Annotated in this window: 51 protein-coding genes and 1 riboswitch (1 of these 52 cut by a window edge); of the genes, 23 read left to right on the forward strand and 28 right to left on the reverse strand. The window is 73.5% G+C overall.

The window, feature by feature from the left end; translation table 11 throughout:
- From ABZ135_RS13995 to rsmH, 4 genes are all read right to left on the reverse strand, one after another.
- Nucleotides 1-428: the 5' portion of a UDP-N-acetylmuramoyl-L-alanyl-D-glutamate--2,6-diaminopimelate ligase gene (locus tag ABZ135_RS13995; protein ID WP_356695233.1), read on the reverse strand. It extends 1,171 nt beyond the left edge of the window; only the first 428 of its 1,599 coding nucleotides appear in the window; its start codon is at nucleotides 426-428; its stop codon lies off the left edge, out of view.
- A 171-nt stretch (nucleotides 429-599) separates the two neighbouring features.
- Nucleotides 600-2,588, reverse strand: a complete 1,989-nt coding sequence (locus ABZ135_RS14000) for a penicillin-binding protein 2 (RefSeq protein ID WP_356695235.1) — start codon at nucleotides 2,586-2,588, stop codon at nucleotides 600-602.
- A gap of 3 nt (nucleotides 2,589-2,591) precedes the next feature.
- Nucleotides 2,592-3,134, reverse strand: coding sequence for a septum formation initiator family protein (locus tag ABZ135_RS14005; protein WP_356695237.1), 543 nt, complete (start codon nucleotides 3,132-3,134; stop codon nucleotides 2,592-2,594).
- The gene (gene rsmH, locus ABZ135_RS14010; protein ID WP_356695239.1) at nucleotides 3,131-4,090 is read right to left on the reverse strand and encodes a 16S rRNA (cytosine(1402)-N(4))-methyltransferase RsmH; all 960 of its coding nucleotides are present in this window, start codon (nucleotides 4,088-4,090) and stop codon (nucleotides 3,131-3,133) included. Before rsmH ends, ABZ135_RS14005 begins: the two co-directional genes overlap by 4 nt.
- A gap of 492 nt (nucleotides 4,091-4,582) precedes the next feature.
- On the opposite strand from rsmH, the gene ABZ135_RS14015 reads away from it, so the two are divergent.
- From ABZ135_RS14015 to ABZ135_RS14025, 3 genes are read left to right on the forward strand one after another with little or no spacing between them, the layout of a single operon-like run.
- Nucleotides 4,583-5,620, forward strand: a complete 1,038-nt coding sequence (locus ABZ135_RS14015; RefSeq protein WP_356695241.1) for a MoxR family ATPase — start codon at nucleotides 4,583-4,585, stop codon at nucleotides 5,618-5,620.
- Entirely contained in the window at nucleotides 5,620-7,032 is a 1,413-nt protein-coding gene (locus ABZ135_RS14020) for a DUF58 domain-containing protein (RefSeq protein ID WP_356695243.1), read from the forward strand. Before ABZ135_RS14015 ends, ABZ135_RS14020 begins: the two co-directional genes overlap by 1 nt.
- A complete protein-coding gene (locus ABZ135_RS14025) occupies nucleotides 7,029-9,431 on the forward strand; it encodes a DUF3488 and transglutaminase-like domain-containing protein (protein WP_356695245.1) in 2,403 nt (800 codons plus the stop codon). The genes ABZ135_RS14020 and ABZ135_RS14025 overlap by 4 nt, the downstream gene beginning before the upstream one ends.
- A gap of 93 nt (nucleotides 9,432-9,524) precedes the next feature.
- Here the strand turns inward: ABZ135_RS14025 and ABZ135_RS14030 are convergent, their stop codons facing one another.
- The 3 genes from ABZ135_RS14030 to ABZ135_RS14040 all read right to left on the reverse strand — a co-directional run bounded on the left by ABZ135_RS14030 (nucleotide 9,525) and on the right by ABZ135_RS14040 (nucleotide 11,618).
- Nucleotides 9,525-9,929: a DUF3040 domain-containing protein gene (locus ABZ135_RS14030; RefSeq protein WP_356695247.1), complete on the reverse strand. Its 405-nt coding sequence runs from the start codon at nucleotides 9,927-9,929 to the stop codon at nucleotides 9,525-9,527.
- A 306-nt stretch (nucleotides 9,930-10,235) separates the two neighbouring features.
- Nucleotides 10,236-11,024: a methyltransferase gene (locus ABZ135_RS14035; RefSeq protein WP_356695249.1), complete on the reverse strand. Its 789-nt coding sequence runs from the start codon at nucleotides 11,022-11,024 to the stop codon at nucleotides 10,236-10,238.
- 66 nt (nucleotides 11,025-11,090) lie between these two features.
- The gene (locus ABZ135_RS14040) at nucleotides 11,091-11,618 is read right to left on the reverse strand and encodes an SAV_6107 family HEPN domain-containing protein (RefSeq protein WP_356695251.1); all 528 of its coding nucleotides are present in this window, start codon (nucleotides 11,616-11,618) and stop codon (nucleotides 11,091-11,093) included.
- Nucleotides 11,619-11,786: 168 nt separating this feature from the next.
- On the opposite strand from ABZ135_RS14040, the gene ABZ135_RS14045 reads away from it, so the two are divergent.
- The 5 genes from ABZ135_RS14045 (at nucleotide 11,787) to ABZ135_RS14065 (ending at nucleotide 17,791) form a co-directional block, all read left to right on the forward strand.
- Nucleotides 11,787-12,698: an ATP-binding cassette domain-containing protein gene (locus tag ABZ135_RS14045; protein WP_356695253.1), complete on the forward strand. Its 912-nt coding sequence runs from the start codon at nucleotides 11,787-11,789 to the stop codon at nucleotides 12,696-12,698.
- Complete coding sequence (locus ABZ135_RS14050) at nucleotides 12,685-14,778, forward strand: YhgE/Pip domain-containing protein (RefSeq protein WP_356695255.1); 2,094 nt, start codon at nucleotides 12,685-12,687, stop codon at nucleotides 14,776-14,778. The genes ABZ135_RS14045 and ABZ135_RS14050 overlap by 14 nt, the downstream gene beginning before the upstream one ends.
- Before the next feature lie 38 nt (nucleotides 14,779-14,816).
- On the forward strand, nucleotides 14,817-15,425 hold the full coding sequence (locus ABZ135_RS14055) for a TetR/AcrR family transcriptional regulator (RefSeq protein ID WP_356695257.1): 609 nt from the start codon (nucleotides 14,817-14,819) through the stop codon (nucleotides 15,423-15,425).
- A gap of 313 nt (nucleotides 15,426-15,738) precedes the next feature.
- Nucleotides 15,739-16,353, forward strand: a complete 615-nt coding sequence (locus ABZ135_RS14060; RefSeq protein WP_356695259.1) for a DUF4126 domain-containing protein — start codon at nucleotides 15,739-15,741, stop codon at nucleotides 16,351-16,353.
- Between the two features lie 31 nt (nucleotides 16,354-16,384).
- Nucleotides 16,385-17,791 carry an NAD(P)/FAD-dependent oxidoreductase gene (locus ABZ135_RS14065; protein WP_356695261.1) on the forward strand — a complete coding sequence of 469 codons (1,407 nt, stop codon included), beginning with the start codon at nucleotides 16,385-16,387 and terminating at the stop codon, nucleotides 17,789-17,791.
- Nucleotides 17,792-17,832: 41 nt separating this feature from the next.
- On the opposite strand, the gene ABZ135_RS14070 is transcribed toward ABZ135_RS14065, so the two are convergent.
- The 5 genes from ABZ135_RS14070 to ABZ135_RS14090 all read right to left on the reverse strand — a co-directional run bounded on the left by ABZ135_RS14070 (nucleotide 17,833) and on the right by ABZ135_RS14090 (nucleotide 22,157).
- Nucleotides 17,833-18,621, reverse strand: a complete 789-nt coding sequence (locus ABZ135_RS14070; protein ID WP_356695263.1) for a hypothetical protein — start codon at nucleotides 18,619-18,621, stop codon at nucleotides 17,833-17,835.
- Nucleotides 18,622-18,672: 51 nt separating this feature from the next.
- Complete coding sequence (gene metF / locus ABZ135_RS14075) at nucleotides 18,673-19,590, reverse strand: methylenetetrahydrofolate reductase [NAD(P)H] (protein ID WP_356695265.1); 918 nt, start codon at nucleotides 19,588-19,590, stop codon at nucleotides 18,673-18,675.
- Nucleotides 19,591-19,756: 166 nt separating this feature from the next.
- The gene (thiE, locus tag ABZ135_RS14080) at nucleotides 19,757-20,407 is read right to left on the reverse strand and encodes a thiamine phosphate synthase (protein ID WP_356695267.1); all 651 of its coding nucleotides are present in this window, start codon (nucleotides 20,405-20,407) and stop codon (nucleotides 19,757-19,759) included.
- 138 nt (nucleotides 20,408-20,545) lie between these two features.
- Nucleotides 20,546-20,911 (reverse strand): Rv2175c family DNA-binding protein, encoded by a 366-nt coding sequence (locus ABZ135_RS14085; protein ID WP_356695269.1) that lies wholly within the window; start codon nucleotides 20,909-20,911, stop codon nucleotides 20,546-20,548.
- A 43-nt stretch (nucleotides 20,912-20,954) separates the two neighbouring features.
- Nucleotides 20,955-22,157: an FAD-dependent oxidoreductase gene (locus tag ABZ135_RS14090; RefSeq protein WP_356695339.1), complete on the reverse strand. Its 1,203-nt coding sequence runs from the start codon at nucleotides 22,155-22,157 to the stop codon at nucleotides 20,955-20,957.
- Nucleotides 22,158-22,489: 332 nt separating this feature from the next.
- Nucleotides 22,490-22,602, forward strand: a riboswitch (TPP riboswitch).
- On the opposite strand from ABZ135_RS14090, the gene thiO reads away from it, so the two are divergent.
- The 6 genes from thiO (at nucleotide 22,600) to ABZ135_RS14120 (ending at nucleotide 28,496) form a co-directional block, all read left to right on the forward strand.
- On the forward strand, nucleotides 22,600-23,772 hold the full coding sequence (thiO, locus tag ABZ135_RS14095) for a glycine oxidase ThiO (RefSeq protein ID WP_356695271.1): 1,173 nt from the start codon (nucleotides 22,600-22,602) through the stop codon (nucleotides 23,770-23,772). It overlaps the preceding riboswitch by 3 nt.
- Complete coding sequence (gene thiS, locus ABZ135_RS14100; protein WP_356695273.1) at nucleotides 23,769-23,993, forward strand: sulfur carrier protein ThiS; 225 nt, start codon at nucleotides 23,769-23,771, stop codon at nucleotides 23,991-23,993. The genes thiO and thiS overlap by 4 nt, the downstream gene beginning before the upstream one ends.
- Before the next feature lie 5 nt (nucleotides 23,994-23,998).
- The gene (locus tag ABZ135_RS14105) at nucleotides 23,999-24,793 is read left to right on the forward strand and encodes a thiazole synthase (RefSeq protein WP_356695275.1); all 795 of its coding nucleotides are present in this window, start codon (nucleotides 23,999-24,001) and stop codon (nucleotides 24,791-24,793) included.
- A gap of 333 nt (nucleotides 24,794-25,126) precedes the next feature.
- A complete protein-coding gene (gene pknB / locus ABZ135_RS14110) occupies nucleotides 25,127-27,022 on the forward strand; it encodes a Stk1 family PASTA domain-containing Ser/Thr kinase (RefSeq protein ID WP_356695277.1) in 1,896 nt (631 codons plus the stop codon).
- Between the two features lie 6 nt (nucleotides 27,023-27,028).
- Nucleotides 27,029-27,877, forward strand: a complete 849-nt coding sequence (locus tag ABZ135_RS14115; RefSeq protein ID WP_356695279.1) for a deoxyribonuclease IV — start codon at nucleotides 27,029-27,031, stop codon at nucleotides 27,875-27,877.
- A 67-nt stretch (nucleotides 27,878-27,944) separates the two neighbouring features.
- Nucleotides 27,945-28,496, forward strand: a complete 552-nt coding sequence (locus ABZ135_RS14120; protein WP_356695281.1) for a DUF4396 domain-containing protein — start codon at nucleotides 27,945-27,947, stop codon at nucleotides 28,494-28,496.
- 28 nt (nucleotides 28,497-28,524) lie between these two features.
- On the opposite strand, the gene ABZ135_RS14125 is transcribed toward ABZ135_RS14120, so the two are convergent.
- Entirely contained in the window at nucleotides 28,525-29,166 is a 642-nt protein-coding gene (locus ABZ135_RS14125) for a sulfite oxidase-like oxidoreductase (protein ID WP_356695283.1), read from the reverse strand.
- A gap of 188 nt (nucleotides 29,167-29,354) precedes the next feature.
- Between ABZ135_RS14125 and bfr the strand changes: the two genes are divergently transcribed.
- Nucleotides 29,355-29,831, forward strand: a complete 477-nt coding sequence (bfr, locus tag ABZ135_RS14130; protein ID WP_309549481.1) for a bacterioferritin — start codon at nucleotides 29,355-29,357, stop codon at nucleotides 29,829-29,831.
- Here the strand turns inward: bfr and ABZ135_RS14135 are convergent.
- Nucleotides 29,828-30,085, reverse strand: a complete 258-nt coding sequence (locus ABZ135_RS14135) for a (2Fe-2S)-binding protein (protein ID WP_356695285.1) — start codon at nucleotides 30,083-30,085, stop codon at nucleotides 29,828-29,830. The genes bfr and ABZ135_RS14135 overlap by 4 nt on opposite strands.
- A gap of 143 nt (nucleotides 30,086-30,228) precedes the next feature.
- Nucleotides 30,229-31,581, reverse strand: a complete 1,353-nt coding sequence (locus ABZ135_RS14140) for a class II 3-deoxy-7-phosphoheptulonate synthase (RefSeq protein ID WP_356695287.1) — start codon at nucleotides 31,579-31,581, stop codon at nucleotides 30,229-30,231.
- Nucleotides 31,582-31,681: 100 nt separating this feature from the next.
- Here ABZ135_RS14140 and ABZ135_RS14145 point away from each other — a divergent pair, with 100 nt between their 5' ends.
- Together ABZ135_RS14145 and ABZ135_RS14150 are read left to right on the forward strand one after the other, a co-directional pair.
- Nucleotides 31,682-31,738: a trp operon leader peptide gene (locus tag ABZ135_RS14145; protein WP_356695341.1), complete on the forward strand. Its 57-nt coding sequence runs from the start codon at nucleotides 31,682-31,684 to the stop codon at nucleotides 31,736-31,738.
- Between the two features lie 114 nt (nucleotides 31,739-31,852).
- Nucleotides 31,853-33,745, forward strand: a complete 1,893-nt coding sequence (locus tag ABZ135_RS14150; protein ID WP_356695289.1) for an anthranilate synthase family protein — start codon at nucleotides 31,853-31,855, stop codon at nucleotides 33,743-33,745.
- Here ABZ135_RS14150 and ABZ135_RS14155 read toward each other — a convergent pair.
- The 5 genes from ABZ135_RS14155 to ABZ135_RS14175 form a co-directional block, all read right to left on the reverse strand.
- Entirely contained in the window at nucleotides 33,742-34,740 is a 999-nt protein-coding gene (locus ABZ135_RS14155; protein WP_356695291.1) for a 2-hydroxyacid dehydrogenase, read from the reverse strand. The two genes, ABZ135_RS14150 and ABZ135_RS14155, sit on opposite strands and share 4 nt — an antisense overlap.
- Nucleotides 34,741-34,818: 78 nt before the next feature.
- Nucleotides 34,819-35,808 (reverse strand): ATP-dependent 6-phosphofructokinase, encoded by a 990-nt coding sequence (locus tag ABZ135_RS14160; protein ID WP_356695293.1) that lies wholly within the window; start codon nucleotides 35,806-35,808, stop codon nucleotides 34,819-34,821.
- An 89-nt stretch (nucleotides 35,809-35,897) separates the two neighbouring features.
- Nucleotides 35,898-36,545 carry a response regulator transcription factor gene (locus ABZ135_RS14165; protein ID WP_356695343.1) on the reverse strand — a complete coding sequence of 216 codons (648 nt, stop codon included), beginning with the start codon at nucleotides 36,543-36,545 and terminating at the stop codon, nucleotides 35,898-35,900.
- A 110-nt stretch (nucleotides 36,546-36,655) separates the two neighbouring features.
- On the reverse strand, nucleotides 36,656-37,882 hold the full coding sequence (locus tag ABZ135_RS14170) for a DUF5931 domain-containing protein (RefSeq protein WP_356695295.1): 1,227 nt from the start codon (nucleotides 37,880-37,882) through the stop codon (nucleotides 36,656-36,658).
- Nucleotides 37,883-37,910: 28 nt separating this feature from the next.
- A complete protein-coding gene (locus ABZ135_RS14175) occupies nucleotides 37,911-38,642 on the reverse strand; it encodes a lysophospholipid acyltransferase family protein (protein WP_356695297.1) in 732 nt (243 codons plus the stop codon).
- A 227-nt stretch (nucleotides 38,643-38,869) separates the two neighbouring features.
- Here ABZ135_RS14175 and ABZ135_RS14180 point away from each other — a divergent pair, with 227 nt between their 5' ends.
- Together ABZ135_RS14180 and ABZ135_RS14185 are read left to right on the forward strand one after the other, a co-directional pair.
- Nucleotides 38,870-39,652: an alpha/beta fold hydrolase gene (locus ABZ135_RS14180; protein WP_356695299.1), complete on the forward strand. Its 783-nt coding sequence runs from the start codon at nucleotides 38,870-38,872 to the stop codon at nucleotides 39,650-39,652.
- Nucleotides 39,645-40,457 carry a hypothetical protein gene (locus ABZ135_RS14185; RefSeq protein ID WP_356695301.1) on the forward strand — a complete coding sequence of 271 codons (813 nt, stop codon included), beginning with the start codon at nucleotides 39,645-39,647 and terminating at the stop codon, nucleotides 40,455-40,457. Before ABZ135_RS14180 ends, ABZ135_RS14185 begins: the two co-directional genes overlap by 8 nt.
- A 17-nt stretch (nucleotides 40,458-40,474) precedes the next feature.
- Here ABZ135_RS14185 and ABZ135_RS14190 read toward each other — a convergent pair whose 3' ends face one another.
- The 6 genes from ABZ135_RS14190 to ABZ135_RS14215 form a co-directional block, all read right to left on the reverse strand.
- A complete protein-coding gene (locus ABZ135_RS14190; RefSeq protein WP_356695303.1) occupies nucleotides 40,475-41,224 on the reverse strand; it encodes an endonuclease/exonuclease/phosphatase family protein in 750 nt (249 codons plus the stop codon).
- 104 nt (nucleotides 41,225-41,328) lie between these two features.
- Nucleotides 41,329-42,270, reverse strand: coding sequence for an ROK family glucokinase (locus ABZ135_RS14195; RefSeq protein ID WP_356695305.1), 942 nt, complete (start codon nucleotides 42,268-42,270; stop codon nucleotides 41,329-41,331).
- Between the two features lie 87 nt (nucleotides 42,271-42,357).
- Nucleotides 42,358-42,867, reverse strand: coding sequence for a DUF5304 domain-containing protein (locus ABZ135_RS14200; RefSeq protein WP_356695307.1), 510 nt, complete (start codon nucleotides 42,865-42,867; stop codon nucleotides 42,358-42,360).
- A gap of 51 nt (nucleotides 42,868-42,918) precedes the next feature.
- A complete protein-coding gene (locus ABZ135_RS14205) occupies nucleotides 42,919-44,109 on the reverse strand; it encodes an ArsA-related P-loop ATPase (protein WP_356695309.1) in 1,191 nt (396 codons plus the stop codon).
- Nucleotides 44,110-44,432: 323 nt separating this feature from the next.
- Nucleotides 44,433-44,876: an SRPBCC family protein gene (locus ABZ135_RS14210; RefSeq protein WP_356695311.1), complete on the reverse strand. Its 444-nt coding sequence runs from the start codon at nucleotides 44,874-44,876 to the stop codon at nucleotides 44,433-44,435.
- Nucleotides 44,877-44,955: 79 nt separating this feature from the next.
- A complete protein-coding gene (locus tag ABZ135_RS14215) occupies nucleotides 44,956-45,723 on the reverse strand; it encodes a metallophosphoesterase (RefSeq protein WP_356695313.1) in 768 nt (255 codons plus the stop codon).
- 255 nt (nucleotides 45,724-45,978) lie between these two features.
- Between ABZ135_RS14215 and ABZ135_RS14220 the strand changes: the two genes are divergently transcribed.
- Entirely contained in the window at nucleotides 45,979-47,775 is a 1,797-nt protein-coding gene (locus ABZ135_RS14220; protein WP_356695315.1) for an AMP-dependent synthetase/ligase, read from the forward strand.
- A gap of 177 nt (nucleotides 47,776-47,952) precedes the next feature.
- Nucleotides 47,953-48,477: a hypothetical protein gene (locus ABZ135_RS14225; protein ID WP_356695317.1), complete on the forward strand. Its 525-nt coding sequence runs from the start codon at nucleotides 47,953-47,955 to the stop codon at nucleotides 48,475-48,477.
- A gap of 70 nt (nucleotides 48,478-48,547) precedes the next feature.
- Here the strand turns inward: ABZ135_RS14225 and ABZ135_RS14230 are convergent, their stop codons facing one another.
- Nucleotides 48,548-49,690, reverse strand: a complete 1,143-nt coding sequence (locus ABZ135_RS14230) for a glycosyltransferase family 4 protein (protein ID WP_356695319.1) — start codon at nucleotides 49,688-49,690, stop codon at nucleotides 48,548-48,550.
- Between the two features lie 88 nt (nucleotides 49,691-49,778).
- On the opposite strand from ABZ135_RS14230, the gene ABZ135_RS14235 reads away from it, so the two are divergent.
- Complete coding sequence (locus tag ABZ135_RS14235; protein ID WP_356695321.1) at nucleotides 49,779-51,089, forward strand: glycosyltransferase 87 family protein; 1,311 nt, start codon at nucleotides 49,779-49,781, stop codon at nucleotides 51,087-51,089.
- Here ABZ135_RS14235 and ABZ135_RS14240 read toward each other — a convergent pair.
- A complete protein-coding gene (locus ABZ135_RS14240) occupies nucleotides 51,041-52,444 on the reverse strand; it encodes an MATE family efflux transporter (protein ID WP_356695323.1) in 1,404 nt (467 codons plus the stop codon). The genes ABZ135_RS14235 and ABZ135_RS14240 overlap by 49 nt on opposite strands.
- A 94-nt stretch (nucleotides 52,445-52,538) precedes the next feature.
- On the opposite strand from ABZ135_RS14240, the gene ABZ135_RS14245 reads away from it, so the two are divergent.
- Nucleotides 52,539-53,087 (forward strand): PadR family transcriptional regulator, encoded by a 549-nt coding sequence (locus ABZ135_RS14245; protein ID WP_356695345.1) that lies wholly within the window; start codon nucleotides 52,539-52,541, stop codon nucleotides 53,085-53,087.
- The last annotated feature ends 173 nt before the right edge of the window (nucleotides 53,088-53,260 follow it).

The following is a 53,260-nucleotide window of genomic DNA, read 5'->3' on the forward strand; positions in this document are numbered from 1 at the left end:
CCTTCGACGAGGTAGGCGGTGGTGGTCTTGCCGGAGGTGCCGGTGATGCCGATCTGGAGGAGGTCCTCGCCGGGCCGCCCGTAGATCTCGGCGGCGAGTTCGCCCATGCGGCCGCGCGGGTCCGGGACGACCAGGACCGGCAGGCCGGTCGCGGCGGCGCGCTCGCTGCCCGCCGGGTCGGTCAGGACGGCGGCGGCGCCGAGTGCGGCGGCCTGGGCGACGAACTCGGCGCCGTGGACGCGGGCGCCGGGCAGGGCCGCGTACACGTCGCCCGGGCGCACCGCCCGGGAGTCGTGCGTGATGCCCGAGACCTCGGCGGCGGGGCCGGTGGTCCCGGTGCCCAGCCGCGCGGCGAGTTCGCCCAGGGGTGTCGGGCGGACCCGCTCGGGGCGGGGCGGGGTGGTTCGGTACTGATCAGCGTGTGGCACGGCGGTGAGCGTACCGGGCGCACCCTGCGCAGGGCTAAATGAGGCCGCGGCGTCGCCGGAGTTCGATTTCCGGTTCCCGGAACGGGGGGTGATGGTTGTCACTGGTGCTCCCGGAGTGTCGCGGGCGTCGCTGTCGGGCGTGTCGGGTGGGCGGGGGCGGGATCGCCTCCGTCAGCGGGTGGGGTCGAACTCCACCGGCAGCCGGGCGGGGGCGCTGCCGGTCGGCGGGACGTGGAGGGTCTTGAGGGCGAACTCCATGACCTTCTTGTAGATCGGTCCGCAGATCTGTCCGCCGAAGTAGCTGCCCTTGGTGGGGTTCTGGATGGCGCAGTAGACGGTGACGCGGGGCTGGTCGGCGGGGGCGAAGCCGGCGAAGGAGGCGGTGTAGCCCTTGTAGCGTCCGAGTTCGGGGTCGACGCGGTTGGCGGTGCCGGTCTTGCCGGCGACCCGGTAGCCGGGGATGGCGGCCTTGGTGCCGGTGCCCGCCTCGTCGTCGACGACCGACTCCAGCATCTGCGCGAGGGTCTTGGCGGTCTTCTCGCTGATCACCCGGGTCTCCTTGGGCACGGGCGCCGGGGTGAAGCGCCCGTCGGGGCCCTTGGTGCCGCGGACCAGGGTCGGTTCGATGCGGACGCCTCCGTTGGCGATGGTGGAGTAGACCGAGGCGGCCTGCATGGCGTTGATGGACAGGCCCTGGCCGAAGGGGATCGTGTACTGCTGAGAGGTCGACCAGGTCTCGGGCTTGGCGAGGATGCCGGGCGTCTCGCCGGGGTAACCGAGCCCGGTGGGGCTGCCGATGCCGAATTTGCGCAGGTAGCCGTGGAGGACGCGGTTGGACTCCGCCTGGGTCCTGCCGAGCTGGCCGGTGGCCAGGATGGTGCCGATGTTGCTGGACTTGGCGAGGACGCCGTTGAGGGTCAGGTACCAGGTCTTGTGGTCGACGTCGTCCTTGAAGAGCCGGTCGCCGCGGTGGAGCCGGTTGGGGACGACGACATGGGTTTCGGGGGTGGCCTTGCCCTCCTCCAGGACGGCGGCCATGGACATCACCTTGCTGGTGGAGCCGGGTTCGTAGGCGTCCTGGAGGGCCGCGTTGCCCATGGCGGTCGCGTTGGCCTGGGAGAGGTCGTTGGGGTCGAAGCCGGGGGCGTTGGCCATGGCGAGGACCTCGCCGGTGCGGGTGTCCTGGACGATGACGTAGCCGCGGTCGGCGCGGGACTTCTGGACCTGCTCGGTGATGGCCTGCTGGGCGGCCCACTGGATGTCCCGGTCGATGGTCAGCTCGATGTCGGAGCCGGGGACGGCCGGGGTGCCCTCGGAGCCGGCCGTGGGGACCCGGCGCCCGCCGGACTGGGCGAACCTGATCTTGCCGTCCTTGCCGGCCAGTTCCCGGTCGAGCATGGACTCGATGCCGCCGGCGCCGCGGCCCTCGGCGTTGACGTAGCCCAGTATCCCGGCGGCGAGCTGCCCGTTGGGGTAGACGCGCTTGGTGCTGGGCTCGCCGAGGACGCCGCCGAGCAGGTTGACGCCGTTGCCGCCGTTGGCGGGATCGGCCTTCTGCTCGTAGACCTTCTTCAGGTCCTTGATCTGCTTCCAGACCTGGGGGGTCTGCTTGCGGGCGAGCAGGGTGTAGCGGGACTTGGGGGTGCGCAGCTTCGCGGCGAGCTCCGCGGGCTGTTTGCCGAGGAGCGGGGCGAGCAGGGCGGCGGCCTGCTCGGGGGCGTCCGGCAGCTTGGACTCGGCGGGGGTGAAGAGCTTGGGGTCGGCGGTGATGTCGTACGCGTCGACGCTGGCGGCCAGGGCGATCCCGGCCCGGTCGGTGATCTCACCGCGGTCGGCGGAGAGCGTGTACTCCTGGTAGCGGTGCTTCTCGGCCTTGGCGGCGTACGCGCTGGCGTCCACGGCCTGTACCTGGAGCAGCCGCACGACGAAGACGAGCATGACGAGGGTGAGGCCGAGGGAGACCAGGCGCAGCCGGGGTTTGGGGCTGCCGAGCCGGATGGTGCGCGCCTTGGCCGCGGGCCGGGCGGCGGGGCGGCGGGGCGGGGCGGGGCGCCGCGCGGCGGGACGCCCGGAGGCGGCGGGGCGGCCGGTGGCGGGACGGGGGCGTGCGGGCCGCGCGGGGCCGGGGACGCGGCGGCGCGGGGGCTCCTTGGAGGGCACGGGTCACCTGCCGGAGGTCGTGGGGGCGGTCGCGGTGGACGCCCCGGACGCGGCGGTCGCGGGGGGCGTTCCGGGTGTCTGCGTGGCCGGGGGCCGGGGCGCGCCGGCCGGGGCGGCGCCCGGGGCGGCCGGGGCGGTGGCCGGCTTCGCGGGCGGCGTCGGCGTGGGGCCGGGTCTGGGCGGGGCGGCCTTGGAGGGCACGCCGAGCACCGTGCCGTCCGGGCCGAGGAAGGCGGGGCTGCCGCCGGGCACCATGCCGAGCTCCCGGGCGCGCCGCTCCAGGGCGTCGGGGGCGGAGTAGTCGTCGACGTCCCGCTGGAGGGCCTGCTCCTCGTCGGTGAGCTCGGTGGTCTTCTTCTTGAGCTCGCTGAGCTCGAACGAGCCCTGGTTGAGGGCCGAGTTGAGCAGCAGGAGGCTGATCAGGCCGCCACCGAGCAGGAGCACGACCAGCAGCACGAAGGGGGTACGGGCGGCGGTGCTGGGGCCCGACGGCATGAACCTGCCGAGCCGCGCCGCCCTTCCTTTGAGGGGCCCCTTCCGCGTCATGCCGGCTCGTCCTCCCTGATCCGCTGTGCACCCCTCAGACGCGCCGGGGCGGCGCGGCGGTTCTCGGCCACCTCCTCCTCCGTGGGGAGTTCGGCGCCGCGGGTGAGGAGCTTCAGACGGGGCTGGTAGCGCTCGGGGACGACCGGCAGGCCGGGCGGGGCGGTGTTGGCGGCGCCCGCCGCGAACACCTGCTTGACCAGCCGGTCCTCCAGGGAGTGGTACGAGAGGACCGCGATCCGGCCGCCGACGGCGAGGACCTTCACGGCCGCCGGGATCGCGCGCTCCAGGACCGACAGCTCCCCGTTGACCTCGATGCGCAGCGCCTGGAAGGTGCGCTTGGCCGGGTTGCCGCCGGTGCGCTTGGCGGCCTGCGGCAGGGAGTCGCGGATGAGCTCGACGAGGCGGGCGCTGTTGGTGAACGGCTCCTTCTCGCGCTCGCGCACGATCGCGGAGACGATCCGCTTGGCCTGCTTCTCCTCGCCGTAGCTGCGCAGGATGCGGACCAGCTCGCCGGGCGCGTAGGTGTTGAGGACCTCGGCCGCGCTGATGCCGGTCGTCTGGTCCATGCGCATGTCGAGCGGGGCGTCCTGCGCGTAGGCGAAGCCGCGGTCTGCCTCGTCCAGTTGCATGGAGGAGACGCCGAGGTCGAACAGGACGCCGTCGACGCGCGGGATGCCGAGCCGTTCCAGGACCTCGGGCAGTTCGTCGTAGACCGCGTGCACCAGGGTCGCGCGGTCCCCGAAGGGGGCGAGCCGCTCGCCGGACAGGCGCAGGGCCTCCTTGTCCCGGTCGAGGGCGACGAGCCGCGCCTCGGGGAAGCGCCGCAGGAGCGCCTCGCTGTGGCCGCCGAGACCGAGGGTGCAGTCGACGACGACGGCGCCGGGGTGCTCCAGGGCGGGCGCCAACAGGTCCAGGCACCGCTGGAGCATCACCGGGACGTGTCGGTCGTTGCTCAATGCGCCCTCTCAGATCCGGCGGAGACAGGTACCACCGGCGAGCGGAAGGGGCCGAGCCGTGGGTACCGCCGCACTTACGGGGAGAAACGGCGGAAATCGCTCGATGTCTCCGTGAACTTCGCGCCACTTTAGTCCACGGGCCCCACCGGTCAATCAACCGGCTGGCGCGTCGCGTGCCCCGGCCGGGGCCGTCGGACGTTTCGCGCGCTTCACCCGGATGGCTCCGGCGCGGACCGGGACGTCCGCCGGTCGACGCGGCGGGTGGACTTGGGTGCGGACTCCCCCGTTCCCGTCGCACGCCGAGGACCCGCGGGGCCGAGTCCGCCGTGGCGCAAGCCCACAAACCCCGGCAATTCACCCGCAGTTATCCACAGGCCGTCAGCCGGCAAGTGACACGAGCCGGTCGCGGCAACAAGAATGCACGGGTGACACCCCCCGGCCGCAATGCCGGGGGCAGGTGTCGGTGCTGCGGAAAGGGCCGAGGAGGGCCGGGTGACGACCTATGACGACCGAGCGAGCCTCACAGATCTGACCACGACAGCGGAGCGGGTGCGCAGGTCGGTGGAAGGTGTGATCGAGGGCAAGCCCGAGGTCGTACGGCTTGCGCTGACCGTGCTGCTCGCCGAAGGACATCTCCTCATCGAGGACGTCCCCGGCGTCGGGAAGACGATGCTGGCCAAGACCCTGGCCCGGTCCATCGACTGCTCGGTCCGGCGCATCCAGTTCACGCCCGACCTGCTGCCGTCGGACATCACCGGCGTGTCGATCTTCGACCAGCAGCGGCGCGACTTCGAGTTCAAGCCGGGCGCGATCTTCGCCCAGATCGTCATCGGCGACGAGATCAACCGGGCCTCGCCCAAGACCCAGTCCGCCCTCCTGGAGTCCATGGAGGAGCGCCAGGTCACGGTCGACGGCCAGACCTACGAGCTGCCGAGCCCCTTCATGGTGGTCGCCACCCAGAACCCGGTGGAGATGGAGGGCACCTACCCGCTGCCCGAGGCCCAGCGCGACCGCTTCATGGCCCGGGTCTCCATCGGTTATCCGAACGCCGAGGCCGAGCTGAAGATGCTCGACGTGCACGGCGCGGTGTCCCCGCTGGACGACCTCCAGCCGGTCGCCCACGCCCATGACGTCGTCAAGCTCATCGAGGCCGTCCGCGGGGTGCACGTCGCCGACGCCGTCCGGCGGTACGCGGTCGAGATCGTCGCCGCGACCCGCACCCATCCGGAGCTGAGACTCGGCGCCTCCCCGCGCGCCACGCTGCACCTGCTGCGGGCCGCGAAGGCATCCGCCGCGCTCAGCGGCCGGGAGTACGTGCTGCCCGACGACCTCCAGGCGCTCGCCGCACCGGTGCTCGCCCACCGGCTGCTGCCCACCGCGCAGGCCCAGCTCGGCCGCCGCACGGCCGAGCAGGTCGTGCACGACATCCTCCAGCGGACCCCGGTCCCGGCCGCCGCTCCCCCGGCGCCGGCCGCGCCGCCCGCCGGACCGCTCTACGGCCACCACCAGCCCGGCGCCCGGCGGCTGTGATGACCACCGCCGCCGCTCCGCAGGGGCCGGCGCGGCCGGAGCACGCCCCCCGGACCGACGACAGCGGGTACGGAACGGGCAGCGGGTACGGGGACGACGGCGACCGGGGCAGCCTGCGGGCCGCCCTGGCCGGGCTCACCACCCGCGGCCGGTCCTTCCTCGCCGCCGGGGTCGCCGCCGCGGCCTGCGCCTATGTCCTCGGCCAGGGCGATCTGCTGCGGGTCGGGCTGCTGCTCGCCGTGCTGCCGCTGATCTGCGTGGTCGTGCTCCACCGCACCCGCCACCGGGTCGCGGCCGGCCGCCGGCTCGCCCCGCACCGGGTCGAGAGCGGCACCGAGGCCCGGGTCCACCTCCGCATGGACAACGTGGCCCGGCTGCCCACCGGCCTGCTGATGCTCCAGGACCACGTGCCCTACATGCTGGGGCCGCGGCCCCGGTTCGTGCTCGACCGCGTCGAGGCGGGCGGCCGCCGCGAGGTGTCCTACCGGGTCCGCTCCGACCTGCGCGGACGCTTCCCGCTCGGCCCGCTCCAGTTGCGCCTCGGCGACCCCTTCGGCATGTGCGAGCTGACCCGCTCCTTCAGCGCGTACGACACGCTGACCGTCATCCCCCGCACCGAACCGCTGCCGCCCGTGAAGCTCGGCGGCGAGTCCGCGGGCTACGGGGAGGGACAGCAGCGGGCGCTCGCGCTCGCCGGGGACGACGACATCATCCCGCGCGCCTACCGGCACGGCGACGACCTGCGCCGGGTCCACTGGCGCTCCACCGCCCGCTACGGCGAGCTGATGGTGCGCCGCGAGGAGCAGCCGCAGCGCGCCCGCTGCACGGTGCTCCTCGACACCCGGGAGATCGCCTACGAGGGCAGCGGTCCCGACTCGGCCTTCGAATGGGCCGTCTCCGGCGCCGCCTCGGTCCTCACGCACATGCTGGAGCGGGGTTACGCGGTCCGGCTGCTCACCGACACCGGCAGCGGTGTACCCGGCGAGGGCTCCGACGGCTTCACCGGCGGCGGCCACGACTCCGCCGACACGGCGGGCCTGATGATGGACACCCTCGCGGTCGTCGACCACTCGGAGGGCGCCGGGCTCTCCCGCGCCCACGACGTGCTGCGCGGGGGCCACGAGGGCCTGCTGGTCGCCTTCCTCGGTGATCTCGACGAGGAGCAGGCGGCGCTCGTCGCCCGTATGCGGCAGCGCGGCGGCGCGGCGGTGGCCTTCGTCCTGGACTCCGGGACCTGGCTGACCGGCGGCGCCGTCGCCGGGGCCGTGGAGGACCGTCTTCGGCGACTGCGGGAGGCCGGGTGGCAGGCGTTCGCCGTGACCCCGGGCACCCGGCTCGCCGATCTGTGGCAGCAGGCCGGCGGGGCGTCGCAGGAGACGCCGGCGGCCGACACGTACGGAGGTTGGTCATGAGCGGGCGCGCGCGGCTGACGCTCGCGGCCTTCGGCGCGACGCTGACGGCGTCCGCCGCGCTGCTGCCGCTGGTGAAGCCGGCGACCTGGATCTTCACGGCGGCGATCCTGCTGGGACTGCAGAGCGCGGTCGGCACGGTGACCCGGCGGGTGCCGCTCGCCCGCCCGCTCACGATCGCCGCCCAGGCCGCCGTCACGCTGCTCGTGCTGACCGTGGTCTTCGCCCACGAGCAGGCGATCCTCTTCGTGCTGCCCGGGCCCGACGTGTTCACCGCCTTCGGGGCGCTGTTCGAGGCGGGCGTCGACGACGTCGGCACGTACGCGATCCCGGCGCCGAACACGCCCGGCATCCGGCTGCTCCTGGTCACCGGGGTCGCGGTGATCGGGCTCCTGGTGGACGCGCTGGCGGTCACCTTCCGCAACGCGGCCCCGGCGGGACTGCCGCTGCTCGCCCTGTACTCGGTCGCCGCCGGGCTGTCCGGCGGGGGCGCGGGCGGACTGTTCTTCCTGCTCGCCGCCGCCGGCTATCTGCTGCTGCTCCTGGCGGAGGGCCGGGAGCGGCTCTCCCAGTGGGGCCGCGTCTTCGGCGGCGCCCAGCGCTCCGGCCGGCCCGGCTCCGCGGCCGGTGAGGGCGGTCCCGCGTTCGCGCCGGTGCGCACCGGCCGGCGGATCGGCGCGGTCGCCCTGGGCATCGCGCTGGTCGTGCCGCTCGCCCTGCCCGGCCTGGACGGCGGCTTCCTCGGCGGATCCGGCGACGGCGAGGGCTCCGGCGGCGAGGGCGGCACCATCTCGGCGGTGAACCCGCTGGTGTCGCTCCAGAACGACCTGCGCCAGCCGAAGGACCGCGAGGTCCTGCGCTACCGCACCAACGCGGTGAACACCGGCGACCTGTATCTGCGGCTCGTCGCGCTCGACCAGTTCGACGGCACGGCGTGGAAGTCCTCGGTGCGCCCGATCCAGGACGTGCCCGAGGACCTGCCCTGGCCGGACGGCCTCGCCCAGGACGTCCGCGCGCCGCAGGTCACCACCAACTTCGTCGCCTCGCCCACGTACAACCAGAAGTGGCTGCCCATGCCGTACCCGGCGGCGAAGGTCTCCATCGGCGGCAACTGGCGCTACGAGCCGGCCGGCCGGATGCTGGTCGGCGACGGGCAGGACACCCGGGGCGCCCGCTACACGGTGACCAGCCTGGACGTGCGGCCCACCGGCGAGCAACTCGCGGCGGCCCCGGCCGCCCCGGACACGCTGCGCCGCGAGTACACCCGGGTCCCGGCGACGCTGCCGGCCGAGGTCAGGACGACGGCCCTGGACGTGACCCGCGGGGCGCGCAACGACTACGAGCGGGCGGTGAAGCTCCAGGAGTGGTTCGCCGAGGACGGCGGTTTCGCCTACCAGGTGAACGTCGACTCCGGCACCGGCGTGCAGGCGATCACCCGCTTCCTGAAGGACAAGAGGGGCTTCTGCGTCCACTTCTCCTTCTCGATGGCGGCGATGGCCCGCTCGCTGGGCATCCCGGCCAGGGTCGCGGTCGGCTTCATGCCGGGCACGCCGCAGTCCGACGGCTCCGTCTCGGTCGGCATCCGGGACGCGCACGCGTGGCCCGAGCTGTACTTCGAGGGGGCCGGCTGGACCCGTTTCGAGCCGACTCCGTCGCGGGGCACCGCGCCGGACTACACCCGCGAGCAGTCGGCGGGCGGGGCGGCGACGCCGTCGGCGCAGCCCTCGACCAGCGCGTCCGCGCAGCCCTCGGCCGTGCCGAGCGCCTCGGAGAGCTGCCCGCCGCAGCAGCGGCGGCTGGGCGAGTGCGGGCAGGACCAGGCCGCGGCCGGAGGGTCGGAGGACGACGGAGGCTGGTTCGCCTGGCTGGGCCTCACGTGGTTCGCCGGCCTGGCGCTGATCCTGGGCATCCTGCTGGTGCTGTGCGTTCCGCTGCTGCCGCTGCTGTGGCGGACGCGGGTGCGGGCCCGGCGGCTCGGCCCGGCGGGCGACCCGGTCGGCCGGGTGCTCGCGGTCTGGGAGGAGATCAACGACACGGCCTGGGACCACGGGGTGGCCCGGGACGAGTCGCAGACGCCCCGCAGGACGGCGGCGCGGATGGTGCGCCTGGGCGAGCTGCCGCCGGACGCGGCGGACGCGGTGCACCGCGTGGCGCGGGCGGTCGAGGAGGCCCTCTACGCCCCGCGTCCCCGTCCGGCCACGGGCCTGACGGAGCAGGCGCACGTGATCATCCGCGGTTTCCAGGCGTCCGCCTCGCGCGGGAGGCGCCTCCGGGCGCTGCTGCTTCCGCGTTCGGCCGCGCGGGTGGTGTGGGCGGCCCACGACGGCTGGTCGGCGGCCCGGGCCCAGGCCCGGACGCGCACCGCTCCCCTGGTCCGGGCGCTGACCCGAAACCCGTCGTAGGTCGTCGGCGGCGAGGGAGTCCGGACATGACCGTGGGCCCGCACCGGGAGGTGCGGGCCCACGAGGTTCAGAGAGTGGGCGGAGCGAGGGGCCTCAGTGGTGGCCGCCGCCCTGCTGTTCGTCGCGGCGGCGCTGCCACCGCTCTTCGATGCGGTTCATCATCGAGCGTCGCTGCCGGGTCTGACGACCGTGTCCGGCCGCCGCTCCCGTCGCCTGTTCGCCCGGCTTGGGCGCCTTGCGCCATCCGGTGACCGCCAGGACCGCGCAGCCCAGCATGACGAGGAACCCCACCACGCTGATCCAGATCTGCTGAGCGACCATTCCGGCCATGAGGAGCGCGATACCCACCAGGAAGCCGGCGACTGCCTGGTAGACCCGTCGCCGGGTGTACGTACGCAGTCCGCTTCCCTCGAGCGCTGTCGCGAACTTGGGATCTTCGGCGTACAGCGCTCGCTCCATCTGCTCGAGCATTCGCTGCTCGTGCTCCGAGAGCGGCACGGAGTCCTCCTAGTCGTCGGTCGCGGGGGCGACCGGTTGCGGCCCTTTCAGGATAGGCAGGGAATCGCCCCCGTGAAACCCGCCCTCAATACCAAATCGCCAATCCGGGCCGCCATGCGGTTCGGATGCTGAGGCGTTGATTCCCCAGCCCCCTGCCCGTCATGCCGGATCGTGTCCCCCGATCATACGGCGACATGTCCCCGATCGGGCGGGCTGTGGCGTACTGCATCTGCGGCTGCGTCGCTGCTCAGCGGGCCCGGCCGTGCCCCGTGGCCGAAGCGCCGGGGCACCGCCGGGCGGGTGGGGTCAGGCGGGCTTCTCGCCCAGGACGTGGAGCTGGGTCGCGATGGCGTGGAAAGAGGGCAGTTCCGCCGCCGCCGCTTCGAGGCGGAGCAGGGCCTCGGCGGCGCCCGGTTCGGTGTCGACGAGGACGCCGGGGACCAGGTCGGCGAAGACCCGCACGCCGTGGACGGCGCCGACGGCGAGCCCGGCCTCGGTGGCGAGCTCGGTGAGCTGCTCGGCGGTGAAGCGCCGGGGCACCGGGTCGCCGGCGCCCCAGCGGCCGGCCGGGTCGCTCAGCGCGTGCCGGGCCTCGGTGAAGTGGCCGGCGAGGGCGCGGGCCAGGACGGCGCCGCCGAGCCCGGCGGCGAGCAGGCTGAGGCTGCCGCCGGGGCGCAGCGCGGCCACGGCGTTGCGCACGCCCTCGGCCGGGTCGTCCACGTACTCCAGGACGCCGTGGCACAGGACGGTGTCGAAGCGCTCGCGCTCGACGACGTCGAACAGTCCGCGGATGTCGCCCTGGACTCCCTGGACCCGGTCGGCGACACCGGCCTCGGCGGCCCGCCGCTCCAGGGCGAAGAGCGCGTTGGGGCTGGGGTCGACGACGGTGACCCGGTGGCCGAGGCGGGCCACCGGGACCGCGAAGTTGCCGGAGCCGCCGCCGGTGTCGAGGACGTCGAGGCGGTCGGTCCCGGTGGCCTCGACCCGGCGGTCCAGGGCGTCTTTGAGGACGTCCCAGACGACGGCGGTGCGCAGGGAGGCGCGCGACGGGCGCGAGGTCGCCTCTCGACCGGAGACGGGGGAAGGGTCCGACACGGCTGTTGACTCCTCGGTGACGGGTGCGAACGTCCCCACCCTATGGCCTCGGGCCCGGTCCTCTGATCATCCCGTGGCCTCCTCGGCGCCGGGCTGGCGCGGCAGCACCGGGTGGAGCACGAGCAGCCGCTCGACCAGGCGCAGGAACACGGCGGCGTCCCTGAGCAGGTCGTCGGCGTCCCGCGCGGTGGCGGCGCCGGTGATCCCGGCCTCGGCGCGGGCCCGGCGGTCGGCGCCGGAGGCGAAGAGGGCGCTCCACTCGGTGAGCTCGGGGGCTATCTCGGGCAGCACCTCCCAGGCGCTGCGGATGCGGGCCCGCTTGCGGGGGTCGCTCTCGGGCCTGCCCCGGGCGGCGAGCACGGCGGCGGCGGTGCGCAGGGCGGCGAGGTGGGCGGTCGCGTACCGCTCGTTGGGCACCTCGAGCGCGGCGGCCTCGTCGAGTCCGGCCCTGGCCTTGGCGAGCAGGTCGAGGGCGGCGGGCGGTGCCGAGGTGCGGCGCAGGACCGGGTGGATGTCGGACGCGGGTCCGGGCTGGACGGGGGCGGGGCGACTGGTACGGCGCCGGGGTGTGGCTGCGGCGGAGTGGCCGGCCATGACGAGCCTCCTGTCGTCGGGTGACGGCGCTGTGGCCGTATGTGTTCATCGTGCCCGCCCCCACTGACAATCACGCTGACCTGGGTTTTTGCCTCCCGGCGGCCACAGCGGTAAGTTTTTGCACTGACTGGTCAGTTCAAAGAGTGTCGTGTTCTGAAGAGGGGGATCGTGGAAGCGCATCCGGACGAGCCGCACGGCGCCGCCGTCGTCGCGGAGGGATTCGGTCTGAAGGGCCCGCGCGGCTGGGCGTTCCGCGGCGTCGGCTTCGAGGCCGCGCCCGGCAGCCTCGTCGCGATCGAGGGCCCCTCCGGCTCCGGCCGCACCTGCCTGCTGCTCGCGCTCACCGGCCGCATGAAGGCCCACGAGGGCCACGCCGAGGTCGCCGGGCACCGGCTGCCGCGCAAGATGGCGGCCGTCCGCCGGATCAGCGGGCTGGGCCCGGTGCCCGGTGTCAGCGACCTCGATCCGGCCCTCACCGTCGCCGAGCACCTGCGCGAGCGGGCCCTGCTCCAGCGCCGCTTCGACGGGTCCCTGAAGGCCCTGCTGCGACCGCCCTCCGAGCGGGCCGCCGCGGCACGGGCCCGGATCGACGAGGCCCTGACGGCCGTCGGCCTGGACCTGGACGCGCTGCCGAAGGGCGAGCGCACGGCCGTACGGGACCTGGAGCGCCTGGAGGCGCTGCGGCTGTCCCTCGCCCTCGCCCTCATCGGCCGGCCCCGGCTACTCGCCCTGGACGACGCCGACCTCAAGCTGTCGGACACCGCCCGCGCCGAGGCGTGGTCCCTGCTGCGGTCGATCGCCGAGGCCGGCACCACCGTCCTCGCCGTCTGCAGCGAGGCCCCCGAGGACGCGCTGCGGATCTCCACGGCCGACACCACCGGCGACGCGGCCGGCCCGAAGAGCGGGACGACCGCCTCGGAGACCGGGACGGAGCCGGAGACGGAGCCCGATCCGGAGCCCGCCACGGAGCCCGCCACGGAGTCGGACACCAAGCCCGCCCCGGACACCGAGACGCAGACCGACGAGACGAAGACCGACGAGACGAAGACCGAGAAGGGGGACGCCGATGCGCTCGCCTAGGCTGGCCGCGCTCGAGCTGAAGCGGTTCGGCAGGGGGAAGCTGCCGCGGGCCGCGCTCGTCGCCATCCTGCTGCTGCCGCTGCTGTACGGCGCGCTGTACCTGTGGTCGTTCTGGGACCCGTACAGCAGGCTCGACAGGATCCCCGTCGCCCTCGTCAACGAGGACCGCGGTGCCACCGCCGACGGGAAGAGGATCACCGTGGGCGCCGACATCACCGAGAGCCTGCGCGAGAGCGCCGTCTTCGAGTGGCACGAGGTGAGCGACGCGCAGGCGCGCCAGGGCGTCGAGGACGGCACGTACTACCTGTCCCTGACCATGCCGTCGGACTTCAGCGAGCGGATCGCGTCCAGCTCCGGCGACTCGCCCGAGACGGGCGCCCTGAAGGTCCGGACGAACGACGCCAACAACTACATCGTCGGCCAGATCTCCCGCACGGTCTTCTCCGAGGTGCGCACCGCCGCCTCCACCAAGTCCTCCCGCACCTTCCTGGACAAGATCTTCATCTCCTTCTCCGACCTCCACGACGCCACGGAGGAGGCCGCCAAGGGCGCGGGCGACCTCAAGGAGGGCGTCGACAAGGCGAAGGCCGGCTCCAAGGACCTGGCCGACGGCCTCAAGGACGCCAAGAAGGGCAGCGGCGAACTGGCCTCCGGCATCAAGAAGCTCGACAAGGGCGCCAAGGACCTGGAGATCGGTTCCCGCAAGGTCGCCGACGGCACCCAGCAGCTCGCCGACAAGGTGAACGGCACCGCCGACAAGGTCCGCCCCTATCTGGCGAACAACGGCAAGTCCATCCGCGACACCGCCCGGCTCGTCTCCGACTCGGCGACCGCCGTCCGGAACAACCTGGACGACCTGGTGCGCCGTGCCCCGATCGCCCGCAGCGCCGCCCACAAGGCCGACGAGGAGCTGTCGGCGTACTACCGCGAGCACTGCACGACCGCGCTCGACCCCCTGAAGGACACCAAGGGCTGCGAGCTCCTCAAGAAGGCGTCGGTCAGCGCCGGCGACGTCGCGACGATCGCCGACGACCTGCACGAGCTGACCAAGGACAGCAAGGGCGACCTGAAGACCCTGGACGCCCGGCTCGCCAAGCTCAAGAAGGACGCCGACGAGCTCGCCCGGCGCTCCCCGCGCCTGGACGAGGACATCGCGGGCGCCATCAAGAAGATCAACGAGCTCAACAAGGGCGCCCAGCAGGTCGCCGACGGCGCCGACCGGCTGCACACCGGCCTCACCAGCGCCCGCGGCGGCTCGGCCGGCCTGGACACCGGTGTCGGCAAGCTGAAGAAGGGCGCGGGCGCCCTCGACGGCGGCCTGTTCAAGCTGGCCGACGGTTCGGGCGAGCTGGCCACCGGTCTCAGCGACGGCGTGAAGAAGATCCCCGACTACGACAAGAACGACCGCGACCGCCGTACCGAGGTGATGGCCGACCCGGTCAAGCTCGCCGCCCAGTCGATGCACAAGGCGCCCAACTACGGCACCGGTTTCGCCCCGTACTTCATCCCGCTCTCCCTCTGGGTCGGCGCGATGGTCGCGTACATGATCATCCAGCCGCTCAACCGCCGCGCCCTCGCCGCCGGCGCCTCCGCCTGGCGGATCGCGCTCGCGGGCTGGCTCCCGGTCGCCGCGATCGGCGTCGCCCAGGTGACCGCGCTGATGTCCGTGCTCCACTGGGGCCTCGGCCTGCAGATGGCGAGGGCCGCCGGCACCGTCGGCTTCCTCGTCCTGGTGACCTGCTGCTTCGCGGCGATCATCCAGTGGCTGAACGCCAAGTTCGGCGCGGCGGGACGCATCCTGGTGCTCGCGGTGCTGATGCTCCAGCTCACCTCGGCGGGCGGCACGTACCCCGTGCAGACCAGCCCGGGCTTCTTCAACGCGATCCACCCCTACCTGCCCATGACGTACGTGGTCGAGGCGCTGCGCCGGCTCATCACGGGCGGCGGCATCGGACCGGTGTGGCAGGCGTGCGCCGTCCTCACCGCCTTCACGGTGGGCGCGCTCGCCCTGACCGCGCTCTCCGCCCGCCAGAAGCAGGTGTGGACGCTCGACCGGCTCCACCCCGAACTGTCCCTGTGAGCCCCGTGGCGACCGGCGGACCTGTGAGAATCGACCCCATGGACAGCAGCAGCACCAGACGGCAGGCCACCCGCGCCAAGCTCTACGAAGCGGCCGTCACCCTCATCGCGGAGCAGGGCTTCTCGGCGACGACGGTCGACGAGATCGCCGAGCGGGCGGGCGTGGCCAAGGGCACGGTCTACTACAACTTCAAGAGCAAGACCGAGCTCTTCGAGGAGCTGCTGCGGCACGGGGTCGCCCTCCTCACCGCCTCCCTGCGGGCGGCGGCCGAGGAGACCGCCGGGCGGGGCGGCACGCGGGTCGAGGCGCTCGACGCGATGATCCGGGCCGGTCTGGTCTTCATCGACCGCTATCCGGCCTTCACCCAGTTGTACGTGGCCGAGCTCTGGCGCACCGGACGGGCCTGGAACTCGACCCTCCTGGTGGTCCGCCAGGAGGCCGTCGCGGTGGTGGAGGGCGTGCTGCGCGAGGGCGTGGCGGCCGGTGAGCTGAGCGACGAGATCGACGTGCAGCTCACGGCGTCCGCCCTGGTCGGCATGGTCCTGGTGGCCGCCCTCGACTGGCAGGCGTTCCAGAGCGAGCGCTCCCTGGACGACGTGCACGCGGCGCTCTCGCGGCTGCTGCACGGGCGCGTCGGCGGCCGCTAGCGGCTCCGGCCCCGCCCGTCCCGCCCCGGAGACGAAAGACGCCGGTCCGGCGAGGCTCGATCCCCCCGAGCCTCGCCGGACCGGCGCTTCTTGCGATCCCCCGTGTCCCCCGGTTTCCCGGGGCTCCCCCGTCCCCCGTGTCCCCCGTACCGGCAGGCGCGCGGCCCCGTTCCGCCGCCCCGTGCCGGCGGTCCGGGAGCCGCGCCCCTTCCGTGCGCTCCACTCTCCCTTCCGCGCAGGTCACGGCCCATCCGTGTGCCTACTCATCTCGCGCCCTAGGTACGGGTACTCAGAGCTGGCTACGATCGCGGACGTGTCCGTACTCCCCCTGGTCTTCACGAGCGGCTGGGCGAGCGGGATCAACGCGTACGCGGTGGTCCTGCTGCTCGGCGTCTTCGGTGCCACCGGCCTCACCGACGAGGTGCCCGAGGCGCTGCAACGGCCCGACGTCCTGATCGCCGCCGGTGTGCTGTTCCTGTGCGAGGCGGTCGCGGACAAGATCCCGTACGTCGACAACGTGTGGGACTCCGTCCACACGGTGATCCGGCCGCTCGCCGGGGCGGTGGTCGCCGCGCTGCTCGCCGGGCAGTCGGGTTCGCTGCCCGAGCTGGCGGCGGGCGCGGTCGGCGGCTCGACGGCCCTGATGAGCCACTTCGTCAAGGCCGGGACACGGATGGCGATCAACACCTCGCCCGAACCCTTCTCCAACATCGCCGTGTCCACGGCGGAGGACCTCGGGGTGGCCGGAGTCGTCACCTTCGCGATCTTCCATCCGGTCGCGGCGGCCGTCATCGCGGCCGTGCTGCTCGTCGGCGGCCTGGTGACCCTGGCCTTCCTCGCCCACCGCATCCGCCGCTTCCTGCGGCGCCGGGCCCAGCGCCGCGAGGAGAAGCGGATGGCGGCGGCCGGCCGGCCACCTTCCGGCTGAGGTGTCGGAGGGGGCCGATACAGTCCCTGACATGGCACGGATTGTGGTGATCGGCGCGGGTCTCGGCGCCATGGCGGCAGCCGCCCGGCTGGCCGTGGCGGGCCACCGCGTGACGGTGTACGAGAGCGGCGGGACGTACGGGGGCGGGGTCCGCCGGTTCGAGCGGGACGGGTTCGGTTTCGACACCGGCCCCGGTCTGCTGCATCTGCCCGCCGTCTACCGCGATCTGTTCGTCAAGACCGGCAGGCAGCCGCTGGAGGAGTGCGTGACGCTCACCCAGGTCGATCCGGCGAGCCGTCATGTCTTCGCCGACGGCACCCGCGTCGATTTGCCGAACGCCTCGCGCGCGGGCACGGTCGCCGCCCTGGACGCGGCGCTCGGCGCGGGCGCCGGCGAGCGCTGGGGCGACTTCCTGGTCCGGGCCCGCGAGGCGTGGGACCGCACCCGCCGCCCGCTCCTGGAGGAGCCGCAGCCCGCGGACCCGGCGGCGCTGGGCCGCGAGCCCTATCCGGCGCTCAAGGCGGGCCTGCTGCGCCGCGCCACGACCACGCTGGCCCAGGTCGGCGCGCGGGAGCTGCGCGATCCTCGGCTCGCCGCGCTCCTGGACGCGTACGCGTGGAGCTACGGCTTCGACCCGGCCGCCGCCCCGGCCGCCGCGGCCGTGCTGCCGTACATGGAGCAGACCTTCGGGACCTGGTACGTGGGCGGCGGCATCCGGGCGCTGGCGGACGCGGTGTACGAGCGGTGCCGGCAGCGGCGGGTGGAGTTCGTGTTCGACGTGCGGGTCGAGGAGGTCCTGGAGAAGGACGGCCGGGCGTGCGGCGTCCGACTGGCCGGCGGCGAGGCCGTCGAGGCCGACCAGGTGGTGTCGGGCGCGCCGGTGCCCGGGCTGCGTCCCGGCCTCGCCCCGCGCGTGCAGGCGCTCGGTACGGGCCGGGTGACGGTCTGTCTGGCCCTGCGCGGCGCCCGGGAGTCCGGCGCGGTCCACCGCACGGTCGTGCACGGCTCCGGCGATTCGCCCACCGTGACCGTGCTGCGGCCGGGCGATCCGGCCCTGCGGCCGGACGACGCCCACGAGTCGGTGACGGTCACCTCGACCGTCCGCACCGGGGCGGGGCAGGACTGGGGCGCGGTCGCCGAGCGGATGCTGCGGCAGGCCGAGGCGGCCGTGCCGGGGCTGCGGGAGCGGCTGCTCTGGCAGGAGGTCCGCACCCCGGAGGACACGCTGCGGGAGACCGGCGTCGCCGAGGTGCCGGGACCGGCGCTCGCGGGCGCCGGCGGGCGGTATCTGCCGGCGGCCAACGTCTCGCCGCTGCCCGGCCTGCACGTCGCCGGCGGCTGGTCCCACCCCGGCGGCGGGCTCGCCCACGCCGGGATGTCGGGCGCGCTGGTCGCCGGCCTGATCGTCGAGGGAGCGGACTTCCGCGGCTCGCAGTAGCCGCGGAAGCCACCGGGGGCGCGGAGGTCGGGGACGAGGCGTCAGGGACGGGGCTGCGGCTGGTCGTCGCCGTAGCCGTAGTAGCCCTGCTGCTGCTCCTGGTAGGGCGCCTGCTGGTCGGTGTCCCGCTGCTGCGGGACCCAGACGCCGCCGGGCGGCGTGTCGTAGGCGTAGGAGGGCGGATACGGGTCGGCGTAGGGCTGCTGGTAGCCGCCGCCGTCGTACGGAGCGGGCGCGTCGTTGTACTGCTGCCCGATGTACGGGTCGGAGTAGGGCGCGTAGCTCTGCGGGCCGCCGGTGCCGTAGTCGTACGCGGGCTGCTGCTCGTACCCGGTGGAGGCGTACGGGTCGGCGCCGGCGTACTGCGGCTGCTGCTGGTCGTAGGCGGTGCCGTAGACGGCGTACTGGCCGGTCTCCTCGGGCAGGGGCTGCGGCTCGTACACCGCCGTGGTCTCGGCGGCGGTCTCCGCCGGGCTCCCGTCCTGGCCGACCGGCTCGTACGCGAGGTCGCTGACCTCCAGGGTCGGCCCCTCCTTCGCCGGCGCGGCGGACCTGCGGCGGCGGCTGGCGCCCGGACTGCCGCCCAGGGCCCAGCCGGTGGAGAAGCCGCGCCGGAAGGAGAGGGTCACATAGGTCTGGCCGACGGCGAAGGCGGCGGCTCCGAGGATGATGACCAGCACCGACGGCAGCAGCACGCCGAGGACCACGCCGAGGAAGCCGCCGAAGGCGAGCAGCCGCCAGCGCAGCCGCGCCTTGTACTGCAGGAGCACCTCACCCAGCAGCCACAACGCCACGACACCGAACGCGATGTAGAGGACCGTCCACCCCATGCCCGCCCCTCTCCTACGGCCACCGCCGCGGGTCGGGGCGGGTACGGCCGGTCACGACTGCTGCTGCAGTCCGAGATTCTCGTAGATCTCGAGCGTCGCCCTGGCGTTGTTCAGCGTGATGAAGTGCAGTCCGGGGACACCCTCGGAGAGCAGACGCGCGCAGAACTCCGTCGCGAACTCGATGCCAATGGAGCGTACAGCGGCCGGATCGTCCTTGACGGCGAGGATCCGTTCTTTCACGTTCTCCGGGAAGACCGCGTTGCTCAACTGGGGCAGTCGCTCCAGTGTCCGCACGCTCACCACGGGCATGACCTCGGGGATGATCGGGGTGTCGCAGCCCGCCCGCTGGACGCTGTCGCGCAGCCGCAGATACGCCTCGGGGTCGAAGAACATCTGCGTGATCGCGTAGTCGGCGCCGGCCCGGCACTTGTCCACGAAGTGGCGGACGTCCGTGTCCCAGTCGGTGGAGCGCGGGTGCATCTCCGGGAAGGCGGCGACGCCCACGCAGAAGTCGCCCGACTCCTTGATCAGCCGGACGAGGTCGGCGGCGTAGCGCACGCCCTCGGGGTGGGCGACCCACTCGCCGAGCGGGTCGCCCGGCGGGTCGCCGCGCACGGCGAGCATGTTCCGGATGCCGGCGTCGGCGTACTGGCCCAGGATGTTGCGGAGCTCGGCGATCGAGTGGTCGACGGCGGTGAGGTGCGCGACCGGGGTGAGGGTGGTGTCGGAGGCGATCTTCTGGGTGGCCTTGACGGTGCCTCCGCGGGTGGAGCCGCCGGCGCCGTAGGTGACGGAGACGAAGCTCGGACCGACCGCCTCGATCCGGCGCATGGCGTTCCAGAGGCTCTGCTCGCTCTTCTCGGTCCGGGGCGCGAAGAACTCGAAGGAGTACGAGGTGCCACCGGAGGCGAGGATGTCGCGGACCGTGCGTGCACGGTCCGAGCGGACGGAAGCGGTACCAAGGGCCATAAGGGCAGGTTAGACGCGGTCTACGAACGGGGTGAAGCCGAGTCCGCCCTGTGGACACGTTTCAGGACAGCCGGGCGCCGCCCGGGCCCGCCCGGACCGGGACGATCTACGCGGGACGGGGGACGGCCGGGGCGCGCGGGCCGGGGACGGGGGCGCGGGGGGCGCGTTACGCGAGGCGCTCGCGGACCCGCTTGGCGAGGGCGGCCGCGGCGGCGGCCGGGTCGTCGGCCTCGGTGATCGCGCGGACGACCACGATCCGGCGGGCGCCGGCGTCCAGGACCTCGTCCAGGTTGGTCTCGTCGATGCCGCCGATGGCGAACCAGGGCCGGTCCTGGGCCAGGCCCGCCGCGTACCGCACGAGGCCGAGGCCCGGCGCGTACCGCCCCGGCTTGGTCGGCGTGGGCCAGCAGGGCCCGGTGCAGAAGTAGTCCACGCCCGGCTCGGCGGCGGCCGCGGTCACCTCCTCCTCGGCGTGGCAGGAGCGGCCGATCAGCACCTCGTCGCCGAGGATGGCCCGGGCCGCGGGCACGGGCAGGTCGCCCTGGCCGAGATGCAGCACGTCGGAGCCGATGGCGTGGGCGACGTCGGCCCGGTCGTTGACGGCCAGGAGCTTGCCGTGGCGGCGGCAGGCGTCGGCGAGGACGGCCAGGTGCTCCAGCTCCTCGCCGGCCTCCATGCCCTTGTCACGGAGCTGCACGATGTCCACGCCGGAGGAGAGCACGGCGTCCAGGAAGGCGGGCAGGTCGCCCTGCCGCTTGCGGGCGTCGGTGCAGAGATAGAGCCGGGCGTCGGCGAGCCGGGCGCGAGGCGTGGACATGGTCGGTTCCCCCCTGGTGGGTGGTGCCGGTGCCGGGTCGGCCGAAAGGGGCCGGCCCGGCACCCGCGGGTGCTGTCATGGGGCCGCTCGGCGAGCGTCCCCGGTGCGACGACGGTCAGTGCGCCCGTACGTCGCCGGTCAGACGGCGAGCGCCTGGGCGCGGCGCTTCACCTCCGTGCCGCGATTCTCGCCGAGGGCCTGCGCGGGGGTGCCGGGCAGGCTCGGGTCGGGAGTGAAGAGCCACTCCAGCATCTCTTCGTCGGTGAAGCCGTCGTCCCGCAGGAGCGTCAGGGTGCCCGCGAGGCCCTTGACGACCTTGCCGTCCTGGATGAAGGCGGCAGGCACCTGCAGCGCCTTGTTCTCCCCACGGCGCACGGCGATGAGCTGGCCCTCCTTGACCAACTGCCGCACGCGCGTCACCTCGACGTCGAGCATTTCCGCGATGTCGGGGAGGTAGAGCCAGGCGGGGACGAGAGCATCGATCTTTGCGTCAATCTCGGTCACGGGACAAGCGTGCCATCCCGGACTGACAGCCGGTAGTCGGGCCCTACCGGACTGCCGCCTTCAGAGGTACGGAGGGATCCGCCGCCCGGGTCGGATCGACGGCCGCGCCCTGCTCGATCAGCCGGCGCCCCTGGGCCAGGTCGCGGGGCCGGCCCACCGCGAGCAGCGCCACGAGGGCGTCGCCGCGCAGCCAGAGCACGGTCCACGCCTCGTCGGCGGGGTCGCCGCGCCAGAGCAGGGTGTCGGCGGCGCCGTGGTGCCCGGCGTACTGGACGAAGCGGCCGAACTGCTCGGACCAGAAGTAGGGCACCGGGTCGTAGGGCGCGGCGGCCTCGCCGAGGATGTCGGCGGCGACGGTGCGGGGGCCCTGGAGGGCGTTGTCCCAGTGGTGGACGAGGAGCCGTTCGCCGTAGCGGGCGGACGGGAAGGAGGCGCAATCGCCGACCGCGTACACGTCGGGCAGCGACGTGCGCAGGTGCGCGTCGGCGGTGAGCGCGCCGCTCGGGTCGAGCGCGGCGCCGGATCCCGCGAGCCAGCCGGTGGCGGGACGGGCACCGATGCCGACGACGACGGCGTCGGCGGGGAGGACGCGGGGCTCGGCGGAGTCGGGCGAGTCGTCCGTGAGGACGACGCGGCCCTCCTCGACGTGCCGCACGCGCGCGTGCAGCCGGAGTTCGGTGCCGCTCTCGGCGTACCAGGCCGCCATGGGGGCGGTCACCTCGGCGGGCAGGGCGCCGGCGAGGGGCCGGTCCGCGGCCTCCACGACGGTGACGGCGCAGCCGGCCTCGCGGGCGGCGGTGGCGAACTCGGCGCCGATCCAGCCGGCGCCGACCACGACGATGTCGTGCCGGCGCTCCAGGACCGGCTTGAGGCGGGCGGCGTCGTCGAGGGTGCGCAGCAGGTGGACGCCGGGAACGCCGTCGCTGCCGGGCAGCGTGAGCGGGTGGGCGCCGGTGGCGACGACGAGCGTGTCGTACGGGACGGGGCCGGCCTCGGTGTCGACCTCGTGGTCCGCGGCGCGCAGGCCGGTGACCTCCACGCCGAGGCGGAGCTCGACGTCGAGGGCCTCGAAGTCGATGTCGAAGGCGGAGTCCTCGGCCTTGCCGAGCAGGACCGCCTTGGAGAGCGGCGGCCGGTCGTAGGGCTGGTGGGGCTCGGCGCCGATGAGGGTGACGGGGCCGGTGAAGCCCTGTTCGCGCAGCGCGACGGCGGTCTGGACGCCCGCCATCCCGGCGCCGACGATCACGACGCGCCGGCCGGTGCGCCGCTCGCCGGGCGCTTCGGTCTTTCCGGGTACGGCGGACCCAGCGGGCGCGCCGGTGCTGCCGGCGTCCCCAGGGGCTCCGGGCGCACCGGTCCTTCCGTGGTCTCCGGGACCGTCGGCCGTCCGGGCGGCCGTCGGTGCGTCGGCGCGTTCACCGGCGCGCCGGCCGGTCGGCTCCCCGGTGGGCCCGCCGGTCCGCGCGCCGCTCTGCTCGCTCTTCTGCTCGCTCACACGGCCACCTTACGCATCTGACGGCCCGTCAAGAAGGGAGGGGTCCTGTGGCGCTCCGCCTCCGGCGGTTAGTCTGGCGGCCGTAAAGCACTCGCGGGAGCCCGGACGCACCGGGCTGAGAGGGAGGCTGTCCGGCCTCCGACCGTACGAACCTGATCCGGGTCATGCCGGCGAAGGGAGGGGCTGGACGCCCATGTCGCGTACACGCGGTACCAGCAGCACGTTCGACGTCCTCGTCATCGGGGGCGGCATCATCGGCCTGGTCACGGCCTGGCGGGCCGCGCAGCGCGGACTGCGCACCGCCGTGGCCGACCCCGAACCGGGCGGCGGGGCCGCCCGGGTGGCGGCCGGGATGCTCGCCGCCGTCACCGAACTGCACTACGGCGAGGAGACCCTCCTCGGCCTCAACCTCGCCTCCGCCCGCCGCTACCCCGACTTCGTCGCGGAGCTCGCCGAGGCCACCGGCCACGACGTCGGCTACCGCGCCTGCGGCACCCTCGCCGTCGCGCTGGACGCCGACGACCGGGCCCACCTGCGCGAACTGCACGCCCTGCAGACCCGCTGCGGGCTCGCCTCGGAGTGGCTGAGCGGGCGTGACTGCCGCCGCCTGGAGCCGATGCTGGCACCCGGCGTGCGGGGCGGGCTGCGCGTGGACGGCGACCACCAGGTCGATCCGCGCCGGCTCGCCGACGCGCTCGTGGCCGCCTGCGAGCGGGCCGGGGTGGCCTTCCACCGGTCCCGGGCGGAGCGGCTCACGGTGGTGGGCGACCGGGCCCGGGGCGCGGTCCTGGCCGACGGGTCCGAACCGGCGGCGGACCAGGTGGTGCTGGCCGCGGGAAGCCTCAGCGGCCGGCTCGACGGCGTACCGCCGGACGTGCTGCCGCCCGTGCGGCCCGTGAAGGGGCAGGTGCTGCGGTTGCGGGTGCCGCCCGCGTACGCGCCGTTCCTGTCCCGGACGGTCCGGGCGGTGGTGCGCGGCAGCCAGGTCTACCTCGTCCCGCGCGAGAACGGCGAGCTCGTCGTCGGCGCCACCAGCGAGGAGCTCGGCTGGGACACCACGGTCACGGCGGGCGGGGTGTACGAGCTGCTGCGCGACGCGCACGAGCTCGTACCCGGCATCACCGAGCTGCCGCTCACCGAGACCCGCGCCGGGCTGCGGCCCGGCTCCCCCGACAACGCGCCGCTGCTCGGCCCGAGCGCCCTGCCCGGCCTGCACCTGGCCACCGGCCACTACCGCAACGGGGTGCTGCTCACCCCCGTCACCGGCGACGTCATGGCGGAGGCGCTCACCACCGGCACGCTGCCGGACGAGGCGCGCCCGTTCACCGCCCGTCGCTTCCTCCCCGCGCACCTGGAGCACGCATGAACGCATCCGTGAACGTGTCCGTCAACGTCTCCGTCAACGGAGAGGCCCGGACCCTGCCGGGTCCGCTCTCCCTCGACGCCCTCGTCGCCACCCTCACCACGGCCTCGGCCGGGGTGGCCGCCGCCGTCAACGAGACCGTCGTGCCGCGCGGCCGGTGGGCCACGACCGTGCTCGGCGAGGGCGACCGGATCGAGGTCCTGACCGCGGTGCAGGGAGGGTGAGCGCGATGTCCGACGACGTCTTCCTGCTCGGCGGTACGGAGTTCTCGTCCCGCCTGATCATGGGCACCGGCGGGGCGCCCAGCCTCGACGTGCTCGAACGCTCCCTCGTCGCCAGCGGCACGGAGCTGACGACCGTGGCCATGCGGCGCCTCGACCCGAACGTGCGCGGCTCGGTCCTGTCCGTCCTGGAACGGCTGGGCATCCGCGTCCTGCCGAACACGGCGGGCTGCTTCACGGCGGGCGAGGCGGTCCTCACGGCCCGGCTGGCGCGGGAGGCGCTCGGGACGAACTGGATCAAGCTGGAGGTCATCGCCGACGAGCGGACCCTGCTGCCGGACGGCGAGGAGCTCCTCTCCGCGGCCGAGACGCTGGTCGACGACGGTTTCGTCGTGCTGCCGTACACGAACGACGACCCCGTGCTGGCCCGGAAGCTGGAGGACGTGGGCTGCGCGGCGATCATGCCGCTGGGTTCGCCGATCGGCTCCGGCCTCGGGATCCGGAACCCGCACAACTTCCAGTTGATCGTGGAGCGGGCGGGGGTGCCGGTGATCCTGGACGCGGGGGCGGGGACGGCGTCGGACGCGGCGCAGGCGATGGAGCTGGGGTGCGCGGGGGTGATGCTCGCGTCCGCGGTGACCCGCGCGCAGGAGCCGGTCCTGATGGCGGAGGCGATGCGCCACGCGGTCGAGGCGGGCCGCCTGGCGCACCGGGCGGGCCGCATCCCGCGCCGCCACTTCGCGGAGGCGTCCTCCCCCCACGACGGCCGCGCCCACCTGGACCCCGAACGCCCGGCCTTCTGAACCGGCGTTTTCCTCCCCCACCCCGCCCCTTCCCGAAACCCTGCCGGGGGCTGGTGGGGGCTTTCCCGGGGGCTCCGCCCCCGGCCCCCCGGACCGCCACCGGGCTCAGCCCCACCCGTTGTGGGCATTCGTCCCGCAGGGCGGGACGGGTGGGCACAACGCCACGAGGGCGGCGCCCGGCACCAGGGCCCGGGCACGCACGAGGGCGGCGCCCGGCACCAGGGCCTCGGCCCGAGGGTCCGGCGTCGGCCCGGGCCGGCGGGTGCGTCACAGGTGCGCTGCAACCCCGTAGGGGCGGGCCGGGAGGGTGGGGCGCACTCGTAGACTCGACGGGTGGACACGACCCTTCAGGACCCCCTCGTCGGGCGGCTGCTCGACGGCCGCTACCGCGTCGACGCGCGTATCGCCGTCGGCGGGATGGCCACGGTCTACCGGGCCGTGGACACCCGTCTGGACCGGGTGCTCGCGCTCAAGGTGATGCACCCGGACCTGGCCACGGACGCCGCGTTCGTGGAGCGGTTCATGCGGGAGGCCAAGTCCGTCGCGCGCCTGGCGCACCCCAATGTGGTCGGGGTCTTCGACCAGGGCGCGGACGGCGCGTACGTGTATCTGGCGATGGAGTACGTCGCCGGCTGCACCCTGCGCGACGTGCTGCGCGAGCGCGGCGCACTCCAGCCGCGGGCGGCGCTGGACGTCCTGGAGCCGGTGCTCGCCGCGTTGGGGGCCGCGCACCGGGCCGGGTTCGTGCACCGGGACATGAAGCCGGAGAACGTCCTGATAGGGGACGACGGCCGGGTGAAGGTCGCCGACTTCGGCCTGGTCCGGGCCGTGGGCTCGGCCACCGACACCACCGGCTCCGTCCTCGGCACCGTGTCCTACCTCGCCCCCGAGCAGATCGAGCACGGCACCGCCGACACCCGCGCCGACGTCTACGCGTGCGGTGTCGTCCTCTACGAGATGCTGACCGGCACCAAGCCGCACTCCGGGGACACCCCCGCCCAGGTCCTCTACCGGCACCTGAACACCGACGTGCCCGCGCCCTCCGCCGCCGTCGCGGGGCTCCCCACGGAACTGGACGAGCTGGTGGCGGGCGCCACCGCCCGCGACCCCGAGGGCCGCCCGTACGACGCGGTCGCGCTGCTCGCCCTGACCCGCGAGGCGCGCGCCGCCCTCAACGACGAACAGCTCGACGCCGTACCGCCGCAGGCCCGCGCGCAGGAGCGGACCCACACCGAGGACCGGACCAGCGTCATCCCGCGCGTCCGGCCGCTGCCCGTCGAGCACACCAGCCGGCTGCCCGCTCCCCCGCCGCCTCCCCCGTCGTCGACGGCCCGGCGCGGAGCGCCCCGCGGGCCGCTGCTGATCGTCGCCGCCGTCCTGCTGGCCCTGGGCCTCGGGGCCGGCGTCTGGTACATCAACTCGGGCCAGTTCACCCGCGTCCCCGCCGTCCTCGGCCAGACCGAGGACCAGGCCACCCGCCGCCTCGCCGACGCGGGTCTCGACGTGGGCACCACCCGGCGCGCGTACAGCGACGTGTACGAGCGCGGCACGGTCATGGCCGTCGACCCGGCGCCCGGCGAGCGGATCCGCGGCAACGGCTCGGTGACGCTCACGCTCTCCCGCGGCCCGCGGATCGTGAAGGTTCCGAACCTCAAGGGCACCCCGCTCGCCGAGGCGAAGAAGGTCCTGGCGGACGAGGGTCTGGCGCCGGGCGTCGTCACGTACGCCTTCAGCCGGTCCGTCGCCCAGGGCGCGGTGATCGGCTCGGACCCCGAGCCCGGCACCGAGCGGAGCCCGGACTCGGCGATCGCCCTGGTCGTCAGCAAGGGCGTGCCGATCGAGATCCCGGACGTCACCGGCGAGTCGGTCGGGGACGCCACGGCCACGCTCCAGGCGGCCGGCCTGAAGGTGGCGGTGGCACCGGACCGGATCCACTCCGCCGAGGACGCGGGCGCGGTCGCCGCGCAGTCCCTCGCGGAGGGCAGCCGGGCCGCCAGGGGCGACACGATCACCCTCACGGTCTCCAAGGGTCCCCGGATGGTCGAGGTCCCGGACGTCCTCGGCATGAAGACGGACGAGGCCCGCGACGAGCTGGAGGCGGCCGGCTTCCAGGTGAAGGTCGAGAAGACCTTCCCGTTCCTCGGCGACACCGTCACCGGCCAGTCCGTCGAGGGCGGCGCGAACGCCGCCGAGGGCTCGACCGTCACCATCACGATCAAGGGACTGTAGACACTCATGCGCAACCCCGTCGGCGGTCATGTCCCCGTGGCCGGCGGCCTCGCCAGGACCGGTCTCGGCTACGCACGCGAGCTCGGGGCCGAGGCCGTGCAGGTCTTCGTCGCCAACCCGCGCGGCTGGGCGACCCCGGTCGGCAACCCGGCCCAGGACGAGCTGTTCCGGGCCGGCTGCGAGGCCGAGGGCATCTCGGCCTGGGTCCACGCCCCGTACCTGATCAACTTCGGTTCCCACACCGAGGCGACGGTGGAGAGGTCGGTGGAGTCGCTGCGCCACTCGCTGCGGCGCGGCCGGCAGATCGGCGCGAGGGGCGTGGTGGTGCACACCGGCTCGGCGACCGGGGGCCGTCCGCGCGCGGAGGCGCTCGCGCAGGTGAGGGAGCGGATGCTGCCGCTCCTCGACGAGCTGACGCACGACGACGACCCGTTCCTGCTCATCGAGTCGACGGCCGGGCAGGGTTCCTCGCTGTGCTCGCGGGCGGAGGACTTCGGCCCGTACTTCGACGCCCTGGAGCGGCATCCGAAGCTGGGCATCTGCCTCGACACCTGCCACATCTTCGCCGCGGGCCACGATCTGACCGGGCCGGACGGCGCGACCCGCACGCTCGACGAGCTGGTGGCGGTGGTCGGCGAGGGGCGGCTGAAGCTGATCCACGCCAACGACTCGAAGGACGTCGTGGGCGCGCACAAGGACCGGCACGCGAACATCGGCGCCGGTCACATCGGCCAGGAGGCGTTCGGGAATCTGCTGGCCCATCCGGCCACGGAGGGCGTGCCGCTGATCATCGAGACGCCGGGCGGGACGCAGGGGCACCGGGCGGACGTGGAGCTGCTGAAGAAACTGCGTTGAGGAATACCCTAGGGGGGTATACGGTTCCTGTGTACGGAGGAACCGCTACCCGAGCTTGGGGGCACCCATGCAGCACGACGCGCACGCCCACCATGAGCATCACCAGCACGGCAAGCACCACGAGCAGCACCCGCACCACGAGCACGGCCACGCACACGGCCACGGCCACGCACACGGGCACGGCGAGGTCTCCTGGGCCATGGCCGCCAAGGCGACCCTGCACTGCCTCACCGGCTGCGCCATCGGCGAGGTGCTCGGCATGATCATCGGTACGGCGCTGGGCTGGGGCAACGTCCCGACCATGGCGCTGGCGATCGTCCTGGCGTTCTTCTTCGGCTACGCCCTGACCCTCTGGGCCGTCATGCGCGCCGGCGTGAGCCTCAAGGCGGCGATCGGTGTCGCCCTGGCCGCGGACACGCTGTCCATCACCGTGATGGAGGTCGTCGACAACGGGGTGCTGCTGCTGGTCCCCGGGGCGATGGACGCGCACCTCTCGGACGCGCTGTTCTGGGGCGCCCTGGCCTTCGCGTTCCTCGTCGCCTTCGTGATCACGACCCCGGTCAACAAGTGGATGATCGGCCGCGGCAAGGGCCACGCCGTCGTCCACCAGTACCACTAGGACTCAGGACCACGAGGGCTCAGGACCGCTAGAGCTCGGGGCCGTCGCCCGGCTCCTCCTGGTACGAGTAGCGCTGCTCCCGCCACGGATCACCGATGTTGTGGTAGCCGCGCTCCTCCCAGAAGCCGCGCCGGTCGGCGGCCATGTACTCCACGCCCCGGACCCACTTGGGCCCCTTCCAGGCGTAGAGGTGCGGCACCACGAGCCGCAGGGGGAAGCCGTGCTCCGCGGTGAGCGGCTCGCCGTCCTTGTGGGTGGCGAAGATCGTCTGCTCGGAGGCGAAGTCGGACAGGCGCATATTGGCGCTGTAGCCGTACTCCGCCCAGACCATCACGTGCGTGACGTTCGGCGCGGGCGGGGCGAGCTCCAGGATCGTCCGGGCGAGCACCCCACCCCATTCGGCCCCCAGCATGCTGAACTTCGTCACGCAGTGCAGATCGGCCACGACGGTGGCGAAGGGCAGCGCCGAGAACTCCTCGTGGTTCCAGCAGCGCTTGTCACCGTCGGCGGTCGCCCCGAAGACCCGGAACTCCCAGCGCTCCGGCTTGAAGCGGGGGACGGGGCCGTAATGGGTGACCGGCCAGCCGCGCTGGAGCCGCTGTCCCGGCGGAAGCTCCGACGCCGCCGACGCTCCTTCTTCGCGGCGTGCTCCGCCCTCCGGCTGACCCATGTCATCCATGGTGACAGACCGCGAGGGGTGGTCATGACCAGCCATGCCCCCGCCATCCCATAGATATTCTGACAAATAAGGCAACCCACAGTAAGCCTGCACTTACTGGACGCCACCCATTCGCGCTGCAAGGATGCGGCCATCCTGCCCAGTGGCGGCACCGACATGCGTGGAAGGATCCTGAAGCTATGCAGGGCGACCCCGAGGTCCTCGAGTTCCTCAACGAGCAGCTGACCGGCGAGCTGACGGCGATCAACCAGTACTGGCTGCACTACCGCATCCAGGACAACAAGGGCTGGACCAAGCTCGCCAAGTACACCCGCGAAGAGTCCATCGACGAGATGAAGCACGCGGACAAGCTGACCGAGCGCATCCTGATGCTCGACGGCCTGCCCAACTACCAGCGGCTCTTCCACGTCCGGGTCGGCCAGACGGTCAAGGAGATGTTCGAGGCGGACCGCCAGGTCGAGGTGGAGGCGATCGACCGCCTCAAGCGCGGGATCGAGGTCATGCGGGCCAAGGGCGACATCACCTCGGCCAACCTCTTCGAGGAGATCCTGGCGGACGAGGAGCACCACATCGACTACCTCGACACGCAGCTCGAGCTGATCGAGCAGCTCGGCGAGGCGCTCTACTGCTCCACGCTCATCGAGCAGCCGAGCTAGGCGGCCTCGGAGAGACCTTCGGCGAGGTCCTCCACGGCGGCGACCTCGGCCGTCAGAGCCGGCATTCCCTGGTCCAGGAGTTCACGTCGGGGGCAGTTGCCGCGCCCGAGAATGGCCTGAATGCGCCGTACACACGAACCGCAGTCCGTGCCCGCCTTGCAGGCCGAGGCGATCTGGCGGGGCGTGCAGGCGCCGGCCTCGGCGTGCTCCTTGACCTGCTTCTCCGTGACTGCGAAGCACGAGCAGACGTACACCGGTTCACCTCCCGCCGAGATCGATTAGGTTTACCTAACCTTACCCGGCGGCCGGGGGCCGCAAAAGCCCTGGATACGACGGTGGGGCGCGGATCACATGGATCCGCGCCCCACCGTCGTACGAAGCTACCTACTGATCACGCTCACTGGTCGCGGTACATCTCCGCGACCAGGAACGCCAGGTCCAGGGACTGGCTGCGGTTGAGCCGCGGGTCGCAGGCCGTCTCGTAGCGCTGGTGCAGGTCGTCGACGAAGATCTCGTCACCGCCGCCCACGCACTCGGTGACGTCGTCACCGGTGAGCTCCACGTGGATGCCACCCGGGTGGGTGCCCAGCTCCTTGTGGACCTCGAAGAAGCCCTTGACCTCGTCGAGCACGTCGTCGAAACGACGCGTCTTGTGGCCGGAGGCCGCCTCGAAGGTGTTGCCGTGCATCGGGTCGGTCACCCAGGCCACCGTCGCACCCGAGGCGGTGACCTTCTCGACCAGCTCGGGCAGCTTGTCCCGGACCTTGTCGGCGCCCATGCGGACGATGAAGGTCAGCCGGCCCGGCTCGCGGTCCGGGTCGAGGCGGTCGATGTAGGTCAGCGCCTCTTCCGCGGTGGTCGTCGGACCCAGCTTGATGCCGATCGGGTTCGCGATCTGCGACGCGAACTCGATGTGGGCGTGGTCGAGCTGCCGGGTGCGCTCACCGATCCACACCATGTGGCCGGAGGTGTCGTACAGCTTGCCGGTGCGCGAGTCCGTACGGGTCAGAGCGCCCTCGTAGTCGAGGAGCAGCGCCTCGTGGGACGCGTAGAACTCCACCGCGCGGAACTCGGCCGGGTCGGTGCCACACGCCTTCATGAAGTTCAGCGCGTTGTCGATCTCCCGCGCCAACTGCTCGTAGCGCTGGCCCGACGGGGAGGACTTCACGAAGTCCTGGTTCCAGGCGTGCACCTGGCGCAGGTCGGCGTAGCCACCGGTGGTGAAGGCGCGGACCAGGTTCAGCGTGGAGGCGGAGGCGTGGTACATCCGCTTCAGCCGCTCGGGGTCCGGGACCCGGGCCTTCTCGCTGAACTCGAAGCCGTTGACCGAGTCGCCCCGGTACGTCGGCAGCGTCACCCCGTCACGGGTCTCGGTCCCCTTGGAACGCGGCTTGGAGTACTGCCCCGCGATCCGGCCGACCTTCACCACCGGCACGGAGGCCGCGTAGGTCAGGACGGCGCTCATCTGGAGCAGGGTCTTCAGCTTGGCGCGGATGTGGTCCGCGCTCACGGCGTCGAAGGCCTCGGCGCAGTCGCCACCCTGAAGCAGGAACGCCTCGCCACGGGCGACGGCTCCCATCCGGGCGCGCAGCAGGTCGCACTCGCCGGCGAAGACGAGCGGCGGATACGACTCGAGGTCCGCGATCACATCGCGCAGAGCCTCGGCATCGGGGTACTCGGGCTGCTGCGCCGCGGGCAGGTCTCGCCAGGTCGCCTTGGCGACGGCGTGGGTGTCAGCGTTCACGGTCACGCCACCACAGTACGTGGCGAAAAGAACCGTCCACGACAGTGCCCGCTTACTGAGACGAAGGAGACGCGTTCCACCGGTCCCGTGGGCTACGATCGGCGCCATGTTCGCGCAGACGACCCAGTACTGGTGGTGGACCGCTCATCCGGCGGCCCACTGACTGCGCGTACACCGACACACGCGAAGGCCGCCCGAGGGGCGGCCTTTCTCGTACCCGGAGCTCACGCCCGGCCGGCCGTTCCTCTCCGAACCCCACGGAAGGAACACCCGTCCCATGGACCTCTCTTTCTCCAGGCTCCTCCCCCGTCTCCTCGACGACTCCTGCCCGCCCTTCGCGCTGCTGCGCCGGCGCACCCCGGGCCGGGACCACGACACCGTCGAGCTGCTGATCGGCCCGGTGCACGAGGCCGAGCGGCTCGCCGAGCTGCCGGTGGGCGACCGGCCGACACTGGCCCTGGTGCCGTTCCGGCAGATCCGCGAGCGCGGCTTCGGCGTGCGCGACGACGGCACCCCGCTCGCCGTGCTGGTCGCGGAGGAGACGTACGAGCTGCCGCTCGCCGACGTCCTCGCCGGGCTCCCCGCCCATGACGTCCGGGTCGAGGACGGCGGCTTCGACGTCTCGGACGAGGAGTACGGGCGGATCGTGCGGCGGGTGATCGACGAGGAGATCGGGCGCGGCGAGGGCGCCAACTTCGTCATCCGCCGCACCTACACCGGCACCGTGCCGGACTTCGGGCGGGCCGACGCGCTGGCCCTGTTCCGGCGGCTGCTCGCGGGCGAGCGCGGCGCGTACTGGACCTTCGTCATGCACACCGGGGACCGGACCCTGGTCGGGGCCAGCCCGGAGGTGCATGTGCGGATGTCCGGCGGGACGGTCGTGATGAACCCCATCAGCGGCACCTTCCGCTACCCGGCGGGCGCGGCCCCGACGCCCGAGGAGCTGCTCGCCTTCCTCGCCGACCGCAAGGAGACCGAGGAGCTCTCCATGGTGGTCGACGAGGAGCTGAAGATGATGTGCACGGTCGGCGACAAGGGCGGGGTGGTGGTCGGGCCCCGGCTGAAGGAGATGGCGCATCTCGCCCATACGGAGTACGAGCTGCGCGGACGGTCCTCGCTCGACGTGCGGGAGGTGCTGCGCGAGACGATGTTCGCGGCGACCGTCACGGGCTCGCCGGTGCAGAACGCGTGCCGGGTGATCGAGCGGCACGAGGCCGGCGGGCGGGGCTACTACGCGGGGGCGCTGGCGCTGCTCGGGACGGACGGGAACGGGGTCCAGACGCTGGACTCGCCGATCCTCATCCGTACCGCCGACATCTCCGCCGACGGACGGCTGCGCGTGCCGGTCGGCGCGACCCTGGTCCGGCACTCCGATCCGGCGTCCGAGGTCGCCGAGACCCATGCGAAGGCGGCGGGCGTGCTGACGGCGCTGGGGGTACGGGAGGGGCGGCCGGCCGGCGGGCCGGCGGCGCCCGTACCGGCCCGGCTCGCCGACGATCCCCGGGTGCGGGCCGCGCTCGACGCGCGCCGGGCCGACCTGGCGCCGTTCTGGCTGAAGATGCAGGTCCGGTCGGCGGAGCTGTCCGGGCACGCGCTGGTGATCGACGCGGAGGACACCTTCACCGCGATGCTGGCGCACCTGCTGCGCTCCTCGGGCCTGGAGGTGTCGGTGCGGCGCTACGACGAGCCGGGCCTGCGGGAGCGGGCGCTCACCCACGACGGGCCGGTGGTGCTCGGCCCCGGCCCGGGCGACCCCTCGGACCCGGCCGACCCGAAGATGCGGTTCCTCCGCGGGCTGACCGCGGAACTGCTGCGGGGCCACCGGCACGGCCTCCTGGGCGTGTGCCTGGGCCACGAGCTGATCGCCGCCGAACTGGGCCTGGACCTCGTCCGCAAGCGGACGCCGTTCCAGGGGGCGCAGGTGCGGATCGACCTGTTCGGTCAGGAGCGGACGGTCGGCTTCTACAACAGCTTCACGGCGCGGTGCGACGACCGTACGGCGACGGAGCTGGCGCTGCACCGGATCGAGGTGAGCCGGGACGCGGAGTCGGACGAGGTCCACGCGCTGCGCGGGCCGGGCTTCGCGTCGCTGCAGTTCCACCCGGAGTCGGTGCTCACGACGGAGGGTGCGGCGCTGACGGCCTCGCTCCTCGCGGGGGTGCTGGTCTAGGGGCTCCTGGGCACCAGGACGTTCTCGCCGCTCCGCCCCGCCAGGTAGTCGAGGACGTTCCGGAGCGTGGTGTCGACGATCTGGCCGACCGCGTCGGAGGTGTAGTACGCCTGGTGGGAGGTGACCACCACGTTCGGGAAGGTCACGAGGCGGGCCAGGGTGTCGTCCTCGACGCCCGCGAGGGACTTGTCGAGGAAGAACAGGCCCGCCTCGGCCTCGTAGACGTCGAGGCCGACGCCGGTGAAGCGGCCGGCGCGCAGTTCGCGGACCAGGGCCTCGGTGTCGACGAGGCCGCCGCGGCTGGAGTTCACCAGGATCGCGTCGTCCTTCATGGCGCGCAGGGCGGCGGCGTCGATGAGGTGGTGGGTGGCCGGGAGCAGCGGGACGTGCAGGCTGACGAGGTCGGACTCGGCGAGGAGCCGGTCCTTGTCGACGTACTTCATGCCGAGGGCGGCGCAGGCCGGGTTCTCGGCGACGTCCCAGCCGAGCAGCTTCATCCCGAAGCCGTGGGCGATCCGGGTGAACGCCTCGCCGATCTTGCCGGTGCCGAGGACGCCGGCGGTGCGGCCGCGCAGGTCGCGGCCCATCAGTCCGTCGAGCCGGAAGTCGAAGTCGCGGGTGCGGCCCGCGGCGCGGACGATCCTGCGGTTGACGGCCATCGCGAGGGTCCAGGCGAACTCGGCGACGGAGTAGGGGGAGTAGGAGGAGACGCGGGCGACGGTGAGGCCGAGGCGCTCGGCGACATCGAGGTCGATGTTGTTGAAGCCGGTGGAGCGCTGGGCGATCATCCGGGTGCCGCCGGCCGCGAGGGTCCGCAGCACGGGCTCGTCGAGGTCGGCGTTGACGCTGGTGGAGATGATCTCGTGGCCGGCGGCGAGGGGGGCCGTGTCCCGGGTGAGGAAGACGTCCAGGCAGCGGAGGGCGTGGTGGCCCGCGAAGGCCCTCTCGATCAGCGGCTTCTCGTCCGCCTGGACGCCGAATGCCAGGATTTCCACGGCTTTCCCCTCATCGAGCGGTTCCGGGCCGATTGCGCCCGGATGTGCGCGAATATACGGCGGGTCCGGTGCGGGCGCTCAGCCGAAGAACACCCCGGCCTCCGCGTACAGCGCCGGGTCGACCGTCTTGAGGCGGGCGGTCGCGGCGGTCAGCGGGACGCGGACCACGTCCGTGCCGCGCAGGGCGACGGTCGTGCCGTAGGCCCGGTCCCGTACGGCGTCCACGGCGTGCAGCCCGAAGCGGGTGGCGAGCCAGCGGTCGAAGGCGCTCGGGCTGCCCCCGCGCTGGACGTGGCCGAGGACGGTGGTGCGGGCCTCCTTGCCGGTGCGCCACTCGATCTCGCCGGCGAGCCACTCCCCCACCGAGCCGGGGACGGGGCCGCCGTCGCTGGGCCGGGCGCCCTCGGCGACGACGAGGATCGGGGCGTAGGTGGCCTCGAAGCGGGAGGCGACCCAGGCGCAGACCTGGTCGACGTCGAAGCGCTGTTCGGGGACGAGGATGACGTTGGCGCCGCCGGCGAGCCCGGCGTGCAGCGCGATCCAGCCCGTGTGCCGGCCCATGACCTCGACGACGAGGACCCGGCGGTGGGAGTCGGCGGTGGTGTGGAGGCGGTCGATGGCCTCGGTGGCGATGCCGACGGCGGTGTCGAAGCCGAAGGTCCAGTCGGTGGCCGGGAGGTCGTTGTCGATGGTCTTGGGGACGCCCACGCAGGGCACCCCGTGTTCGGCGTGCAGCCGGGCGGCGATGCCGAGGGTGCCGCGGCCGCCGATGACGACGAGGGCGTCGGTGCGGTGCTTGGCGAGGTTCTCGCCGAGCCGCCGGATGCCGTCGGGGACGGCGAACGGGTCGGTGCGCGAGGAGCCGAGCACGGTGCCGCCGCGCGGCAGGATGCCGCGGACGGCCTGGACGTCGAGCGGGACGGTGTCGCCGTCGACGACACCGCGCCAGCCGTCCCGGAAGCCGGTGAAGCTCCAGTCGTACTCCTGGACGCCCTTGCGGACCACGGCGCGGATCACCGCGTTGAGTCCGGGACAGTCTCCTCCGCCGGTCAGCACACCGACCCGCATGGGCACTCCTTCGCCGTACGTGGGGACACGGCCCACGCTAGTGGTGACCGGGGTCGCTCCGAGACGGCGAAGAGAGTGAATCGTCCGGGTCAGGCGTCGTCGAGGCCGCGCTCGATGGCGTAGCGGACGAGCTCGACGCGGTTGTGCAACTGGAGCTTGCCCAGGGTGTTCTGGACGTGGTTCTGCACGGTGCGGTGGGAGATGACGAGCCGCTCGGCGATCTGCTTGTAGCTGAGGCCCTTGGCGACCAGGCGCAGCACCTCGGTCTCGCGCTCGGTGAGCTGCGGGGCCTTCGGTTCGCCGGCGCCGGTGGCCGGGGCGGGCTCGGAGGCGAGCCGCCGGTACTCGCCGAGGACCAGGCCGGCCAGGCCGGGGGTGAAGACGGGGTCGCCGACGGCGGTGCGGCGCACCGCGTCGAGGAGTTCGGCCGTGCTGGCCGACTTCAGCAGATAGCCGGTGGCGCCGGACTTCACGGCCTCCAGGACGTCGGCGTGCTCGCCGCTGGCCGAGAGCACCAGGACCCGCAGGCGCGGGTTGGCGCCGACGAGTTCCTTGCAGACCTGGACGCCGGGCTTGAGGGGCAGGTTGAGGTCGAGGACCAGGACGTCGGGGTCGGCCGCGGCGGCGCGGCGCACGGCCTGCTCGCCGTCACCGGCGGTGGCGACCACGTCGAGGCCCGCCTCCGCGAGATCGCGGGCGACCGCGTCCCGCCACATGGGGTGGTCGTCGACGACCATGACCTTGATCGGCCGCTCCGGCTGCGTGCCCGGTCCGGTGGGCGTGCCCGGTGCGCCCTGCGCGCTCGGGTCGTTCTGCTCGTGCTGCCGGTCCTGCCGGTGCTGCTCGTTCACTTCGCTCCTGCCTTCCCCCGCCGGTCCCGCGGTGCGCGCGGGACCTTCAGTTCCACTTCGGTGCCCTGGCCCGGGACCGAGATCAGTTCGGCGCTGCCGCCGAGATCCCGCAGTCTCCCCCGGATGGACAGGGCGACGCCCATCCGGCCCTCGCCCTCGGCCTGGGCGAGGCGGCCCTCGGGGATGCCGGGGCCGTCGTCCCGTACGGTCACGATCACCTCGTCGCCCCAGTCCTCGACCAGGATCCACGCGTGGGCGTTCTCGCCCGCGTGCACCCGCACATTGTCCAGGGCGGCACCGACGGCGGCGGCCAGCTCGCGGGCGGCGGGGGCGGGGAGGAGGACGGGGGTGCCGGGGTCGGAGAGGGTGACCCGCGACCCGGCGCGCGGGGCGAGCAGGGTGCGCAGGTCGACGTCCCCGCCGTCGTCCTCGTCGGGGACCTCGACGACCCGGACGACGGCGCCCTCGGACTCGTCCTCGGAGACGTGCGAGGGGCGGGTGAGGCCGCCGGCGACCAGGGTGCGCAGGGCGACCTCCTGTTCGCCGGCCATCCGGCCCAGCTCGGCCGCCTCGCCGCCGAGGGCGGTGCCGCGCCGCTGCACCATGGCGAGGACCTGGAGCACGCTGTCGTGGATGTCCCGGGCGAGACGCTCCCGCTCGCGGGTCGCGGCCTCGATCTCCAGGGCGCGGGCGAGGGTGCGCTCGGAGGCGCGGGCGACCTCGACGACGTAGCCGATGGCGATGGAGGCGACCCAGACGAGCAGCACGTTGTGCAGGGTGTCCCGGCTGGGATGGCCGCGCTCGATGATGTTGGCGACGGCGACCAGGGAGGAGGCGAAGCCGGCCCAGCGCCAGCCGCCCTTGATCGCGTACGCGAGGACGGCGCCGGCGGTCCATATCGAGGGCAGGGTGGGGTGGTCCACCGACCGCGCCTGCTCGTCGGCGAGCGGGGTGAGCAGGATGCCGGTCAGCGCGAGGGTGAGGTCGGCGACCAGGAAGCGCTTGGTGCAGCGTGCCGCGTTCGCCACCTTGGGCAGGGTGGCGAGGGTCCACACGGCCATCACGGCGAGGAACGCGACGGCGATCCAGGGCCGCTCGTAGGTGTGCCGGCCGAAGTAGCCGAGCAGCACCGCGTAGATCATCGTGAGGACGCGGTACGCGGTGAGCGCACGCCACAGCGGCTGCTCGACCGACATGCGCACGACACGTTCGCGCCTGGCCATCTTCCCCACCCCCGGGCGCCCCTGAGGGTCAGGCGCCGGACTCTTCCCGGGCCGTGATCTCGGCCTTGACGGCTTCCTTGGCGGCCTTCTCGGCCTCCGCGATCTGCCGCTTGGCGGCGGTCGCGTAGATGTCGACGTACTCCTGGCCGGACAGCTTCATGATCTCGTACATGACCTCGTCGGTCACCGAGCGCAGGATGAAGCGGTCGCCCTCCATGCCGTGGTAGCGGCTGAAGTCGAGCGGCTTGCCGATCCGGATGCCCGGGCGCATCAGCTTGGGCACGATCTTGCCGGGCGGCTGGATCTTCTCGGTGTCGATCATCGCGACCGGGATCACGGGCGCGCCGGTGGCGAGGGCCACGCGGGCGAGGCCGCCGGGCTTGCCGCGGTAGAGCCGGCCGTCGGGCGAGCGGGTGCCCTCGGGGTAGATCCCGAAGAGGCCGCCCTTCTCGATGACCTCGATGCCGGCCTTGATCGCCGCCTCGCCCGCGCCGCGCGCGCCGGAGCGGTCGACCGGGAGCTGGCCGACGCCCTTGAAGAAGGCGGCCGTCAGCTTGCCCTTGACGCCGGGGGTGGTGAAGTACTCGGCCTTGGCGATGAAGGTCACCTTGCGGTCGAGCACGGCGGGCAGGAAGAAGGAGTCCGAGAAGGACAGGTGATTGCTCGCGAGGATCGCCGGCCCCTCGGCGGGGATGTTCTCGAGGCCCTCCACCCAGGGCCTGAAGGCGATCTTCAGGGACCCTCCGAGGGAGAACTTCATTGCGCCGTAGATCAACTCGCCATGCCTTCCGTGTGCCGTCACGACGACCTTATCCCGTACGGGGCCTGACCGGCCGCCGCGACCGCCGTGACCCGGTGTTCCTTCGTGGATACGGCCCTGGTCGGTGTCGGTCCGGTCGCGTACGGTGAAAGCCTTCCCCTTACCGAAGCCGCTTCGGGCCGGACCGCGAGAGCGGTGGCCGAAGTCGAACCCGAACAGGAGACCCCGTGCCGGTCCTTCCTGGAGCCGAGCCGTACCGCCACGAGGGCGGAGAGGTCGGCGTCCTTCTCTGTCACGGATTCACCGGTTCCCCGCAGTCGATGCGCCCCTGGGCCGAGTATCTGGCCGGGCGCGGGCTGACGGTGTCGCTGCCGCTGCTGCCCGGGCACGGCACCCGCTGGCAGGACATGCAGCTCACGACGTGGCACGACTGGTACGCGGAGGTGGACCGGGCGCTGCGCGAGCTGACCGAGCGCTGCGAGCGGGTCTTCGTCATGGGCCTGTCGATGGGGGGCGCGCTGACCCTGCGGCTCGCGGCGCGGCACGGCGACGCGGTCAGCGGGATCGTGCTCGTCAACCCGGGCAACAAGGTGCACGGCGTGGCGGCGCGCGCGCTGCCGGTGGTGCGGCACTTCGTGCCGTCGACGAAGGGCATCGCCAGCGACATCGCCAAGCCGGGCGCGGTGGAGATCGGCTACGAGCGGGTGCCGCTGCACGCGGCGCACTCGCTGCGGCGTTTCTTCCGGATCGTCGACGCGGAGCTGCCGCAGGTGACGCAGCCGATGGTGCTGCTGCACAGCCCGCAGGACCATGTGGTGCCGCCGGCCGACTCGGCGCGGATCCTCAGCCGGGTGTCGTCGACGGATGTCAAGGAGGTCCTGCTGGAACAGAGCTACCACGTGGCGACGTTGGACCACGACGCGGAGCGGATCTTCGAGGAGAGCTGGGCGTTCGTCGCCCGGCTCGCTCCGGAACTCGTCGGCGAGAAGGGAAGCGCGAGCGGTGGCTGAGCAGCAGGACGGGGAGCGCGAGCCCCAGCCCATCGACGAGGAGGCGGCCTGGGCCGCCATCGTCGCCGGTTACGGGGAGGAGCCCGCCGACCCCCCGGGCGCGCGGCCCTTCCGGCCGGTGGAGAATCTGGCGCTGCCGGACATGCCGGAGGACGCGGAGCCGGCGGACGGGGACCACCGGCGGGCTGCCGGCGGTGCGGCCCGGACCGGAAGCGGCGGCGCCGTGGCCGGGGGCGCGGGGGCCGCGGCTTCCGACGGCCCGGCGGAGGGGCAGGCGGACGGTCCGGCGAGCGGACCGGTGAAGGACCCGGCGGACGGCCCGGCGGACGGCCCGGTGAAGCCGGACGCCGCCGACAAGCCCGACAAGTTCCGCAAGCGGGAGGAGCCGGGCGGGCCCGCCGAGCCGGAGGGGCCCGGCGAGGACGACAGGCCCGCGCTGGGTTCGTCGATCGTCTTCGCGCCGGGCGTCGGCGTGGGAGGCGGCGGCCCGCGCGACTACTCGCTGGCCGAGCCGGACGAGGGTGACGGCGAGGGGGGCGGCGGCGACGAGGGCCACTTCGTGCCGCCGGAGCCCCCGCCGCTGCCGGAGGCCGACGCCACCACCAAGTTCGCCTGGCTCGGCGTGATCGGCGGACCGGTCCTGATGCTGTTCGCCGTGCTCTTCCGGTGGGACATGACCTGGTGGCTGACCACCCTGTGCGTGGGCGGCTTCCTGGGCGGCTTCGTGACCCTGGTGGCCCGGATGAAGCACGACGACGAGGACGACGACGGCTTCGACGACCCGGGCCGCGGCGCGGTGGTGTAGGCAGCGGCGGGCCGTCTCTAGGAGGCGGCGGCCGGCACACGGACCACCGCCAGGACCGGCAGGTGGTCCGTCGCCGCCGTGAGGTCGTGCGGGTCGAGGCCGGTGGGGACGCCGCAGGCGAGGAAGTCGACGCCCGGGGTGGCCAGGATCGCGTCGATGCGGCGGTCGGGCGCGGTGGCGGGCCAGGTGTGCTCCGCGCCCCAGGGGGCGGCCTCCCGGCCGTCCTGGAGTTCCTTCGTCAGGCGGGCCCAGGTCCGGCCGCCCGGAAGCTCGTTGAGGTCTCCGGCCACCACGGTGTACGGCGTGCCGAGCGCGGCCACCCGGTCCAGGAGCAGCCCGGCCTGGGCGTGGCGCTCGTCGGCGTACAGGCTCAGGTGAAAGCTGACCAGGCCGAGCCGCGCGCCGCCGAACCGCACCACGGCGGTGGCGAGGCCCCGCCGGTGCCGGCCCGGCGTGAGCGGCAGCAGGACGTCCTCGGTGTGCTCCACGGCGGCCCGCAGCGAGCACAGCAGCAGCGGCCCGGCCGCGGTGGCGCCGCCGCTCAGGACGACGAGGTCGCTCTTGGCGGCCAGCCGGGCCGCGTGCTTGCGCCAGCGGAAGAAGCGCGGAGCCTCCTGCACGAAGACCAGGTCGGGGGCGCAGGCCCGGATCACCCGGGCGAGGGCGTCCTCGTCGTCGCGCATCGAGCGCACGTTGTAGGAGAGGATCCGGACGACGGCGGAACCGTCCGGCTCGGTACGGGAGTCGGGCAGTTCGCTCATCGCCATGGAGCCACCCTAAGCACGGTGCCCGCCGCGCCCCGGAGGGCACGACGGGCACCGTCGCGTGGAAGGGCCGGTTCCCGGCCCCGGCCGGCTCAGCCCCGGCCGGCTCAGCCCTGGCGGGCGAGGTCGGCCGCGCCGACCAGTCCGGCCTTGTTGCCGAGCTGGGCGGCGAGGACCTGGGCGTGCGGGCGGTAGCGGCCGCCGATCAGCCAGCGCCGGAAGGACTTCCGGATCGGGTCGAGGACCAGCTCGCCCTCGTCGGAGACGCCGCCGCCGACGATGAACGCCGACGGGTCGAACAGCGACGCCAGGTCCGCGAGACCGGCGCCGGCCCAGCGGGCCAGCTCGCGGAAGGAGTCGATGGCGACCGGGTCGCCGGCGCGGGCCGCCTCGCTGACGTGCTTGCCCTGGATGCCCTCGGGGGTGCCGTCGCCGAGCCCGAGGAGCACCTCGGCACGCTCGGGGGTGGCGTTGGCGCGCTGCTTCGCGTAGCGGACGAGGGCGCGGCCGGAGGCGTACTGCTCCCAGCAGCCCTGGCTGCCGCAGCCGCACAGCAGGCCGTCGGGCACGACCCGGATGTGGCCGAACTCGGCGGCCACGCCGAAGCGTCCGCGGCGCAGCTTGTTGCCGATGATGATGCCGCCGCCGAGGCCGGTGCCGAGCGTGATGCAGATGACGTCCTCGTGGCCCTGCCCGGCGCCGAAGCGGTATTCGCCCCAGGCCGCCGCGTTGGCGTCGTTCTCGACGACGACGGGGAGCCCGACGCGCTGTTCGACCTTGTCCTTCAGCGGCTCGTGCCGCCAGTCGATGTTCGGCGCGAAGAGGACGGTGGCGCGCTTGTCGTCGACGTAACCGGCGGCTCCGATGCCGACGGCCTCGATCTGGTACCCCTTGCCGGCCTCGGAGACCGCGGCGCAGATGGCGTCGACGATGCCCTCGGGGGTCGGCGGGGTGGGCACGGTGTGCGTGTCGAGGATGTTGCCCTCCTCGTCGACCACGCCGGCCGCGATCTTCGTGCCGCCGATGTCGACGCCGATGGTGAGTCCCATGTGTCCCTCAGTTTTCGGTCGAGCCCCGCTAGGGCCCACCGTACCCGAGGAGGGGGACCGTACTGATCAGTCCGGGACGGTACGGGATCAGTCCAGGTCGATGTGCTGACCGGTCCCGGGGCCGTCGTCGTCCTTCGGCTTCTCCGCCTCCGGCCGCTCCGGCCTCGGCCGCTGCTCCGGCTCCGGCTTCGGCTTCGGCGGCTCGGGCTCGTCGGTGCCGCCGGTCGCCCGGCGGCTGTCGCCGCGGGTCCAGCGGGCCTCGTGGCCCTGGACGGCGGAGCGGTACGCGGCGAGGAGCTCGTTCCCGGCGGCGGCGAGGTGGTCGAAGACCTGCGGGTTGCGCTCGATGACGGGCTCGACGAGGGCCTTCGCCTGGTCGACCACCTGCTGGACGGTCGCGGCGGCCTGCCCGCCGGCGAGGGAACCGCCGAGGGTGCCGCCCAGGGTTCCGGAGAGCTTGTCGGCGACGGCCTCGAAGAGCTTGCGGAACTCCTCGGCCGGGGAGCCGGGCTCCTCCCCGCGCTGCGCGCGGCGGCGGGCCTTCTCGGCCTCCAGGTCCTCGGCGCATGCCTTGGCCCAGGCGTCCGAATCGCTCATGGCGTACTCCTTAGGGCTTCTACGGTCGACGGTACACGCCCCGCGCGGGGCTCAGGGAGTGCTCCTCGGCCAGAGCCCCGGGTCGGGGGCGAACCGGATCCGCAGGTCGCCGTCGACGAGTCCGGCGCCGGTGACGGTGCAGCGGCGCAGCACGGCGGGGAGGGGGACGGCGCGGCGGAACGGGCCGACGGCGAGCAGCAGTTCGTCCCCGCGGCGGACGAGGGAGAGCCCGTCCTTGACGGCGCCGGGCAGCGGGACGTGCCAGACCAGGATGCCGTCCTCGTCGCGGCGGTCCTCGACGGTCCAGGCGGGCGGCGCGGCGGGGGCCCCTTCCCGGTCGGCCACGGCGAGCAGCACCAGGTCCTCGCGGCCGCGCGGCACGCGCCCGAGGTGCGGGAGCTCGGTCAGGCCGGGGTGGGCGGCGCGGAGGGCGGCGAGGTGGTGGTGCTGCTCGGCGACGAGGCCCGCGAACCAGGGGTCGGGCGAGTCGGCGGGCAGGACGCGGTTGGCGACGACGGTGTCGAGGGCGAGGCCCTGGAGGGCGAGCCCGAGGCGGGTGGCGCGCAGGGCGTCGCCGGCGGCGGGTCCCGGTTCGACGACGAGCCGGACGGAGGTGTGCGGGGAGGCGATGACGTCCTGGACGGCGGCGAGCTCCTGCTCCCAGCGGGCGGTGGTCTCGTAGAGCCACTGCGCGGGCAGGGGTACGCCGGCGAGCTGGGCGAGCATCGGGCGCAGGGCGCGGGCGGCCTGCCGCTCGGGCGGGAGCAGGCGGCGCAGATAGCGGCGGAGCTGCTCGGGCAGGGCGAGCAGCGCGAGGGCGTCGGGCACGGGGGGCAGCTCGGCGACGACCAGGTCCCAGTCGCCCGCGGCCGCGTCACGCAGGGCCCTGAGCAGGGCGAAGTGGCCGCTGCCGGGGGGTTCGGTGAGCTCGGCGTCCTCGAAGGGGGCGGCGCCGAGGAGTTCGAGGGCGGTGGTGGAGCGGGCCTGGAAGGCGAGGAACTCGCGCCGGAAGTCGGCGGCGGGGTCGGGGACGAGGAGGTGCAGGCTGCCGGGGCCCTGTGGGTCGGCCTCGCCATCCGTGAGCCGGACCGGCCCTTCCCCGGCGGGCAGTCCCGCCATGCGCTCGGCGTCGGCCGACACCAGCAGCACGCGGCGTCCGGCGCGTGCCTCGGCGAGCGCGGTGCCCGCCGCGATGACGGTCCGCCCGGCGCCGCCGGTCCCGGTCACAAGAATGATCCGCATCCCCCGACCGTACCGGCGCCGCTCCCGGAGCCGGCCCCCGCCCCGTTGTGGGCATTCGTTCCCCCCGCCCCGTTGTGGGCATTCGTTCCGCTGGGGCGGAACGGGTGGGCACAACGGACGGCGCCCTTTGCCGGGCCTAGGCTCCCGGTTCCTGACCCGCACCACCAGTGCGCCGTACTCGTGGTGCGGGCAGGAACAGGTGCGGAACGCGCCCGCAAGGGCGCCGTCCCGTGTGCCCACCCGTCCCGCCCTGCGGGACGATTGCCCACACGGGGGTGGGGCGAAGGCCCAGCACGCGCGGGCGAGGCCCCGCGCGCAGAGGGCTACTGGGCTGATTCGACGCGCTTCTTCAGGCCGGCCAGGGCGCGGTCGATGATGACCTTTTCGGCCTTGCGCTTGATCATGCCGAGCATGGGGATCTTGACGTCGACGGTGAGCCGGTAGGTGACCTCCGTGCGGGCGCCGCCCGCCGCCGGGGTGAGGCGGTAGGAGCCGTCGAGGGCGCGGAGCATCTGGGACTTGACCAGGGTCCAACTGACCTCGTGCTCGCCGGTCCAGGTGTAGGCGAGGGTGTGGTCGTCCTTGATGGCACCCGCGTCGAGGAGGAGGCGGACCTTCTCCGCGCGGCCGGCCGCGTCGGTCTCCAGGACCTCGGCCTCCTTCACCTCGCCCGTCCACTCGGGGTAGCGGGCGAAGTCGGCGATCACGTTCATGACCTCGGCCGGGGCCGCCTCGATGGTGATGCTCGAGCTGGTGTGTTCCGCCATCGCGGGGGCTCCTCGTATGGGCGCGACTCGTCTCTGCGTGAAGGCTATCGCGCCGCCGTCACGGAGCCGTACGAGGCCGTCACCACTCCAGGGTCCACGGTCGCCCCGTCGCCGCGAAGTGCCCGACGTTCACGCACTCGGTGGAGCCGACCCGCATGCGGCGGGCGAGCGGCTGGTGGACGTGGCCGAAGAGGGCGTAGCGGGGGCGGACCCGGCGGATGGCGTCGAGGAGCGCGCGGCTGCCGCGTTCGAAGCGGCGGGCGACGGTGTCGTACGTGAGCTCGGGGACGTCCGGCGGGATGTGCGAGCAGAGCACGTCGACCTCGCCGAGGGCCTCGACCTTGGCCGCGTACTCCTCGTCGGAGATCTCGTACGGCGTGCGCATCGGCGTGCGCAGGCCGCCGCCGACGAAGCCGAAGACGAGGCCGTCGAGCTCGACCCGCTCGCCGTCGAGGACGGTGGTGCCGGGGCGGGCGTACTCGGGCCAGAGGCCGGGGATGTCGACGTTGCCGTAGGTGGCGTACGTGGGGGTGGGGAAGGCGGCGAACAGCTCGGCGTACTGGCGGCGGACGGCGCCCTCGATGGCGGTGGCGCGGTCGATGTCGAGCCCGGCCCAGAGCGCGCGGCCGAAGTCGCGGGCCTCGTCGAAGCGGCGGGCGGTGCGCAGGGCGACGATGCGGTCGGCGTTCTCGACGCCGAAGAGGTCCGGGAAGATGCCGCGGCTGTGGTCCGCGTAGTCCAGGAAGAGCACCAGGTCGCCGAGGCAGATCAGGGCGTCGGCGCCCTCTCCCGCCGCGGCGAGGGCTCCCGCGTTGCCGTGCACGTCGCTGACCACGTTGATCCTCATCCTGTCAGCCTAGGGGGTGCGACCTGCGGTTACTTGGGAGTCCGGAAAGCCGTGGACTACTGTGCGCGGAGCAACGCCATACATGTGTGACGCACGGAACATCTGAGCAGGACCCCCTATCGGGAACCGCGTACTGATGGGTAACGTCCGGGCAGTCCAGTCGTGCTCACCCCCACTGAGCACCTGCCCGATCTTGGACTTCACCGGTGCATCACACAGAGCCGTGGCGCCGGCGCCCGATGAGGAGCAGCAGTCTTGCGCGAGTTCAGCCTTCCGGCCCTGTACGAGGTCCCCACGGACGGCAACCTGACGGATCTCATCCGCCGCAACGCCTCCCAGCACCCAGATGTCGCCGTGATGGGGCGCAAGGTGGCCGGGGCCTGGGCGGACGTCACCGCGAAGCAGTTCCTCGCCGAGGTCCGTGGGGCGGCCAAGGGTCTGATCGCGGCCGGGGTCGAGCCCGGCGACCGGGTCGCGCTGCTCTCCCGGACGCGCTACGAGTGGGTGCTCCTGGACTTCGCGATCTGGAGCGCGGGCGCGGTGACCGTGCCGGTCTACGAGACGAGTTCGCCGGAGCAGATCCAGTGGATCCTGGGCGACTCGGGCGCCTCGCTCGTCCTGGTCGAGACGGCCGCGCACCAGGCGTCGGTGGAGTCGGTGCGGGGGGCGCTGCCGGCCCTCAAGGGGATCCGGCAGATCGACGACGACGCGATCGGGCGGCTGACCGCGGCCGGCGCGGACGTCTCGGACGAGCTGCTCGACCAGCGGATGTCCTCGGCGCACGCGGACGACCCGGCGACCATCGTCTACACCTCGGGCACCACCGGCCGCCCCAAGGGCTGTGTGCTGACCCACCGCGCCTTCTTCGCCGAGTGCGGCAACGTGGTCGAGCGGCTCAAGCCGCTGTTCCGTACGGGCGAGTGCTCCGTGCTGCTGTTCCTGCCGGCGGCGCACGTCTTCGGTCGGCTGGTCGAGGTCGCCTCGGTGATGGCGCCGATCAAGCTGGGCTGTCTGCCCGACATCAAGAACCTCACCGACGAGCTGGCGGCCTTCCGGCCGACGCTGATCCTCGGTGTGCCGCGGGTCTTCGAGAAGGTCTACAACTCGGCCCGGGCGAAGGCGCAGGCCGACGGCAAGGGCAAGATCTTCGACAAGGCCGCGCACACGGCGATCGCGTACAGCCGGGCGCTGGGCACCCCGCAGGGGCCGTCCTTCGGCCTGCGGCTGAAGCACAAGGTCTTCGACAAGCTGGTGTTCAGCAAGCTGCGGGCGGTGCTCGGCGGGCGGGGCGAGTACGCGATCTCCGGCGGCGCGCCGCTGGGCGAGCGGCTGGGCCACTTCTTCCGCGGCATCGGCTTCACGGTTCTGGAGGGCTACGGCCTGACGGAGTCCTGCGCGGCGACGGCGTTCAACCCGTGGGACCGGCAGAAGATCGGCACGGTCGGGCAGCCGCTGCCGGGTTCGGTGGTGCGGATCGCCGACGACGGCGAGGTGCTGCTGCACGGCGAGCACATCTTCTCCGGCTACTGGAACAACGAGGCGGCGACGGCCGAGGCGCTGGCGGACGGCTGGTTCCACACCGGTGACATCGGCACCCTCGACGAGGACGGCTACCTCGCGATCACGGGCCGCAAGAAGGAGATCCTGGTGACGGCGGGCGGCAAGAACGTCGCCCCGGCCGTCATCGAGGACCGGATCCGGGCGCACGCGCTGGTCGCCGAGTGCATGGTGGTCGGCGACGGGCGGCCGTTCGTGGGCGCGCTCGTCACCCTCGACGAGGAGTTCCTGGGCCGCTGGGCGGCGGAGCACGGCAAGCCGGCCGGTTCGACGGCGGCCACGCTGCGGGACGACCCGGAGCTGACGGCGGAGGTCCAGCGGGCGGTGGACGACGGCAACGCGGCGGTCTCGAAGGCGGAGTCGGTGCGGAAGTTCCGTATCCTGTCGGCGCAGTTCACGGAGGAGGCGGGGCACATCACCCCGTCGCTGAAGCTGAAGCGCAATGTGGTGGCGAAGGACTTCGCCGACGAGATCGAGGCGATCTACCGGGCCTGACGGCCTTTCGGACGCCCCTGGCGGGCCCGTGTCACGGGCCGGTCGGGGGCGTTCGCGCGCGTCGGGGCCGGACCGGACCATTCCGGCACGTCGCACCACACCGCCGGAAAACACCGCTGCCGAACACCGCTACGAAACACCGCTACGAACACCGCTACGCAAGGGAAGCAGGAAGTCATGCGGCTCACGCGCACCGCCGCCGTTCTGGGCGCGGCCCTCACCGCCCTCGTCGCCGTCACCGGGTGCGGCAGCACCTGGGGCGAGGACGTCGGGCTGCCCTCGGCGCCCGACATGGCGGCCATCGAGAAGCTGGTCTCCGCCCACACCATGTGCAGCGACCTGCGCACCGGCACGAGTGGCAGCGGCGCGATGGGCGCCGAGGCGAAGGACCCGGCGTGGGCGGTGAAGCAGCGCGCGGTGTGCGGCGACGACGCCAAGGACACCGTCACGCTGCTGTCCCTCTCCGACATGGAGAAGTTCCAGCGGGCGAACAAGGCCGCCGCCGGCAAGGGCCAGGGCGGCCGCTTCCTGATCGGCCAGGACTTCGCCCTGGTGGCGGCCGACGACGCCACCGCGAAGGCGCTGCTGAAGTCCGAGGTCCTCCTCTTCACCTGCGAGAAGGGCTTCAAGGTCCCCGACGGCTACCGCAACGAGAAGCTCCTCGTCGACGGCTGCGCGCTGACGGACTACCTGCCGGGCTAGGCCAGGGGCCGGGCCGCGGGGCCCGGCTGGGCTGCGGGCCGGGCCGCGCGGCCCGGCGTCCGGCGTCCGGCTACAGCAGTGCGCGCAGGCGCTCGGCCAGCAGGTCCCAGCGCCAGCGCTCCTCCACCCAGCGGCGCCCGCGCTCGCCCATGCGGGCGCGCAGCTCGGGGTCGAGGAGCAGGGTGGCGACACGGTCGGCGGTGTCCTCGTGGGAACCACCGCGGACCACCCAGCCGGTCTCGCCGTCGAGCACGGCGTCGGGCGCGCCGCCCGAGTCGCCGGCGACGACCGGCAGTCCGGTCGCGGACGCCTCCAGGTAGACGATGCCGAGGCCCTCGACGTCGAGGCCGCCGCGCCGGGTGCGGCAGGGCATGGCGAAGACGTCACCGGCCCCGTAGTGGGCGGGCAGCTCCGACCACGGCACGGCGCCGGTGAAGCGTACCGATCCGGCCACGCCGGTACGGGCCGCGAGCCGGCGCAGGTCCTGCTCGTACGGGCCGCCGCCGACGATCAGCAGGACCGCCTCGGGCACCCGGCGCAGGATCTCCGGCATGGCGAGGATCAGGGTGTCCTGCCCCTTGCGCGGCACGAGCCGCGAGACGCACACGACCACCGGCCGGTCGCTGAGCCCAAGCCGCTCGCGGACCTCGGCGCCGCCCGAGTCGGGGTGGAAGGTCTTCTCGTCGACACCCGGCGGGAGCTGCGTCATCCGGGCGGCGGCGGCCGGGCCGAGCGCGGTCGCGATGCGGGAGCGGGTGTACTCGCCGAGGTAGGTGAGGGTGTCCGTGCCCTCGCCGATCCGGCCGAGGAGCCGGCGGGCGGCGGGCAACTGCGCCCAGCCCGCCTCGTGGCCGTGGGTGGTGGCGACGATGCGCCGGGCGCCCGCGCGGCGCAGCGCCGGGGCCATCAGGCCGAGCGGCGCCGCGGCGCCGAACCACACCGCCTCGCAGTCGTGCTCGCGCAGCAGCGCGGTCGCCCGCGCGGTCACCCGGGGAGTCGGCAGCAGCATGGTGGTGCGGTCGCGGACGACCGTGAAAGGCTGTTCGGCGTCGAACGCGGCGGTCGCCTCGATCCCCTCGCGGCTGCGCTTCCACGTGGAGGCGTAGACCACGATCCGCTCGGGATCCAGGCGCAGCGCCATGTTGTGCAGGAAGGCCTGGATTCCGCCCGGACGCGGCGGAAAGTCGTTCGTTACGATCAGGGTCTTGTGCATCGTGGCCGACAGTACCGTGGTCGCGGCCCCAGCCCGGCACCACCACCCTCCGCCCCCGGCGGACCGACAGAACAGGAACAGGACAGGTATGACGGGCGCGGTGGGTACGGCAGGCACGACCTGGGGCTCGTACGTCGGCACGCTGGGCAGGCCCCTCGGTCTGTGGGCCTTCACCCGGGTGCTGATCCTGCTGTGCGTCTTCAAGGTCGTGGTCATCCCGGGCCCGGACGTCACCAGTGACATCGAGCAGATCTACCAGGGCTGGTACGAGGTCCTGAAGACCGGCACGTATCCGCTGGACGACGTCACCTGGCAGTATCCGCCGGCCGCGGCGCTGCCGATCCTCGCCCCGGCACTGCTGCCCTTCCTCGGCTACTCCGCCGGCTTCTTCGTGCTGGCCCTGCTCTGCGACGCCTTCGTCTTCGGCCTGCTCGTGTACGCGGGGCGGCGGCCGGGCCGCTCGATGCGGGGCGCCTGGCTGTGGCTCGCGGGGGTGCCGCTGCTCGGCCCGACCGCGTACGCCCGCTACGACCTGATGGTGACGGCGGTGGCGGTGGCGGGGCTGCTCGCGGCGGTCCGCAGCCCGGCGGTGCTGGGCGCGCTCGCCGGGTTCGGGGCGACGCTCAAGGTGTGGCCGGTGCTGGTGCTCGTGGGCACGGCGCGCGGCCGGGCCACCTTCCGTTCGTGGACGGCGGCGGCGGGCGCGGCGGCCGGGGTGCTGCTGCTGTGCGTGCTCGCGGCGCCGGGGGCACTGGCCTTCCTGGGCTTCCAGCGGGACCGGGGCACGGAGATCGAGTCGCTGGGCGCGATGATCTTCCATGTGGCCCGGCACTTCGGCTGGCCGGGCGAGGCGCGGATGAACTACGGCTCCATCGAGTTCCTCGGGCCGGGTGTGCAGGCGGTGTCCACGGCGGCGATGGTGCTGACGGCCGCCGCCTTCGCCTGGCTGCTGGTGTGGCGGCTGAGGGCGCGGCTGCACACGACGACGACCACGGCGGACGCGGCCTTCGTGGCGGTGCTGCTGTTCACCGTGACGAGCCGGGTGATCAGCCCCCAGTACATGATCTGGCTGGTGGGTCTGGCCGCGGTGTGCCTGGTCTACCGGTCGAGCCGGATGCGCCGGCCCGCCTATCTGGTGCTGTGGGCGACGGCGGTGACGCAGTTCGAGTTCCCGGTGTGGTTCTCGCACGTCGGCGACAGTGATCCGCTGGGCATCGCGCTGCTCCTCGTCCGCAACGGCCTGCTGGTCGCCGCGGTGGTCTCCGCCTGCCGGATCCTGTGGCGGCAGACGGTCACGGAGCCGCGCGCGGCCGCGGCGGCCGCGGCGGCCCGTCAGGAGAGGCTGCCGGTTCAGGCCGACCGCGAGACGGCGCCCGCCTCCGCCTCCGCGTCCTCCTGACCCGACCGCGTCGACGGCCCGGTCCCGCGCCAGCCGCTGCGGCGGCGCAGCAGCGCCAGGGCCGCGCACTGGGCCGCCATCGCGAGGGCCATGGCCAGGCAGATCCCGGCGAGGCCGAGGGCCGCCGAGAGCGCGTACGCGAGCGGGAGCTGGAGCAGGACGCCGACGACGGTGATCCGGGCGAGCCGCGGGGAGTCGCCGCCGCCCTCGAAGACCCCGGCCAGGGCGATGAAGCAGGCCATGAGCAGCAGATACGGGCCCAGGCAGCGCAGGAACAGCGCGCCGGCCCCGGCGACGGCCGGCTCGGCGCCGAAGCCGCGCATCACGGGCCCGGCGGCGAGGAGGAGCAGCAGGGCCGCGCCGGTGCCCAGCAGTCCGCCGAGGACGAGGGCCTGGCGGCCCACGGCCGCCCGCTCGTCCCGGCCGGTGCCCAGCAGGTGCGCGGTGTGGATGGCGGCGGCCTGCCGCACCGCGTAGAAGGCCATGGTGGCGACGTACATGGCCTTCGCGGCGATGCCGTAGGCGGCGATCTCGGTGACGCCGAGCCGGGCGACGACGGTGACGAGGGCGAGCGCCCCGGCCATGCGGACGGCGAAGTCGACGGACATGGGCAGGCCGAGGGCGGCGGTGCGGCGCACGGCGGCCAGGGTCGGGTGGGAAGGGCTCGCGGTCCGGGCGGCCTTGAGGACGGGGTTGCGGCGCAGGGCGAGGAGGCCGGCGGCGAGGGCGGCGGTGCGTCCGAGGACGGTGGCGAGGGCGGCGCCCTCCACTCCGTACGCGTGGATCAGCGGCGGGTCGAGGACCAGGATCAGTCCGTTGGCGAGGAAGGCGAGCCGCATGGGGGTGCGGGTGTCGCCGGTGCCCTTGAGGATGCCGTCGAGGACGGTGGTGGCGAAGAAGACGGCCGTGCCGGGCAGCGAGATCGCGAAGTAGGCGGTGGCGAGGGCGTGCGCGGGGTGGGCGGAGCCGCCGAGCAGGAGCGCGGCGAGCGGGTCGCGCAGGAGGAAGCCGCCGAGGGCGACGGGCGGGACGAGCAGGGCGCCGAGGGCGGCGCCGCCGCGGACGGCGGAGCGCAGGGCGGCGGGGTCGTCGGCGCCTCTGGCCCGGGCGACGAGGACGGTGGTGCCGGACGCGGCCATGAGGACGACGCCGAGGAGCAGGTTCTCGACGTTGGTGGCGACGGCGACGGCGGCGACGGCGTCCCCGCCGAGGCGGGCGACCCAGACCATGCTGATGACGCCCGCGGCGACTCCGGCGAGGAGTTCGAGGTAGACGGGCCCGGCGAGCCGGACGAGCGTCCGGCGGTGGGCGGTCGCGGTGGTGGCCGTGGCGGTGGTCGCGACGGTGGCGCTCATGGAGATCCCCCTGGTGACAGTTACCTCGATTCGAGGTAGCTCGAAAAGAGGTAGCATGGCGGCCGGGTTCCCGACAAGCGCGAAGGAGCGGACGGTGCTGGAGCTGTCGATCCTGGGCTTCCTCGACGAGGGGCCGCTGCACGGCTACGAGCTCAAGGAGCGCATCCAGGGCCTGAGCGGCCATGTCCGCCCGGTCAGCGACGGCGCCCTCTATCCGGCGATCACCCGGCTGGTGAGGAACGGCCTGGTCGACAGCCGCACCGAGCCGGGCGCGGGCGCGGCCCCGCGCCGGACCCTCTCGCTGACCCCCGAGGGCCGGGCGGAGCTCCGCTCCCGGCTGCGCTCCCCCAAGGACGCCGAGATCACCGACGGCCAGCGCTTCTTCACCCTGCTCGCCTTCCTCGGCCGGCTCCCCGACCCGGCCGAGCAGGCCGCCGTCCTGCGCCGCCGCCTGGCCTTCCTCACCACACCCGCCAGCTTCTTCTACGAGGGCGGCGCACCGGTCCGCGCCGAGGACGAGCCGGACCCCTTCCGCCGCGGCATGCTCCGGATCGCCCGCGCCACGGGCACGGAGGAGAAGGCGTGGCTCGCGGAGACACTGGAGGAGCTCGACCGAAAGGCGGCCGCGGCGCAGGCCCCGTGACCCGTCCCTAGGCCGTGTCTTTTGGATCAGGCCGGGTCAGGGAGCGGCGTCTGGTGCTTGGGGTCTCCCCAGGCCCGAAGGGCCTAGGGGAAGATCGCAAGGCGGAGGAGGGAGTCCATGCGGTGGGGGCACCTCCCGGGCGAAGCCTGGGGGACATCGGCGACCGACGACAA

This window comes from Streptomyces sp. NPDC006339 (assembly GCF_040612775.1).
Taxonomy (GTDB): domain Bacteria; phylum Actinomycetota; class Actinomycetes; order Streptomycetales; family Streptomycetaceae; genus Streptomyces.

Excerpts from the sequence above, each read along its gene's own strand:
- ABZ135_RS14160 (WP_356695293.1), bottom strand. The coding sequence starts at position 35,808 with ATGCGGGTCGGTGTGCTGACCGGCGGAGGAGACTGTCCCGGACTCAAC.
- thiE (WP_356695267.1), bottom strand. The coding sequence starts at position 20,407 with ATGTCCACGCCTCGCGCCCGGCTCGCCGACGCCCGGCTCTATCTCTGC.
- ABZ135_RS14175 (WP_356695297.1), bottom strand. The coding sequence starts at position 38,642 with ATGAAGTTCTCCCTCGGAGGGTCCCTGAAGATCGCCTTCAGGCCCTGG.
- ABZ135_RS14025 (WP_356695245.1), top strand. The coding sequence starts at position 7,029 with ATGAGCGGGCGCGCGCGGCTGACGCTCGCGGCCTTCGGCGCGACGCTG.
- ABZ135_RS14210 (WP_356695311.1), bottom strand. The coding sequence starts at position 44,876 with ATGGCGGAACACACCAGCTCGAGCATCACCATCGAGGCGGCCCCGGCC.
- metF (WP_356695265.1), bottom strand. The coding sequence starts at position 19,590 with ATGGCCCTTGGTACCGCTTCCGTCCGCTCGGACCGTGCACGCACGGTC.
- ABZ135_RS14205 (WP_356695309.1), bottom strand. The coding sequence starts at position 44,109 with ATGCGGATCATTCTTGTGACCGGGACCGGCGGCGCCGGGCGGACCGTC.
- ABZ135_RS14240 (WP_356695323.1), bottom strand. The coding sequence starts at position 52,444 with ATGAGCGCCACCGTCGCGACCACCGCCACGGCCACCACCGCGACCGCC.
- ABZ135_RS14200 (WP_356695307.1), bottom strand. The coding sequence starts at position 42,867 with ATGAGCGATTCGGACGCCTGGGCCAAGGCATGCGCCGAGGACCTGGAG.
- ABZ135_RS14225 (WP_356695317.1), top strand. The coding sequence starts at position 47,953 with ATGCGGCTCACGCGCACCGCCGCCGTTCTGGGCGCGGCCCTCACCGCC.
- ABZ135_RS14065 (WP_356695261.1), top strand. The coding sequence starts at position 16,385 with ATGGCACGGATTGTGGTGATCGGCGCGGGTCTCGGCGCCATGGCGGCA.
- thiS (WP_356695273.1), top strand. The coding sequence starts at position 23,769 with ATGAACGCATCCGTGAACGTGTCCGTCAACGTCTCCGTCAACGGAGAG.
- ABZ135_RS14005 (WP_356695237.1), bottom strand. The coding sequence starts at position 3,134 with ATGACGCGGAAGGGGCCCCTCAAAGGAAGGGCGGCGCGGCTCGGCAGG.
- ABZ135_RS14020 (WP_356695243.1), top strand. The coding sequence starts at position 5,620 with ATGACCACCGCCGCCGCTCCGCAGGGGCCGGCGCGGCCGGAGCACGCC.
- ABZ135_RS14120 (WP_356695281.1), top strand. The coding sequence starts at position 27,945 with ATGCAGCACGACGCGCACGCCCACCATGAGCATCACCAGCACGGCAAG.
- ABZ135_RS14195 (WP_356695305.1), bottom strand. The coding sequence starts at position 42,270 with ATGGGACTCACCATCGGCGTCGACATCGGCGGCACGAAGATCGCGGCC.
- ABZ135_RS14115 (WP_356695279.1), top strand. The coding sequence starts at position 27,029 with ATGCGCAACCCCGTCGGCGGTCATGTCCCCGTGGCCGGCGGCCTCGCC.
- ABZ135_RS14055 (WP_356695257.1), top strand. The coding sequence starts at position 14,817 with ATGGACAGCAGCAGCACCAGACGGCAGGCCACCCGCGCCAAGCTCTAC.
- ABZ135_RS14070 (WP_356695263.1), bottom strand. The coding sequence starts at position 18,621 with ATGGGGTGGACGGTCCTCTACATCGCGTTCGGTGTCGTGGCGTTGTGG.
- ABZ135_RS14150 (WP_356695289.1), top strand. The coding sequence starts at position 31,853 with ATGGACCTCTCTTTCTCCAGGCTCCTCCCCCGTCTCCTCGACGACTCC.
- ABZ135_RS14230 (WP_356695319.1), bottom strand. The coding sequence starts at position 49,690 with ATGCACAAGACCCTGATCGTAACGAACGACTTTCCGCCGCGTCCGGGC.
- ABZ135_RS14105 (WP_356695275.1), top strand. The coding sequence starts at position 23,999 with ATGTCCGACGACGTCTTCCTGCTCGGCGGTACGGAGTTCTCGTCCCGC.
- ABZ135_RS14170 (WP_356695295.1), bottom strand. The coding sequence starts at position 37,882 with ATGGCCAGGCGCGAACGTGTCGTGCGCATGTCGGTCGAGCAGCCGCTG.
- ABZ135_RS14215 (WP_356695313.1), bottom strand. The coding sequence starts at position 45,723 with ATGAGGATCAACGTGGTCAGCGACGTGCACGGCAACGCGGGAGCCCTC.
- ABZ135_RS14235 (WP_356695321.1), top strand. The coding sequence starts at position 49,779 with ATGACGGGCGCGGTGGGTACGGCAGGCACGACCTGGGGCTCGTACGTC.
- ABZ135_RS14050 (WP_356695255.1), top strand. The coding sequence starts at position 12,685 with ATGCGCTCGCCTAGGCTGGCCGCGCTCGAGCTGAAGCGGTTCGGCAGG.
- bfr (WP_309549481.1), top strand. The coding sequence starts at position 29,355 with ATGCAGGGCGACCCCGAGGTCCTCGAGTTCCTCAACGAGCAGCTGACC.
- ABZ135_RS14165 (WP_356695343.1), bottom strand. The coding sequence starts at position 36,545 with ATGGTCGTCGACGACCACCCCATGTGGCGGGACGCGGTCGCCCGCGAT.
- thiO (WP_356695271.1), top strand. The coding sequence starts at position 22,600 with ATGTCGCGTACACGCGGTACCAGCAGCACGTTCGACGTCCTCGTCATC.
- ABZ135_RS14190 (WP_356695303.1), bottom strand. The coding sequence starts at position 41,224 with ATGGCGATGAGCGAACTGCCCGACTCCCGTACCGAGCCGGACGGTTCC.
- ABZ135_RS14125 (WP_356695283.1), bottom strand. The coding sequence starts at position 29,166 with ATGGGTCAGCCGGAGGGCGGAGCACGCCGCGAAGAAGGAGCGTCGGCG.
- ABZ135_RS14040 (WP_356695251.1), bottom strand. The coding sequence starts at position 11,618 with ATGGCCGGCCACTCCGCCGCAGCCACACCCCGGCGCCGTACCAGTCGC.